The sequence below is a fragment of the Ruegeria sp. ANG-R genome (assembly GCF_000813985.1).
Classification (GTDB): Bacteria; Pseudomonadota; Alphaproteobacteria; order Rhodobacterales; family Rhodobacteraceae; genus Ruegeria.
Map to the genome: position 1 here is coordinate 286,159 of NZ_JWLJ01000002.1, position 56,732 is coordinate 342,890.

57 protein-coding genes and 1 tRNA gene (2 of these 58 only partly in view) are annotated in these 56,732 nt (G+C 55.5%); 20 read left to right on the forward strand and 38 right to left on the reverse strand.

The window, feature by feature from the left end; genetic code table 11:
• Positions 1-2,021 carry the 5' portion of a bifunctional proline dehydrogenase/L-glutamate gamma-semialdehyde dehydrogenase PutA gene (gene putA, locus RA27_RS10025; protein ID WP_039537925.1) on the reverse strand. Its footprint begins 1,381 nt before the window's first position, so only the first 2,021 of its 3,402 coding nucleotides appear in the window; its start codon is at positions 2,019-2,021; its stop codon lies beyond the left edge, outside the window.
• 103 nt (positions 2,022-2,124) lie between these two features.
• Between putA and RA27_RS10030 the strand changes: the two genes are divergently transcribed.
• A complete protein-coding gene (locus RA27_RS10030) occupies positions 2,125-2,610 on the forward strand; it encodes an Lrp/AsnC ligand binding domain-containing protein (RefSeq protein WP_039538210.1) in 486 nt (161 codons plus the stop codon).
• A 30-nt stretch (positions 2,611-2,640) separates the two neighbouring features.
• Positions 2,641-3,207, forward strand: coding sequence for a hypothetical protein (locus RA27_RS10035; protein WP_039537928.1), 567 nt, complete (start codon positions 2,641-2,643; stop codon positions 3,205-3,207).
• Between the two features lie 62 nt (positions 3,208-3,269).
• Here the strand turns inward: RA27_RS10035 and RA27_RS10040 are convergent, their stop codons facing one another.
• The 11 genes from RA27_RS10040 to RA27_RS24385 form a co-directional block, all read right to left on the reverse strand.
• A complete protein-coding gene (locus tag RA27_RS10040; protein ID WP_039537930.1) occupies positions 3,270-5,159 on the reverse strand; it encodes a PhoX family phosphatase in 1,890 nt (629 codons plus the stop codon).
• A gap of 369 nt (positions 5,160-5,528) precedes the next feature.
• Positions 5,529-6,290 (reverse strand): hypothetical protein, encoded by a 762-nt coding sequence (locus RA27_RS10045; protein WP_039537931.1) that lies wholly within the window; start codon positions 6,288-6,290, stop codon positions 5,529-5,531.
• A 156-nt stretch (positions 6,291-6,446) separates the two neighbouring features.
• Positions 6,447-7,040 carry a GNAT family N-acetyltransferase gene (locus RA27_RS10050; RefSeq protein ID WP_039537934.1) on the reverse strand — a complete coding sequence of 198 codons (594 nt, stop codon included), beginning with the start codon at positions 7,038-7,040 and terminating at the stop codon, positions 6,447-6,449.
• On the reverse strand, positions 7,033-7,431 hold the full coding sequence (locus RA27_RS10055) for a ketosteroid isomerase-related protein (protein ID WP_039537938.1): 399 nt from the start codon (positions 7,429-7,431) through the stop codon (positions 7,033-7,035). Before RA27_RS10055 ends, RA27_RS10050 begins: the two co-directional genes overlap by 8 nt.
• Positions 7,428-7,886: a low molecular weight phosphatase family protein gene (locus RA27_RS10060; RefSeq protein ID WP_039537941.1), complete on the reverse strand. Its 459-nt coding sequence runs from the start codon at positions 7,884-7,886 to the stop codon at positions 7,428-7,430. Before RA27_RS10060 ends, RA27_RS10055 begins: the two co-directional genes overlap by 4 nt.
• A 3-nt stretch (positions 7,887-7,889) precedes the next feature.
• A complete protein-coding gene (locus RA27_RS10065) occupies positions 7,890-8,369 on the reverse strand; it encodes a UPF0262 family protein (RefSeq protein ID WP_039537944.1) in 480 nt (159 codons plus the stop codon).
• A 98-nt stretch (positions 8,370-8,467) separates the two neighbouring features.
• Positions 8,468-9,769 (reverse strand): histidinol dehydrogenase, encoded by a 1,302-nt coding sequence (gene hisD, locus RA27_RS10070; RefSeq protein ID WP_039537947.1) that lies wholly within the window; start codon positions 9,767-9,769, stop codon positions 8,468-8,470.
• A 60-nt stretch (positions 9,770-9,829) separates the two neighbouring features.
• A complete protein-coding gene (locus tag RA27_RS10075) occupies positions 9,830-10,279 on the reverse strand; it encodes a GNAT family N-acetyltransferase (RefSeq protein ID WP_241484039.1) in 450 nt (149 codons plus the stop codon).
• Between the two features lie 68 nt (positions 10,280-10,347).
• Complete coding sequence (locus RA27_RS10080; RefSeq protein ID WP_039537953.1) at positions 10,348-10,824, reverse strand: DUF2948 family protein; 477 nt, start codon at positions 10,822-10,824, stop codon at positions 10,348-10,350.
• Positions 10,821-12,089, reverse strand: coding sequence for a UDP-N-acetylglucosamine 1-carboxyvinyltransferase (gene murA / locus RA27_RS10085; RefSeq protein ID WP_039537956.1), 1,269 nt, complete (start codon positions 12,087-12,089; stop codon positions 10,821-10,823). The genes RA27_RS10080 and murA overlap by 4 nt, the downstream gene beginning before the upstream one ends.
• A gap of 6 nt (positions 12,090-12,095) precedes the next feature.
• The gene (locus RA27_RS24385; protein ID WP_193746496.1) at positions 12,096-12,251 is read right to left on the reverse strand and encodes a hypothetical protein; all 156 of its coding nucleotides are present in this window, start codon (positions 12,249-12,251) and stop codon (positions 12,096-12,098) included.
• Between the two features lie 83 nt (positions 12,252-12,334).
• Between RA27_RS24385 and RA27_RS10090 the strand changes: the two genes are divergently transcribed.
• Positions 12,335-12,409, forward strand: a tRNA-Thr gene (locus tag RA27_RS10090).
• Between the two features lie 418 nt (positions 12,410-12,827).
• Here RA27_RS10090 and RA27_RS10095 read toward each other — a convergent pair.
• The 5 genes from RA27_RS10095 to RA27_RS10115 form a co-directional block, all read right to left on the reverse strand.
• Complete coding sequence (locus RA27_RS10095) at positions 12,828-13,952, reverse strand: recombinase family protein (protein ID WP_241484040.1); 1,125 nt, start codon at positions 13,950-13,952, stop codon at positions 12,828-12,830.
• A 27-nt stretch (positions 13,953-13,979) separates the two neighbouring features.
• Positions 13,980-14,297: a hypothetical protein gene (locus RA27_RS10100; RefSeq protein WP_039537962.1), complete on the reverse strand. Its 318-nt coding sequence runs from the start codon at positions 14,295-14,297 to the stop codon at positions 13,980-13,982.
• Between the two features lie 82 nt (positions 14,298-14,379).
• The gene (locus RA27_RS10105) at positions 14,380-14,673 is read right to left on the reverse strand and encodes a hypothetical protein (RefSeq protein WP_039537965.1); all 294 of its coding nucleotides are present in this window, start codon (positions 14,671-14,673) and stop codon (positions 14,380-14,382) included.
• The gene (locus RA27_RS10110) at positions 14,670-15,029 is read right to left on the reverse strand and encodes a hypothetical protein (protein WP_039537968.1); all 360 of its coding nucleotides are present in this window, start codon (positions 15,027-15,029) and stop codon (positions 14,670-14,672) included. The genes RA27_RS10105 and RA27_RS10110 overlap by 4 nt, the downstream gene beginning before the upstream one ends.
• A gap of 107 nt (positions 15,030-15,136) precedes the next feature.
• Positions 15,137-16,705 (reverse strand): type IV secretory system conjugative DNA transfer family protein, encoded by a 1,569-nt coding sequence (locus RA27_RS10115; protein ID WP_082025092.1) that lies wholly within the window; start codon positions 16,703-16,705, stop codon positions 15,137-15,139.
• A gap of 66 nt (positions 16,706-16,771) precedes the next feature.
• Here RA27_RS10115 and RA27_RS10120 point away from each other — a divergent pair, with 66 nt between their 5' ends.
• Positions 16,772-17,593: a hypothetical protein gene (locus RA27_RS10120; RefSeq protein WP_152610682.1), complete on the forward strand. Its 822-nt coding sequence runs from the start codon at positions 16,772-16,774 to the stop codon at positions 17,591-17,593.
• Positions 17,594-17,951: 358 nt separating this feature from the next.
• Here the strand turns inward: RA27_RS10120 and RA27_RS10125 are convergent, their stop codons facing one another.
• Both RA27_RS10125 and RA27_RS10130 read right to left on the reverse strand, forming a co-directional pair.
• Complete coding sequence (locus RA27_RS10125; protein WP_039537976.1) at positions 17,952-18,662, reverse strand: hypothetical protein; 711 nt, start codon at positions 18,660-18,662, stop codon at positions 17,952-17,954.
• Between the two features lie 54 nt (positions 18,663-18,716).
• Positions 18,717-19,358, reverse strand: a complete 642-nt coding sequence (locus RA27_RS10130; RefSeq protein WP_039537979.1) for a recombinase family protein — start codon at positions 19,356-19,358, stop codon at positions 18,717-18,719.
• A 164-nt stretch (positions 19,359-19,522) separates the two neighbouring features.
• Here RA27_RS10130 and RA27_RS10135 point away from each other — a divergent pair, with 164 nt between their 5' ends.
• The gene (locus RA27_RS10135) at positions 19,523-19,864 is read left to right on the forward strand and encodes a hypothetical protein (protein WP_039537981.1); all 342 of its coding nucleotides are present in this window, start codon (positions 19,523-19,525) and stop codon (positions 19,862-19,864) included.
• Between the two features lie 49 nt (positions 19,865-19,913).
• On the opposite strand, the gene RA27_RS10140 is transcribed toward RA27_RS10135, so the two are convergent.
• Together RA27_RS10140 and RA27_RS10145 are read right to left on the reverse strand one after the other, a co-directional pair.
• Positions 19,914-20,702 (reverse strand): metallophosphoesterase, encoded by a 789-nt coding sequence (locus RA27_RS10140; RefSeq protein WP_052265247.1) that lies wholly within the window; start codon positions 20,700-20,702, stop codon positions 19,914-19,916.
• A gap of 93 nt (positions 20,703-20,795) precedes the next feature.
• Positions 20,796-21,542 (reverse strand): hypothetical protein, encoded by a 747-nt coding sequence (locus tag RA27_RS10145; protein WP_152610683.1) that lies wholly within the window; start codon positions 21,540-21,542, stop codon positions 20,796-20,798.
• A gap of 162 nt (positions 21,543-21,704) precedes the next feature.
• On the opposite strand from RA27_RS10145, the gene RA27_RS10150 reads away from it, so the two are divergent.
• Positions 21,705-21,950 carry a hypothetical protein gene (locus RA27_RS10150; RefSeq protein WP_241484042.1) on the forward strand — a complete coding sequence of 82 codons (246 nt, stop codon included), beginning with the start codon at positions 21,705-21,707 and terminating at the stop codon, positions 21,948-21,950.
• Between the two features lie 76 nt (positions 21,951-22,026).
• Here RA27_RS10150 and RA27_RS10155 read toward each other — a convergent pair whose 3' ends face one another.
• From RA27_RS10155 to phnF, 4 genes are all read right to left on the reverse strand, one after another.
• Positions 22,027-22,947, reverse strand: coding sequence for a nucleotidyl transferase AbiEii/AbiGii toxin family protein (locus RA27_RS10155; protein ID WP_039537988.1), 921 nt, complete (start codon positions 22,945-22,947; stop codon positions 22,027-22,029).
• Complete coding sequence (locus RA27_RS10160; RefSeq protein WP_039537991.1) at positions 22,934-23,785, reverse strand: type IV toxin-antitoxin system AbiEi family antitoxin domain-containing protein; 852 nt, start codon at positions 23,783-23,785, stop codon at positions 22,934-22,936. Before RA27_RS10160 ends, RA27_RS10155 begins: the two co-directional genes overlap by 14 nt.
• 166 nt (positions 23,786-23,951) lie before the next feature.
• Entirely contained in the window at positions 23,952-24,488 is a 537-nt protein-coding gene (locus tag RA27_RS10165) for a hypothetical protein (RefSeq protein WP_152610684.1), read from the reverse strand.
• A 436-nt stretch (positions 24,489-24,924) separates the two neighbouring features.
• Positions 24,925-25,644, reverse strand: a complete 720-nt coding sequence (gene phnF / locus RA27_RS10175) for a phosphonate metabolism transcriptional regulator PhnF (RefSeq protein ID WP_039538001.1) — start codon at positions 25,642-25,644, stop codon at positions 24,925-24,927.
• An 81-nt stretch (positions 25,645-25,725) separates the two neighbouring features.
• Here phnF and phnG point away from each other — a divergent pair, with 81 nt between their 5' ends.
• From phnG to phnN, 7 genes are read left to right on the forward strand one after another with little or no spacing between them, the layout of a single operon-like run.
• Complete coding sequence (gene phnG / locus RA27_RS10180) at positions 25,726-26,181, forward strand: phosphonate C-P lyase system protein PhnG (RefSeq protein WP_039538005.1); 456 nt, start codon at positions 25,726-25,728, stop codon at positions 26,179-26,181.
• Positions 26,181-26,744, forward strand: a complete 564-nt coding sequence (phnH, locus tag RA27_RS10185) for a phosphonate C-P lyase system protein PhnH (RefSeq protein ID WP_039538008.1) — start codon at positions 26,181-26,183, stop codon at positions 26,742-26,744. Before phnG ends, phnH begins: the two co-directional genes overlap by 1 nt.
• On the forward strand, positions 26,744-27,832 hold the full coding sequence (locus tag RA27_RS10190; protein ID WP_039538010.1) for a carbon-phosphorus lyase complex subunit PhnI: 1,089 nt from the start codon (positions 26,744-26,746) through the stop codon (positions 27,830-27,832). Before phnH ends, RA27_RS10190 begins: the two co-directional genes overlap by 1 nt.
• Positions 27,829-28,680, forward strand: coding sequence for an alpha-D-ribose 1-methylphosphonate 5-phosphate C-P-lyase PhnJ (locus RA27_RS10195; protein WP_039538013.1), 852 nt, complete (start codon positions 27,829-27,831; stop codon positions 28,678-28,680). The genes RA27_RS10190 and RA27_RS10195 overlap by 4 nt, the downstream gene beginning before the upstream one ends.
• Positions 28,677-29,447 (forward strand): phosphonate C-P lyase system protein PhnK, encoded by a 771-nt coding sequence (gene phnK / locus RA27_RS10200; protein WP_039538016.1) that lies wholly within the window; start codon positions 28,677-28,679, stop codon positions 29,445-29,447. Before RA27_RS10195 ends, phnK begins: the two co-directional genes overlap by 4 nt.
• 3 nt (positions 29,448-29,450) lie before the next feature.
• Entirely contained in the window at positions 29,451-30,134 is a 684-nt protein-coding gene (gene phnL / locus RA27_RS10205) for a phosphonate C-P lyase system protein PhnL (RefSeq protein ID WP_039538019.1), read from the forward strand.
• Positions 30,131-30,682 carry a phosphonate metabolism protein/1,5-bisphosphokinase (PRPP-forming) PhnN gene (phnN, locus tag RA27_RS10210; protein WP_039538022.1) on the forward strand — a complete coding sequence of 184 codons (552 nt, stop codon included), beginning with the start codon at positions 30,131-30,133 and terminating at the stop codon, positions 30,680-30,682. Before phnL ends, phnN begins: the two co-directional genes overlap by 4 nt.
• Here the strand turns inward: phnN and RA27_RS10215 are convergent.
• Positions 30,658-31,329 (reverse strand): DUF1045 domain-containing protein, encoded by a 672-nt coding sequence (locus RA27_RS10215; RefSeq protein WP_039538025.1) that lies wholly within the window; start codon positions 31,327-31,329, stop codon positions 30,658-30,660. The two genes, phnN and RA27_RS10215, sit on opposite strands and share 25 nt — an antisense overlap.
• On the opposite strand from RA27_RS10215, the gene RA27_RS10220 reads away from it, so the two are divergent.
• The gene (locus RA27_RS10220) at positions 31,328-32,521 is read left to right on the forward strand and encodes an alpha-D-ribose 1-methylphosphonate 5-triphosphate diphosphatase (RefSeq protein ID WP_193746497.1); all 1,194 of its coding nucleotides are present in this window, start codon (positions 31,328-31,330) and stop codon (positions 32,519-32,521) included. The two genes, RA27_RS10215 and RA27_RS10220, sit on opposite strands and share 2 nt — an antisense overlap.
• Positions 32,522-33,626: 1,105 nt before the next feature.
• On the opposite strand, the gene RA27_RS10225 is transcribed toward RA27_RS10220, so the two are convergent.
• Entirely contained in the window at positions 33,627-34,751 is a 1,125-nt protein-coding gene (locus RA27_RS10225) for a zinc ABC transporter substrate-binding protein (protein ID WP_039538030.1), read from the reverse strand.
• Between the two features lie 56 nt (positions 34,752-34,807).
• On the opposite strand from RA27_RS10225, the gene RA27_RS10230 reads away from it, so the two are divergent.
• The 6 genes from RA27_RS10230 to RA27_RS10255 all read left to right on the forward strand — a co-directional run bounded on the left by RA27_RS10230 (position 34,808) and on the right by RA27_RS10255 (position 42,499).
• Complete coding sequence (locus RA27_RS10230; protein ID WP_039538219.1) at positions 34,808-35,320, forward strand: transcriptional repressor; 513 nt, start codon at positions 34,808-34,810, stop codon at positions 35,318-35,320.
• A gap of 2 nt (positions 35,321-35,322) precedes the next feature.
• Positions 35,323-36,063 carry a metal ABC transporter ATP-binding protein gene (locus tag RA27_RS10235; RefSeq protein ID WP_039538033.1) on the forward strand — a complete coding sequence of 247 codons (741 nt, stop codon included), beginning with the start codon at positions 35,323-35,325 and terminating at the stop codon, positions 36,061-36,063.
• Positions 36,063-36,860, forward strand: a complete 798-nt coding sequence (locus tag RA27_RS10240; RefSeq protein WP_039538036.1) for an iron chelate uptake ABC transporter family permease subunit — start codon at positions 36,063-36,065, stop codon at positions 36,858-36,860. Before RA27_RS10235 ends, RA27_RS10240 begins: the two co-directional genes overlap by 1 nt.
• A gap of 334 nt (positions 36,861-37,194) precedes the next feature.
• Positions 37,195-39,615 (forward strand): tetratricopeptide repeat protein, encoded by a 2,421-nt coding sequence (locus tag RA27_RS10245; RefSeq protein WP_052265249.1) that lies wholly within the window; start codon positions 37,195-37,197, stop codon positions 39,613-39,615.
• A 192-nt stretch (positions 39,616-39,807) separates the two neighbouring features.
• The gene (locus RA27_RS10250) at positions 39,808-41,376 is read left to right on the forward strand and encodes a hypothetical protein (protein WP_039538039.1); all 1,569 of its coding nucleotides are present in this window, start codon (positions 39,808-39,810) and stop codon (positions 41,374-41,376) included.
• Between the two features lie 157 nt (positions 41,377-41,533).
• A complete protein-coding gene (locus tag RA27_RS10255; protein WP_039538042.1) occupies positions 41,534-42,499 on the forward strand; it encodes a glycosyltransferase family A protein in 966 nt (321 codons plus the stop codon).
• Between the two features lie 294 nt (positions 42,500-42,793).
• Here the strand turns inward: RA27_RS10255 and RA27_RS10260 are convergent, their stop codons facing one another.
• The 11 genes from RA27_RS10260 to RA27_RS10310 form a co-directional block, all read right to left on the reverse strand.
• Complete coding sequence (locus tag RA27_RS10260; protein WP_152610686.1) at positions 42,794-44,755, reverse strand: hypothetical protein; 1,962 nt, start codon at positions 44,753-44,755, stop codon at positions 42,794-42,796.
• A 307-nt stretch (positions 44,756-45,062) separates the two neighbouring features.
• Complete coding sequence (xrtD, locus tag RA27_RS10265) at positions 45,063-46,664, reverse strand: VPLPA-CTERM-specific exosortase XrtD (RefSeq protein ID WP_039538048.1); 1,602 nt, start codon at positions 46,662-46,664, stop codon at positions 45,063-45,065.
• Between the two features lie 217 nt (positions 46,665-46,881).
• Positions 46,882-47,646 carry a phytanoyl-CoA dioxygenase family protein gene (locus RA27_RS10270; RefSeq protein WP_039538050.1) on the reverse strand — a complete coding sequence of 255 codons (765 nt, stop codon included), beginning with the start codon at positions 47,644-47,646 and terminating at the stop codon, positions 46,882-46,884.
• A 224-nt stretch (positions 47,647-47,870) separates the two neighbouring features.
• Positions 47,871-48,608, reverse strand: a complete 738-nt coding sequence (locus RA27_RS10275; RefSeq protein ID WP_039538053.1) for an SDR family oxidoreductase — start codon at positions 48,606-48,608, stop codon at positions 47,871-47,873.
• Complete coding sequence (locus tag RA27_RS10280) at positions 48,605-49,927, reverse strand: FAD-binding oxidoreductase (RefSeq protein WP_039538055.1); 1,323 nt, start codon at positions 49,925-49,927, stop codon at positions 48,605-48,607. The genes RA27_RS10275 and RA27_RS10280 overlap by 4 nt, the downstream gene beginning before the upstream one ends.
• Positions 49,924-50,346 carry a GtrA family protein gene (locus tag RA27_RS10285; protein WP_039538058.1) on the reverse strand — a complete coding sequence of 141 codons (423 nt, stop codon included), beginning with the start codon at positions 50,344-50,346 and terminating at the stop codon, positions 49,924-49,926. The genes RA27_RS10280 and RA27_RS10285 overlap by 4 nt, the downstream gene beginning before the upstream one ends.
• A complete protein-coding gene (locus RA27_RS10290) occupies positions 50,343-51,773 on the reverse strand; it encodes a UbiA family prenyltransferase (protein WP_039538061.1) in 1,431 nt (476 codons plus the stop codon). Before RA27_RS10290 ends, RA27_RS10285 begins: the two co-directional genes overlap by 4 nt.
• 339 nt (positions 51,774-52,112) lie before the next feature.
• On the reverse strand, positions 52,113-53,372 hold the full coding sequence (locus tag RA27_RS10295) for a glycosyltransferase family 39 protein (protein WP_152610687.1): 1,260 nt from the start codon (positions 53,370-53,372) through the stop codon (positions 52,113-52,115).
• Positions 53,373-53,656: 284 nt separating this feature from the next.
• Positions 53,657-54,502: a sulfotransferase domain-containing protein gene (locus RA27_RS10300; RefSeq protein ID WP_193746498.1), complete on the reverse strand. Its 846-nt coding sequence runs from the start codon at positions 54,500-54,502 to the stop codon at positions 53,657-53,659.
• An 87-nt stretch (positions 54,503-54,589) separates the two neighbouring features.
• The gene (locus RA27_RS10305) at positions 54,590-55,648 is read right to left on the reverse strand and encodes a glycosyltransferase (RefSeq protein WP_193746499.1); all 1,059 of its coding nucleotides are present in this window, start codon (positions 55,646-55,648) and stop codon (positions 54,590-54,592) included.
• Between the two features lie 182 nt (positions 55,649-55,830).
• Positions 55,831-56,732, reverse strand: partial view of a glycosyltransferase family 61 protein gene (locus RA27_RS10310; RefSeq protein ID WP_039538072.1) — the 3' portion only. It continues 151 nt past the right edge of the window; the window shows 902 of its 1,053 coding nt (coding positions 152-1,053); its start codon lies off the right edge, out of view; its stop codon occupies positions 55,831-55,833.

Consider the following 56,732-nt stretch of genomic DNA (forward strand, 5'->3'; position numbering starts at 1 on the left):
GTTGCCAGAGCTGCCGATATCTGGCCGGTAAAGATTGCCAGCGGAAAGTTCCACGGGCTGATACAGGTGAAGGTTCCGGCAGGTTCGGCCTGTGGAATATTGGCGGCGTAGTAGCGCAGGAAATCCACCGCTTCGCGCAGTTCGGCCACAGCATCGGGTAGCGACTTGCCAGCCTCTCGCGCCAGAAGCGCAAACAACTCGCCGAAATGAGCTTCGTAAAGATCGGCGGCTTTGTTGAGGATCTCGGCACGCACTTCGCCAGAGGCTTGCCATGGGCAGGCGGTCGCCAGCGCCAGTTCCACATCCTCCGGGCTGGCAGCAGCGACCGAGCCGGGGCGGTCCTGAGGATGCGCGGGGTTGATCACCGGCGAATCCTCTTCGGGTTTGGCATCACCAGACAATAGAGGTAAGGCATACCAGTGATGCGCGCGATACGCATCGCGGGCGATGTCGATCTTGTCCAGGGTCGGAGTGTGATGCAGGTCGAACCCCTTGGAGTTCGGGCGTTCGGGTGCGAACAGTTCTGGACCGGTTGGCAACGGTCTGGCAGGGCTCTGCATCGCCAAGAACGGGTCAGCTGCGACGATTTCCGGTGCCACATCCTCATCAACGATCTGGTTGACGAAAGAAGAGTTTGCGCCATTCTCCAGCAGGCGTCGCACAAGATAGGCCAACAAATCACGATGTGCCCCGACGGGGGCGTAGATACGGCAACGCGTGTTTTGCTGATCCCGGACGATCTGATGCAGTGTCTCTCCCATACCGTGCAGTCGCTGGAATTCGAACGGCTGACCCTCGGCCATATGCAGTATTGCGCTGACGGTGTGCGCGTTATGAGTAGCGAATTGCGGATAGATGCGATCGGTCATACCAAGCAGCTTGCGCGCGTTGGCGATATAGGAAACATCTGTTGCCGCTTTTTGGGTGAAGACCGGGAAACCGTCGACGCCTTCGACCTGGGCGCGCTTGATCTCTGTGTCCCAATAAGCGCCTTTTACCAACCGAACCATCAGCTTTCGATCATGGCGTTCGGCCATCTCGTAGAGGGTGTCCAGTACCAGACCGGCACGAGGTCCGTAGGCCTGAACGACGATGCCGAAACCATCCCATCCCGCAAGAGCAGGCTCGGCCATCACCTCTTCGATCACTTGTAGCGACAAGGACAGGCGGTCCGCCTCTTCCGCGTCGACGTTCAATCCCATGCCGGCGGCTTTCGCGAGCAACGCAAGCGCGCGAAGACGCGGAACAAGCTCACCCATCACGCGCTGTTCCTGCGCCAGTTCATAGCGGGGGTGCAGCGCCGATAGTTTGACCGAGATGCCGGGATTTTCGCGAATATCTTTGTGTGTGCAGGCCTCGGCAATGGCCGCGATGGCACGCGAATAGGAAAGGTGATAGCGCGCGGCGTCGGCTTCGGTTCGTGCAGCCTCACCCAGCATGTCGTAGGAATAGGTGTAGCCTTTGTCTTCCATCCCCTTGGCGCGCTGCATGGCAGATTGGATCGTTTCCCCCAGAACAAACTGGCGGCCCATCTCTTTCATCGCGCGGCCCACAGCAGTGCGGATCACCGGCTCACCCAGACGCTTGATGGCCCCGCGCAAGGCGCTGACCGGAGAGGTCTTGTCGTCGTCCAGAACCTTGCCGGTCAGCATCAATGCCCAAGTCGATGCATTGACGAGAGAGGATGAAGATTGTCCGAGATGCTTGCCCCAGTCCGAAGGCGCGATCTTGTCTTCGATCAGCGCATCAATCGTGTCGGCATCCGGCACACGCAGCAGCGCCTCGGCCAGACACATCAGCGCCACGCCTTCATCGGTGGACAGACCATACTCGGCCAGAAATACCTCCATCATTCCCGGAGATGTACTGGATCGGATATCCCGAACCAATTGCGTGGCCCTGCCGCAAATGGCTTGGCGATCAGCTTGGTTTAATCCCGCCTGCGCGATCAGGTTTTGCAGAATTGCAGACTGATCGGCATAGGTCTGGGTGTCGATTTTGGTGCGCAGGCTGTGTGACATGTGTACTCCGGGGCTTTTGTCCAATATAACGGGTCATTGGCAGGAGAATGGACTGAAATTTTCCGTTTCTTGGTTAAATGAATTGAAATATGGGGTTCTGGCGATGCAAAAAGACTTTCCGGGCCTTGATCGGTTCGATCAGGCTATCCTGACGGCGCTGGCCGAAGATGGCCGGATATCGGTGGCTGATCTGGCCCGAAGGATAGGCTTGTCCAAATCACCGACGCAAGCGCGTCTCAAACGGCTTGAGGCGGAAGGGATCATAACGGGTTATCGCGCGATGCTGGACCCGATCCGCCTTGGGCTGGATCACGTGGCGTTCGTCGAAGTGCGCCTGAACGATACCCGGGAAAAGGCACTGGCCGAGTTCAACGCGGGTGTGCGCAAAGTTGCAGAGATCGAGCAAGCCCATATGATCGCTTCGAACTTCGACTATTTGCTCAAAATCCGGACACGTTCGATGTCGGAATACCGTGCTGTTCTGGCCGAGAAAATCTCATCACTGCCGCATGTAGCCAACACGTCGACCTTCGTAGCGATGGAGGCGGTGAAAGAAACCGGCCTTCTGAACCCGGTTGAAAGCAGTTGACCTAACGTATCGCCGCGCCAGTTTAGGGGGATGAAACCCACGGTTGCCCAAGTCGCTTTGGCGTTAATCGCGCCGCAAGTCGCTTCAGAGAAGGAATGTCCGGCCTCTCCGGATCACATCGCAAATATCGATGCTCTGATTGCGCAAACTCAAAGCGCGACAAGCGAACGCGATGCAAGGGTCATCGCGGGCCAGATGTGGCAATACTGGACAGATGCACCGGACGCCCGGGCCCAGACATTGCTTGATCGCGGCATGGCTAGACGCGAGGCATGGGATTTGTTGGGGGCGCTGGAGGAGCTTGATGCGCTGGTGGGCTACTGCCCCGACTATGCCGAAGGCTATAACCAGCGGGCGTTTGTCAATTACCTCAGGCAGGATTACGGGGCTGCACTGATCGATTTAGATCGAGCAATCGCGCTATCGCCGAACCACGTCGCTGCTCTGAGCGGGCGGGCTTTGTCACTGCTCGGCCTCAATCGTTTGGACGAAGCGCGTGCCGCATTGACAGGTGCGTTAGAGCTGAATCCTTGGCTATCCGAACGCGCCTTGCTTGCGCCGGGTGGATTATTGGACCCACCGGGTGAGGATATCTGACAGCGGAAAGAAAACGCCCCCGGTGCAGGCAACCGGGGGCGTCAAATAGATTTCGTGGTGAATTAACCTACCAGACCGTTGTCCGACCGTTTGATCGCAATCACAGAAGAACGCGGGGTGCCTCCGTCGGGCCAGTTGCTACCCGGATGCTGGATGCCAACAAACATGGTGCGCAGATCGGTTGACCATGCGAGGCCGGTGACTTCACACCCATTCGGGCCGGTCATGAACCGCACGATTTCACCCGTGACCGGATCACCAACCAGCATCTGGTTGTTGCCATTACCAGCGAAGTCTTCCTCGTTGTCATCATTGCCGTCGGTTTGAATCCAGATCAACCCGGTTGAATCAATGGCCATACCATCGGGAGAGTTGAACAGGTTGCCTTCGTTCACATTGGGCGAACCCGCGCGGTCGTCCGAATGTACAGCCGGATTGCCGGCCATCACATAGAGGTCCCATTCGAAGTCACTGGCCGCGTGATCTTCGTCGGCAGGGCGCCAACGTACGATCTGACCGTATTTGTTGGCGTCACGCGGGTTGGGGCCGTTGGCCGAAGTGTCATCCCCACCAGCATTTGGTTTCACGCCCCGGTTCTTGTTGTTGGTCAGGCAGCAATAGGCCTCGATCGCGACAGGGCTTGAGGCCACCCATTCCGGACGATCCATGGTGGTGCCGCCCGCAGCCGATGCGGCCATGCGGGTGAAAATCAGGATTTCAGCCACGTCCATGCCGGTGGTTTCCGGCGTCAACGGCAACCATTCGCCAGTCATGTCGTCGTTGAACTTGGCAACATACAGCGTGCCGTCGTCCAACAGGCCTTCGGTCTCGGCGCCGGGCTGATAGCTTCCGTTCGAGACGAACTTGTACAGATACTCTCCGCGTTCGTCGTCGCCCATGTAAACAACCACGCGACCATCCTTGGCCAGCGCGACCTCGGCGTTTTCGTGCTTGAAACGACCCAAGCCGGTGTGCTTGACAGGTGTGCTGTCCGGCTTGGTTGGGTCGATCTCGACGATCCAGCCTGCGCGGTGCGGCTCGTTGGGGTTCTTTGAGGTGTCAAAACGCGGGTCGAACAGCTCGTAGCCATTCCAGCTTTCGGCTTTTACACCATAGCGTTTGAAACCGTCTGCGACTTTCTGATCGTAGCTGGCATTCTCATCGCTTGAGCCAAAATAGCCGTTAAAGTTCTCTTCGCAGGTCAGGTACGTGCCCCAGGGTGTCTTACCGGCACCGCAATTGTTCATGGTGCCCAGCGAAGACGTGCCTGTCGGGTCGGCCTCGGTTTTGAGTAGGTCATGACCAGCGGCGGGGCCTGCGATTTTCATCGGTGAATTGTGGTGGATACGGCGATTGAAGGGGCTATCCTTCACAACCGACCAGCCTTCGGGGCCTTCTTTGATCTCCATCACCGTCACGCCCTGAATGTTCTGGAGTTTCAGAACGTCATCAAAACTGGCTGGAACACCGTCCTGTGCAGCAGGCAGGTTGATCTTGCGGTTCGGATACTCATGGTTGATCGCGATCAATTCGTGACCCTGGAACGAGAACGTCTCCATCCCGTCGGTATTCTCACCGAAGATCATGTCGGAATTCTCGACGGGGCCGCCGTCGGTCAGGTCATAACCATCTGCCTCGGAAAACAGAGGATCACCCCAACGCATCAGCATCTTCCATTCATAACCTTCCGGCACGTGGACATTGCCATCGGTCTGGGCGGGTATCGGTGTGAAGGCAAAGCGCGAGGCTTCAACCGCTTGTGCGGAAGTCGAACCCAGCAAGCCTGCTCCCATCGCTGCAGCACCCGAGCCAAATGCCACAACGCCAGTAAGGAAGCCACGACGGGAGATGGCGCTCTCCACCACGCGATCAAAGTCGTTTTCTTCTGGGCGGGGGAAGTGCAGCTCGTCCCAGTCATCGGCGGACAAAGTAGTGGGATCGACGTTTTTCATGGATGGCTCCTGGCTGTCTGAACAAAGATTCGCCCAGCGGGTTTAGAACGCTCACATGACAGGAAAATAACAGTTACTGCAAAGCTTCTTCCACACAGAGGCACAGGCAGCCAAGTGCCGATCGATGTTGAGCAACTGGTTAAATCTGATCCGAAGAAAGGATGATAAACTATGGTATAGCCGGTTCCCCACTCACAAAGTCCAGCAGCATCCAGTACTATTGAACCGCCATATTTTTTTGCCTCTAAAGTGCAATGATTATGAACCGTCCTAAACCTAATGCTTCTTAGTTTTACATGTGTTGGGCCGGAGGTGGGCAAGTTCGTGCTTTGTGGATCGCAAGGATGGGCAAGCTTAGCGGGCGCCTCGCTATTTTTTAGCTTTATAGAACTCTTCCGGGTTCCGCCTAAGGCATCTTTCCAAGCCTTCTTCCAAAGCCTTGATATCAATACCATCTGACACAAACGTGACTGAATCTCCTCCAGTGTGACCCGTTAGGCCCAGGTTCTTAAGCAAAGTACTCCAGTCCGGCACATCGCGTTTCAACGCGGCGCGTAGCAGAACTTCGATCTTCCGAATGTACCACAGAGTTAGCGTTGTAACCCGAATGTTCGGTGGTACATTTTGAGGCACGTGGGCGGCGATTGCAGTGCTCGCGCACGCCATTGACTCAGAGGCTACATAAAAAGCCTGCGCCGCGCTGTTCGGATTTACGTATTTGATGCCTTCATTGATCAAAGCGCCGCCTGCGAGAACAAGTGCGAGGTCTTTTCCGGATATAGATGCAGCGTTTCCCAGCGCCGCTGCGCCGGCGACCGTGATCAGCCCTGCCGCCGTCAGATCTCGATTGCGTGCGGCTTCGTCGCCAAGCCTTTTGTAGGCATCTGATAGCTGCAGCGCATAATATGCGGTGCGAATGGGTGCTCGAGCGAGTAACAGGCTGGTGGATTGAATTGTATCTGGAGGTGCTTGGAAGGTGCCTCCGACTGCTACCGAATGATTGATGATGTCGCCAGAAGTATTGGCCAAGACTGCCTGTTCCGCATTGAGCGCTCTGTTTTCATAGGCACAACCAGATATCACGGTCAGCAATGCCAGAATTGATATCAAGCGGCGAAAAGCGGAGTTCATCAAATTTCTCCATGAAAATAAGCAATAGAATAAACAAAACTATACAATTATGAGGTGTCTCAGGCAAATTCGGCCCTATGCGCTGTCACCTAAGAGGCATCTAGCTGCAGTATTGGGATAAGCGCCAGACGCTCACATATTGCATGAGCGGGCGTTTCACAGATCCCGTATCCAGAACTGCAACGGTTTCTGGGTTTCACCCTCATTGCCCCGATCTCTCCACGAGAACTGCGCGATGACATTAGGCAGTGGTGCATACCCGCGCACGCGCCAGAAAGCGTCGAGCGGGCGGTAGTTTGTTGGCCGCATGGGGTGGTCGGCAGGGCGTTGCACGCTGCAAAAGGCGCATTTGGCAAAGCCGAGGCGGCGGGCATGTGCTTCGCGCTGGTCGAAAAATTTGTGACCCACCCCCTGTCCGCGATATTGCGGCAACAGTACGGATTCGGCGCAATAGAAGATGTCGGTAAGGTTCAGGCCCGAACCTTCGAACGCGGCCGCAAAATCGTCAGCGTGATCGGTTAGCGGCGCACCGGTCGAAGCGCCGACCAAGGTATCTCGGTCAAATGCGCCGACGACGATGGCTTCGTCGCTGTCGATATAGGATTGCAGGTATTTGCGCTCGTACTCCAGATCACCGTCATAGAGGTAGGGCCAGGCGTGAAACACGTCGATCCGCAGGCGCGCAACGTCGTCTAGCGCCTCATGCAGCGCCGATCCGGTCAGCGCGCGGACCTCGGATATCTCAGCCATTCGAGACCTGTTTGGTCCAGTCGGCTAGGTTGTAGAAAGTGGTCACGCGGGTGATCTTGTCATCCCTGAGGTCAAAGAACGAACCTGCAGGCAGGCGATAGGTCTGACCGTGCGCTTCTGGCAAACCCTCATCGGTTTCCAGATAAGTGCCGTTGACGATGAACTCGGCGGCGGCGCGAGTGCCGTCTTTTGCCTCAAAGATCACGATATCTGTGAGGTTTTCGCGATAGCAGCGGTTCATATGTGCACAGAAGGCAGCGAATTTTTCTTTGCCCACACGAATCTGGCCTTCGTTGACGTGGTGGGCTACGTCATCGGACAGGCAGTCCAGCATTCCATCAACATCACCGGCGTTGAAAGCGTCGAAATAGGTTTTGACGGTCGGGTTCATGTGCTCTCCGTTGGTTCGCCCCAGCGATCCTTGAGATGCTTGATGATCTGATCGCGGGTCTGACGGTAATGGTGTAGCTTCTCCGCGCGCGTTTCGCCTAATCCGGTAGGGTCCATTATTGGCCAATAATCGACATCGAGGTGGAAAAACCGCGTCAGTTCCAGCGCTTTCCGCTGGCTGGCGGGCGACAGTGCCACGATCAGGTCGAACGAGCTGAGGTCATCGCCCCACTCCTCCATCTCGTCGAAAGAACGCGAACGATGACGGGACAGTTCGACATCGATCTCCTGACAGGCGGCAATGCAAAAGCCGTCGATTTCGAGGTCGTTATGCACACCAGCGGATTGCACATAGGTCCCGGTGCCATAAAACTTCTTCATGATGCCTTCGGCCATCGGTGACCGAACCGAGTTGTGGTCGCAACAGAACAGGATCGACTGCGGCAGCGGCTTCACCCGTCAGCCTCCGAAATGCAGCACGCAGATCAGCGTGAAGAGGCGGCGGGCAGTGTCTGTGTCGATGTCAGCCTTGCCCTCCAGCCGTTCCTGCAACACACGGCTGCCTTCGTTGTGGATACCGCGCCGGGCCATGTCGATGGTTTCGATCTGGCTGGGCGGCAGATTTTTCACCGCGTTGAAATAGCTTTCGCAAATCTGGAAGTAATCTTTGACCACCTGACGGAACGGGCCAAGTGACAGGTGAAATTCGGCCGCTTTTTCGCTGGCTTCGGTTTCGATGTCGAAGACCAGACGCTTGTCACGGATCGATAGCTGCACGTGATACGGCCCGTCCGGGATCGCGCGGTCGTCGCGGGTGGGCAGGGTGAACGAGTTTTCCTCGAGCAGATCATAGATGGCGACCTTGCGCTCCTGCTCGATCTCGGGGGTCGGCGGGGGCAGGTTTCGGTCGTCCAGTTCGATATGCGAGATACGGGTCATCTTTACTGTCACAATCCTTACGTCTGCACAGACCTATAACAACGGATTTCGTTGAGCAACGCACAGAAGCGCCAGCGGTCCGGAGTCTTTGCGTCAATTCAGCCGTTCAGGCTCTTTAAGCGTGCCGTGACCGACAGACCGTGCGCTTCCAGGCTCTCGGAACTGGCAAGTCTCTCGGCGGCAGGTCCAATCGCGCGCAGCGCTTCGGGTGTCATCTGGCTGAGCGTGGTGCGTTTGAGGAAATCCATCACGCTGAGGCCCGAGGAGAAGCGCGCCGAACGCGCGGTGGGCAGCACGTGGTTGGGACCACCGACATAGTCGCCGATGGCCTCGGGCGTGTATTGGCCGAGGAATATGGCGCCTGCGTGGACGGTTTTCTGACTCAGCCCCACCGGGTCAGCCACGCAAAGCTCGAGGTGTTCAGGCGCGATGCGATTGGAAAGGGTGGCGGCCTCGTCCAGATTTCGGACGGTGATCACCGCGCCGAAGTCACGCCAGCTTGCACCTGCAATGGAACGGCGCTGCAGGGTCTCGAGACGTTTCTCGACCGCCTGCGCCACAGCCCGTCCAAAGGCTGCGTCATCGGTGATCAGGATAGACTGCGCGCTTTCATCATGTTCGGCCTGGCTGAGCAGGTCGAGCGCGATCCAGTCCGGATCGTTGTCCTTGTCGGCGATGACCAGAATCTCGGAGGGGCCTGCGATCATATCGATGCCCACCTTGCCGAACACCCGGCGCTTGGCGGCAGCTACAAAGGCGTTACCGGGACCTGTGATCTTGTCGACGGGCGCGATGGTTTCGGTACCATAAGCCAGCGCTGCAATCGCCTGTGCACCACCGATGCGATAGATCTCGTCCACGCCTGAAAGCTGCGCCGCCAGCAGGACCAGCGGATTCACCTGCCCATCCGGCGTGGGTACGGCGATGGCCAGCCGTGCGACGCCCGCGACCTTGGCTGGAATCGCGTTCATCAAAACCGAGGACGGGTAAGAGGCCAGCCCGCCGGGCACATAAAGCCCCGCCGCCGTGACCGCAGACCAACGCCAGCCGAGCATTGCGCCCGCCGCATCGGTCCATTCCTGATCCTCGGGCAGTTGGCGCGCGTGATAGGCGCGGATGCGTTCTGCGGCCAGTTCCAGCGCGGTGCGGTCATCATCCGGGACCAGCCTGACCGCCTCGGCGATCTCGTCGGCGCTGAACGCCATGGTTTCAGGCGTCAGTTGCAGCCGGTCGAATCTGGCCGTCAGCTCAAGAACCGCCGCGTCACCACGCGTGCGCACATCCTCGATGATCTGTGCGACCACCGCGTCCACATCCGGGCTGTCTTCGCGTTTGGCGGCAAGCAGCGCCTGAAACGCGGGTTCAAAATCGGCGATGGTGGTATCGAGGAATACGGGCATGACAGATACTCCGGGGGTGTTTCAACGGGTCATATCGCCGGGGTCGCCGGGCCTCAACCCTTACGCGGCAGGGTGCAACGATTTGCGCATCGGGAATTGCGGGATGCCGTTCCATTCTGTCTGCTCGCCGTCAGCACGCCATCCCTGTGCAAGATAGAATTCAAACGCAGTCTCGGTCGCGTGCAGACGCGCCAGGGAACAGCCCTGTGCGCGCAGCGAAGCTTCCATCCGGGTCAACAGGGCAGACCCGAGCCCTTGCCCGGATCGATCGGGATCAACATAGAGCAGGGATATCTCACCTGCCGCGCGTACCCCGCCGACGGCGGAAACCTCGTCGCCGGTGGCCCCGACCCAAAGCTCGGCCCCCGAGGCGATCCATTGCCGGATCGACGCCGGGTCTTTGTTTGCCGTCCACTCCGCTAGTTTTTTTGGATTATTTCCATGATCCGCTTCACAAAGAAGAGTGATTGAGCGGATCAGAACGCAGCTCATTCCAAATACGTCGAACACAGTTGCCCGCCGCAAGGTGAGACCCAAAGGCGGGTTGGCAAACGCCTGCGCTATGCCGCGTTTGTTGTTCACTCCGGGTGATGAGGGGCGTGGCCTGACGGGGCCTTGTAGGGGCGTGTGACGTCCTTGAGCGTGGCATCCAGCGCTTCGACTGACAGGCGGATCGCACCGTCGCCGGCCAGCGTCAGCAACACCTGACCGTCGCCGTCCTCACCCGGCTCGAAATCGACCGACAACAGGGACAGGATCATATCCTTGTCGCTGCGGTCTATGCCCTGGCTGGCCACCTTAAGGACCGAGTCGAAAACCAGCACCGCCTGTACCCGTTCAAAAGCGCGGTTGCGTCGGGTGGCGGCATCCTTGTCCTCCCACCGGAATCTGTTCAGCAACAGCGCGAACCGGCGCTCGGATGGGCGCCATGTCATCTCGGTTACCGGGAACACAGCATCCTGCGTCAGGGTTGCAATGACCTGAAGGTCATCAGAATCCTCGGCCCCCAGGTTCAGCGGTGCCTCTCGGCCGTCTTTGAAACTCGCGTCTGTCATTGGCCCTTAATCCGTTCAATCTTTGCGCCCACGCCTTCCAGCTTGCGCACCACATGCTCATATCCGCGGTCCAGATGATAGACCCGACTGACGGTCGTCTCACCTTCCGCCGCTAACCCCGCAAGGATCAGCGAGACCGAAGCCCGCAAATCGGTCGCCATCACCGGCGCGCCTTTCAGGCGCTCAACCCCGGTGACCGTTGCCGTTCCGCCATGCACTTCGATATTCGCGCCCATGCGGACCAGTTCGGGGGCGTGCATAAAGCGATTCTCGAAAATACGCTCTTCAAGAACGGACACCCCCTCGGCCGTGCACATCAGCGCCATCATCTGCGCCTGCAGATCGGTTGGAAATCCAGGGAAAGGTTCCGTGACCACGTCAACCGAGCTCACGCGCCCATTCTTACGGGTCACCTTCAGGCCGTTGCTTGTCTCCTCGACAGCTACGCCTGCCGCATCCAGCTTGGCTGCAAAGGATTCGACCAGAGACATACGCCCGCCAAGCAGCTCGACCTCGCCTCCGCACATAGCGGGGGCCAGCATATAGGTGCCCAGTTCAATCCGGTCGGTCACAACCTGGTGGGTCGCGCCATGCAAACGGTCGACGCCCTGAATTTCGATGGTCGAGGTGCCTTCGCCCGAAATCTGCGCCCCCATCTTGCGCAGGCACTCAACCAGATCGACGATCTCGGGCTCGCGCGCGGCGTTTTTCAGAACTGTCGTGCCCTTGGCCAGCGTAGCGGCCATGACAATGTTCTCGGTGGCGCCGACAGATGCAAAGCGCATCTCATGCACCGCTCCTTTCAAGCCGCCGGGCGCTCTGGCGTGCAGATAGCCGTCTTTCAACTCGATCTCGGCCCCAAGCGCTTCCAGCCCCTCGACATGCAGATCCATCGGACGCGCGCCAATTGCACAACCGCCGGGCAGAGACACCACCGCCTGACCCAGTCGCGCCAGCATCGGCCCCAGCACAAGGTTCGAGGCACGCATCTTGCGCACGATCTCGTAATCCGCCGTGTGGCTGTTCAGGTCGTGGCTCGACATCGCCAGCACCTGACCGTCCTGCAGTGACGACACCTCGGCCCCCAGCGATTGAAGCAGGGCAGTCATCGTTTTGATGTCGCTCAGCCGCGGCGCGTTGGTCAGCGTCAGCGGTTCTTCGCTGAGAAGCGTGGCGGGCATCAGCGTCAAACACGCGTTCTTGGCCCCTGCAATCGGGATCTGCCCATTCAGCGGACCATTGCCCGTCACCAGAATCGAATCCATCTGCTCTTATCCCTCGTCCTTGCCTGCCTTGTCATCCGAAGCCGCCCGCGCCTTGGCCTGCGCCTTGCGCCGTGCCATGTTCGCCTTAAGCGCCGCTTTCAAGCGGTGTTCGCGCGTTTCGCCGGATTTGCCGTGTTTTTTGGGTGAATTTTTGTCTGCCATTGCCTTTCTCTACAGGAGTAGAAAAAAACCGTCCAGACACCCTTGCGCCGCGTTTCGTTTGAGTCTAATCACCCGCCCACGATGCTGCTGTAGCTCAGAGGTAGAGCACTCCCTTGGTAAGGGAGAGGTCGAGAGTTCAATTCTCTCCAGCAGCACCATCTCACTTTCTGATCCTGAAATTGCCCCTAAATACTTGAAGGGGAAAGAAAATTTCGGAGTTCCATACGCACCATTTTGGCTATACCTTAACGGCTCCGAAAACGCCAATCTGAGGACGGTTTGGCGCATGGCAAAATCATCATTTTTGTAAATATCCCAAGGACTTGACAGGAATCGTAAGGCGAGTTCCATACAATCCTCCAGCCGTCCCTTATCAGGCACCGTGCTGTCGATCTTTTCTTGAAGGGTGATCTTGTCGCGTTCGAGCTTGCTGATACGCGCCTCGTATGCGCTTACAACCGAGGCGTTGTTCGCCTCGACAATGCGGTCGAGCAAGCCTTCAATTTTGTGGTTAGTGTTGTCCAACTTTTTCTGCATTGCAGCTTTCTCACCCAGCGCGACTGAGAAGCGCATATCCTAGGCATCCCGCAACATTACCTCGGCAAGTTGGAAAAGCTCCTTTGCTGGCTGTAGGCCCTTTAAAATTTCCCCGAAACCTTCCTCCATTTTCGCTTTGGGGACCGATTTGCTTTTGGCCTCACAACCGCGCGTTTCGCATCGGTAGTATGCATAGCGGCGATACTTTCCCTTTGACCAAGCGGCTGTCATCGCGTTGCCACAGCAATCGCACGCTACGAAGCCGCGCAACGGAAAGTCCTCGTTTTTATCTTTGCGGGCCGGAAAGTGCCGCTTACGCCCTTCGAGGGCATCCTGAATCTTTTGGAAGGTTTCAAAACTGATCAAGCCTTCATGCTGTCCTTTGCGCGTGCTCACACCCCAATTCGGAGCCTCGACATAGCCAGCATAAACAACCTTCTTCAGTAGCCTGTTCACGGTCATTGGACGAAGTGTGCCGTCAGGCTTATCCTTTGGGAAATGCGGGCTGCGCTCCAAAAAACGCTGGACTTCCGCCTGTGATCCCAAATGACCCGACGCAAAGCCTTCGAGGGCATCAGTTACTAAGGGGGCAAGAACAGGGTCCGGTTCGAGAATCTTTCCGCCACCGGAAGGTGCAGACACGTATCGATAACCGATAGGAGCGCGAAAAACCCAGAAGCCATTCTCGACGCGCGCCTTCATCTTCTGGATCACTTGGCGGCGGTTCTGTTCACGTTCAAGTTCGCCCTGAGCTGCAATTACAGTTTCGATAAACTTACCTTCTGGCGTATCTTCAATGCGGAAATTCAGACATTCGATACTGGCTCCGCGCGTGGCAAATTCGCGGCGAAGTTTCAAATGAAATTCCGTGTCGCGAGCAAACCGTTTTAGATCATCAAAGATAACAACGTACGATTTGCCTTTTTGAGCATCAAGAAAGCTGAGCAACGCTACCATGCCGGGGCGACGCATAAAGTCACCGCCGCCACTAACATCGTCGGGAAAAACGCCTTCCACGATGTAGCCCTTGTCGTCGGCATAGGCGCGGCAGCGCTGCTCTCGGCTTTCGAGACCGCTGCCCTCTATGCGTTGTTTGGCTGATGACACGCGGCAATAAATCAACGCCCGTGTCATCTCACCATTTCTGTTTTGCTCGTTACTCATTTCAAATCCAAACTGCCCATTTGGGGGCTATTCACTTGTCGTTTCGTCTTTGCCTCGTTTCTTTGAGCGTACCTCATCGAAAGCCTCTTTGGCGTTCACCCTGTCGCCAGCGCCGGGTTTTCCACAGGCTTGCTGCACAGGATGAACGCCAAAGCCCATCTCGACAAAACTTACGATGACTGCCCATAGCGCCTGAATGAATTCTTCCTTCTGAGCATCAGTCATGTCCGCCCCATCAAGAAACGCTTGGTACTTGTGGAAATCTACGCGCACGATGGGTTTTGAAGACGCATCGAAGCTTTCGCGCAGGTCTGTTTCACCCGCGCCGATTAGATCATCCTTCATGGCAAAATCCTCCTGAAGAACGGTGGTTACTCTATCTTTAAGTATACCACCTTTGGTTGTGTTCTCGCAAATTTGGCCGCGTTTAGAAGGAGATATGGTCATCGTCTATCCCTCCACTTATTGGGCGAGAGGGTTCGCGGTCTTCGTTGGCCGGGCCTCGACAATGCCGTTGCCGTTCGTTGTACTGTTCTCGAAGCGCCCTGATCTCCCGTTCATAAGAGGCCAACTTGAATTGCTCTTCCTGTTCTTCAATCGCCTGTGCGAGCAAAGTTGCCGCCAAGTCTAGCGTGTCCACATAGCCGAGATAAACCGCCATCCTCCCAAGTTTTTGGGCGATGTCTGGCCCCAGAAGTATTCTGTATTCGAAACGAGTCATGACAGCATTCCTTCTATGAGTTTGTTCAAATTCAGCGGCAGGAAGGTAACGAGTTTGCAGCGCGTACCGTATTCAGGTCTGACCTCACGGCGACCCTGAACACCGTAGTAGGCGCACCACGACACCGCGTTGCAGGTGCCGAAGCCGCGCATCTGGTGCCGACATTGGTATTCCCAGCCAACATGACGCGTACCGACAAAAAGCAGGAACCCAGCCATACCAGACAGTACGATCAGCCGGGGACGCATCAGGATCGCCTTGACCGCCTGACCGATCGGGCGGAACAACGGCTTGTTCTCTGTCCGACCGCGCTTCGGTGCATTGTTGTTGAGAACCTTGGTCTCGATCTTTTTCATGTCGTTTCTCCCGCTTCGGGGTGAATGGTGTATTGCAGCTTTGCGACTGGCTTGGCCTTCGGCGTTTTCCCTTCAACCGGGTTGGTTTCCGCCCAGCCATTCCACGGCTAAACAAACCAGTACGGTACGCGCGTCGCTTTGATGGGCGGCAGGCGGTTGACCAGCAAAAGCTGCTCATGAGAAGGCATCAGGCGGATTTCGCTCGAGGCCATAAGCGACCTGCCCGTCTCCGAAAGGCTTTCGCCAATCTCGTCTGTGTCGAAACGCCCGAGATTGAAATTCTTCGTCTTGACCGTCTGCTGGCCCAGAGCCCGCGAGAGCGTATCTGCCGTGAGCAGGTCCTGAACGGCAAAGAATTGGAGAACCTCAGACTGCGATTGCAGCGTCCGGGTCGTGTGAGGACCGTAGATACGGGTAAGTTCGGCCAATTCCTGAACGATCATCCAGACGCGCACGCCTAGACCCGGCAACGCCGTCAGGCTCTCTGCCAGCCCGGAAAGCTTGCCCATATTGGCGAACTCATCGATCATGAACAGAACTTCACCGCGCTTGGGCGAACGGGCAACGGCTGTAATCGCTTGGTTAACGATCAGGCCAAGTGCAGCGCCGTGTGAAGCAATCCGGTCCTGCGGGAAAGCAAGATAGATCGAAACATCGCCGTTCTTAAGGTCTGCAAGATCAACATCTGAGCCGCTTATGGCGTCTGCGAGATAGCCGCCGGGTTCGTAGATATCGAGAACCTGAACAGCGCCCGCTCGGAAGTCACCAAACTGGTCCGGGTTGTCCTTCATCTGATGCGCAAGGTCATCGCCCACATCGGCTAATATCCCGCCGAGCGCATCGATGTTGCGCATCGCGCCAACCGCGCGTGCCAGCCGCCTTGGATTGGCGATAGTGCGCCACAGTTCCGGCAGAGTGCAACGCTCAGGCGTCGCGAGCGCGAGGAATAGTAAGACGCCGCGCAGGATGGCACGCGAGCCGTCGCGGAAGTAACGGTTCCTCGGGTCTTCGGGTTCTGGGAAGAGTTGCAAAGCGATGGCCTTGACCTCATCCGTCAAACCACGCTGGCGCATCGGATTATTCGCCATTGCGATCAGCCCTTCAAGCGGGTTGATCCGATGCTGCGGCAGACCATGCAACCCCCACGGATTCAAAATGACAACTCGCTGCCCAAACCGCTCGTGCCGATGCTTAGCTGTAACGGCGGCGAGCTCGCCTTTGGGATCGGTCACAATAACCGATCCTGTGTAGTGCAGAAGGTTTGGCAGAACGGTACTAATGCCTTTGCCCTGCCGGGCTGGGGCGCAGGTTAGAAGGTGAGCCTTGCCGCTATAGAAGATCGGCGTTTCATCCAGCATACCGAGATAGAGGCCGCTGGCATTCAACATGCCCGCTTCGTCACACTGTGCCAGTGTAGCAAAGGCTGCTTGCCCGAATGTACCAGAGGGCTTTTCGGCAGCTTTGCGTTTCTCCCGCTGCCGAAACGCCTGATAGTACCCGGCAATGCCATCAAGGGCGGCGATACCACCAACCAGCTTGAACAAGCCCAGATAGAGCTCATCGGCAGGGTTAGCACCACCCATCAGGCTCGGCGCGTAATGCGCCATCGCGATGAACGATGTGCCAAGAAGCAATCCGGCGGTCGGTGAACGACGACTAGAATTTCTTTCTGCCATTTCGTGTCTCCATCACTTGACGCGGGTTCAATCGCTGGCTTCCAATATCGGCAGCGGATCAGCGATGTGAACGGACACGAAATGGACACGGGAGCGATGACAGGGTTGCCCAGACATTTTACGGCTGAAGAACGAACGCAAATACGGGCTGCGCTTTTGGCGCACAAAGAGTTTAACGGCCTGAGTGCACGAGAAATTGGCCTTGGCATTTCGAAGGCTACAGATACTACCCTTACCGAAGAAGCCGGACGAAAGCGCATAGAGCGGTTTCTAAACGATGCGAACGAGACAGAAGACAAATTTGTCGGCGCTATAGCCAACTACCTTAATCAGGTAACACCGCCTGACATGGAAGAAAGCGCAATAGCGTTTGCTCAGTTGCTTATTCTGTCCTACGAAGTCGGCACCAACCTTACTGCGCTTACCGGGCGTTATCAGACGTATATTCGCCCGTTACAGCTCGCGCAGCCGCAGTCGGTTTGGGCTGATGTCGCGACAGTTTCAACCGAAGCCTGGAGCCGACCAAGGCGTGAATTCGAAACCGCCTACGCCATTGTCACGATGACCCCGATGGAAAAATGCAATGCTCTCAAAGTCACCGATGCCGTGACGAACGTAGCGCTGAACGATGACATCGATTTCTTTGCAAAAAACCCGGCTGCCATTGCAAACAATGGCGTGCTGGCCCCATTCGGTCCATCGGGGTTCTTGATGATCACACGTTCGCTCATTGAGACGCGAATGTACCGATTGGTGAGAGTGGCCGAAAATCCGGTAAAGCTACGCGGCCACCTAACACTCAGCGGCCTACAAGCTTCATTCAATCGGCGGGCCGATCTACAGCCCTTTGATCCTGACTATGAAGTTGAATTGATCAAGGTTGGGTGACAAACAACTTTAAGACTTTGGGCACGATATCCAATTGATAGCTCAAGGACTGACTACTGCATTGATGAGCCTCCAACTCTTTTCTCACTCGGGACTAGGTGACCTCTGCCCGGATGAAAATGAGTAAATCGCTGGAAAACTGATCATCGCCCCAGCCGCTAAGGTAGTAGCGGACTCCGCTGGCACACCGCATAGTGCGGCTAATCCGAAACCGACCGTAACAGTCAGGGCTGTCTTTCCATAAGCAGCCCAGAAAAACTTACTTCTAAGATTTGACATATCCTTTATCTCCTTGATATTTATAAAAAATATCAAAATACAGGTGTGGCGACTAAATTGTCAACATCTTAAAGAAACGCTATGGAAGAATTCGGCCTAGGCGTTCAAAGATCGTTGGCGCGGCCTCTTCAATTCGGTTCCAGCCCCATCCGCCAGAAGCTATCCCCAAAACACCAGCAGCTAACCCTCCAGATTGCGTGGTGATCCAGCCATCAACAACGATTGCACCCAGCCCCAGAACGGCGTCTCCAAGAGCTTCGCCGAACTCGGTTTCTTCCGGTGTCGCAGGTTCTGACAATTCATCGGGTTGTACATTACGAAAAGTGCAAGCAGCATCTTCGATAGCTTGTACGACGGGAACAGGTTCAGTTTCAACTAAACTAGTTGTTTTTGGTAGGTCGAAATTGTCTGCAATCTTCCCGGACAAGAGTGCCAAAGTGATGTCGGTCGCTCCGGCCTCCCTAAAGGCTTCCACCTCAAATGAGACAAATTCTTCTAATTCAATCGCAAATAGTTCCTCCTCGCTGGGGTAACCGAATTCGTTCTGCAAGTTTTGAGTGTTCTCTAATACGAGGTTTTGAAGTGCTACTCGAAAAGTTCCGCAACTCACATTGCTCACGTAGCGGACATCTCCCTTGGTCCATTCTCCTTTCTCAGCAATTGCGGCAATTGCATTAAGATCATCAATTGAGGCGAATGGAGAAAAGTCTGTGTTCCCTACCTCGTGCGCATTTGAAGCCACGGGCAAACAAAAAACAAGAACGGCAACAATCAGTTTGAGTAAGCGCATGATCAATCTCCTTGAAAAAATCACTTTGATGGAATGTTCGCTCGAAAGCTGATTTCAATCAAGTAAATGGCGGCTTGAGAGGTTTTCTTTCTCAGCATTGCCAGTGGCCTTCAACGACTTCAGCCTTCTGGCAAGGGTGGAACGAGAAACTCCATATTTTCGCGCCGCCTCGGCTAAACTGACGTTCTGCTGTGTAATCAACCGCTGCGCGCCAAGAGCGCTCTCGGCGCAGAGTTTCTGGGGGCGTCCCAGCTTCTTTCCACTCTTACGCGCCGCATCTAGCCCAGCTTTGGTGTTTTCGATGATCACATCTCGCTGAAATTCGGCAAAAGCGCTAAACATATGGTAAATAAATTTCCCGCCGGTTGTCGTCGTATTGATCCCCTCGCAAATCGAACAGAAGTGAATACCCTCATCGCCAAACCGAACCAGCAGGTCGGCAAGGTGCACGACTGACCTGCCTAATCGATCAGGTTTGAAGACGATAACCGTATCACCTTGTCTGATCTCGCGCAGCATTTCGTCAAGTCCCGTGCGATTTTTGCGTGCACCGGACACACCATGATCTTCAAACACCAGATCGCATTCGATTGCCGCTAGTGCTTGCCTCTGCATCCGCAGTTTTTGATCTCCAGTGGACACGCGTGCGTATCCAATCCGACGGCCCGGAGACTGTATTTGTGGCCAAACGCTCATAGAAAAAAGCTCCCGGTTCGTTCAAAATCGAACCTTTTTGAGCGAAGCTGATATTGCGTTTGTTCAGAAAAGACAGCGCGGCATTCACGCACAAATGCAAAGTGTTCACTGTATACCAAAGTCATAGAATCTCGTAAATGTTCGGCGGTCAAAAACCTTCGATTATGATCACACGCAAAACACTGATTTCGAAACTTATTTTCGCAGCAACTGCGAGTTTCCCACAGCTTTCAGCCTCCCAGGATTTCACAAGTGCAACGGTTTTGGATTGGGACCCGGTTTCTCAGAACGCATTGTTCCAGCCATCCATTACGATGACCAACATTGTTGCCATGAGGACTGGCGAGCATGACCAGATCGTTACATGTATCAATGACTGGTATGGCACCGAAGATCAGCAAGCCGAGCGGCACGATGAAATTTTGCGGGTTTTGGCTGACTACCCCGAGCACCACCCGCAAGGCATCATTCTCGCGGTTATCGAAAAGGCCTGCGGAAAATTCTAATCATACTCGCGCACTAACCCAACAGTGCGACGGTTTCGAATGCTTAGAATTAGACTTCATGTATCAGGCTCGCGATCCGCGCACTCGGGTCGTTAACCTCATCTGGATATCCCAATGAGACATTGCATAGCTGCGTTTTGTCCAGCTTGGTATCCTGCGCATTATGGCAATGCCCAAAAAACCACTGATCCGGCTTGTAGGTTGTGATTAGTCCGCTCAGGTCACTCGCATAGGCCGCCTCCAGCCCTTCCATCTCGTCCGGCAAAACACACTGGTGAGGTGCGTGGTGTGTGGCAATAAAGGTCTGGCCGTCAAAGGACTTGCTCAGGTTATCTTCCAACCAACGCATATGATCTCTGTGCCTGGACAGCAAATCGGACGGCCATAGCTTTCGGTAGCCTTGGGCAGCGACACGGATTTTCTTATAGTCGTTCATGCGAGACGTGATCGTGCCCGCATTTAAGGCACTGCCCAAACCGAGCTCAAAATCTGTCCACAGCGTAGCACAGAGAATTCGCGTATCTCCGAGAATAATCTGTTTCTTCTGGGCATAGTTAACCCCAAAAGAGCTAGCAATCTCTTTCAACCGACCTTCCCCATCTATGCGGAAGTCATAAAAATCATGATTGCCCGGAAACACTGAGACCCGCTCGAGAGGCAGCAGTTTTGAAAGTCTTTCAAACGCATATTTCCAACGGATTGTCGGCTTGTTCGAAACGTCACCCGCGAGCAACAGGTAATCCAATTTGGCGATTGTGCCTTTCAATCCCTCGAAAGGGTTTCTTTTGCATTCCGCCCAAAAGTCATCATGCAAATCAGACAGGATAAGAACACGCATGAGAAGCACCAGATTAACTTAGGGGCGCACACCGTCGTGCGCCGAGACAAACCGGCGACAAGCTTACTGTTGAAGAGAAGAGTTTAGTAGGTCCTACAACGTAGGGATATCGAAGTTCGTGTTCGACGAAAACGCTGGCGTTTCGATATTCGCTCCCTCAAACTCAGCACGCACTTGCGGCGGCATTTGCTCCCGAATAGCGTCTTGGATATCCTGCAATTCTTCTTTGCTTGGCGGATCGTCTGCATCACTCATCCGGTCACGGGCAGCGCCCAGCACATTCACCTGATAATGCAGAATGGCGTCAACGTTCTTTTGCGCCGTGTCCACGGCTTCGCTTTGGCGCTTGAATTCCTCGTAGCTCGATGCGCCGTGAGGCCAATCTACGGCGTCCGCATCAATATCCGTCAGTTGCTCATGAGCACTCGTCCAGACCCGTCCTTGCGCATCACGAAAGACAACACGGCCATCGTCAAGCCTAGCTGCGCTGTCCAGTGTTTCATTGAATGCTTCGATCTCTTGTGACAGGCGTTGATTAGCCTTTTCCAAAGCAATCTCCGTCGCAGATTCAGCATCTGCCAAGAGCTCGAATGTCTCATTGTAGAGAGCCGCATACTCCGGATCATCCATCAGAAGCTGCTGCAAAAGGGTCAGCGCTTCATCGTGACCTGCATCGCGGGATTTGCCTAATCTACCTCCGGCCTTGTCGCTTTTGAAAAATCGCGCCGCACGCCCATTGTCGCGCCCGGCAATCTCATTTTGAAGATCATCGAAATCTTGGGCTTTTCGCTTAAAGGTAGCAGCCAGCCGAGCTTGTTCTTTCTCAACGTCACTTAACACAACCACTATTTTAGTTAACTGCCGTTAAAATTTCGTAAATCCCTCTGCTTCGCGGTGGGCGGTTTTTTCGACGCCACCGCTTCAAATCTTAGAGGTGTTTCAAATCTCCCCTGAATTACATCTGCGTCATCCCGAACCATCAGCGCCTTCACTGAGCCGAGCATGATGGGTGTGGGGCCGAAAGGCCCTGAATGGTTTGGGGTCTCCTTGAAGCAAAAGGAGAATGACATGAAACTTGTTTCTCGATTTGAAGCGGCAGCACTGAGCACCGCCGCACTATATGGCCTGCGCAAAGAGGCATTTATCGCCTTCACTGCGGCACCCCGCGATAGCCGGGAGCAAAGCGATGCGCTTCTTTCGATGAAAAACATCGACATTGAACTCGCGATACGCCCGCCGGGTCCATAAATCCAAAGCGGCTGGCAGCAATGCCAGCCGCCAACATCTTCACTGTGAATTGTGACAAATGAGCTTTTCCGGGCGGCTACTGCTCAACCACACCCAAAGAGCGTTCAAGCAAAGCGACTAACTCATCACGACGGTCCTGTGACAAGGAGTCGAGGTTGTGCTGCCGCCATTTGACCGCAGGTAAGTCTTGCACGTGCTCAAAACTAAGAAGCGACCAATCCGGCACGCCACGCTCAAACCCGATCAGGAAATCCCTGTGGGCGTCGGGCATGTTGCCGATCAGATCGTCAATCATTTGCTTCTGGGTATGGATAAGGTCTTCAATTGGTACATCCGTTTCGGTCATACCCTCAAACCCGTCCCTATACTCATCAGCCAGGTCTTTCACGCGGCCTGAAAGAACTTCGCCCATAGGACGGTTGTGACTGAGCAGGTAAACGACAAAGGCCTCGCGCAATGCATCTGTCAAACCTTCGTTAGCCAAAAGATCGCGTACATCAAACAAATCACGGGGGTGTTGACGATCCAAGGCAGCGACCAGTTTTCCGGCATAGAGGTCTTCAAAAGACACGACGGCGATTTCAGCAAAACCAAAGGCATCTTCCACAGCTTCGGTTACAGGTTGAACAACGGGTTCACTGACGACACCACGCAGCACGGGAGAGACTTCAATTTTCACCTGAGTTTGGTCCGCCGCAACGATCAGACGTAGCACTGTGCCGGACTTGATGCTTTGTGTTGTTTTTACACCCGGAATCTCGGACAGAATAGCGGTCTCGATCCGCTTCATTGCCGCATCAATCCCGGCTAACGCTTCTGGCCGGGCGTGCATCGGCAGATACATCAGGTCGATATCAACAGACAGGCGCGGCAGGTCGCGCACAAACAGGTTGATGGCTGTTCCGCCCTTCAACGCAAAGCAGTCTTCACGGGCCGCGATGGGAATAAGGCGCATCAGTAGACGCACTTGGCGTTCATAGTTTTCACGAAAAGCCATCGAGATCCTCCGGGACGGTTATGAGGTAGGTTGGATCAAGACGCCCGCCTTTTACCAGCATCCGCTTACCTTTGCCGAGATCAACGGCCTCTTTGTCTACACGCTTAAGCCAAGCGTGCTCATGTCGGTCGGCAAAGTAGAAAAACAGGCGTTTAACTTTTACGCTGGTGCAATCCGCTAGCAGCTTTTGCAGTCGTCGGGGGCTAAAATTTGCGGCACCCTGCATAAGCATGTCGGCCTGATGATAGCTTTCGCGGCTTGGTAGCTCATCTAACATTTCGAGATAGGCGCGCTCTGGCCTCGAGAGTGTCAACGGCCAATCCCACTGCCCCCACGACATTTGGTCAAGGCCGCCACCCCGAAGCTTTTCACGGTCGGTTCCTGTGTTTTTTTCAACGTCCCACACCAGACTGCCCAGCCCCGATGTGATGGGGTCATTTCTGAATAGGTTTTTGCTGTTCCGGTAGCGGAATTCTTGCGGGAGATTTAACTTGCCAAGCCAACTGGGTAGCTTTTCAGGACCATAGAGATATACCGCTTTGGTCTCCTGCACGAGGTAATGAGCGTATCCTTGAAGTTCCAGAGCCGTTCTGCCGCCGACGACAAGCGGAACATTCAATAGATTTTGGAGCGATATCACCACTTGCTGCCAACTCAGCGAGCCATACGGGCGCTGATAAACACCGCGTGCGGGCTGTTTGAGCCAGCCACTTTTGACGTAATAGGCACGCAGGTTGCTCGCTATGCCCTGTTTTTCCAACCATGCGGCATCGACCAGCAACCCTTCCGGCAGGTTCTTTTCGAGTTGGTTTAGATGTGATGCTCTTTGCTCAGTCATATTGAGTATTTTAGCACAATATCAAACCACCAACAAGTTTACATCTTGCCAAAAAAACTCAGCCTGATTGAGTAAATTTCCCCACCGATAAACCGAGCGGTTTTCATGCCAAAAGCTATGTTCGACGAAAAGCGATTTTTAAACAGAAGCCTAGAGCTAAGTCCCGCTAAATTCCGCAAGCCTGCTTAAAGTGTCCACGCGCCTTTCCAGTTCCCTGCATACCGAAAGCGGCGATTTCTACGCCTGTCGGTGATGTCAGGCTGAGTTTTGCACCTTGCCGGAACTCTTCCAGCACAAAATCGGACACGATAAAACGGCCAACGAATGCTTTGTCAGGTGCGAAATAGTGCCCGTCTATCGGGTGCCGCGCGGTGCGTCCGTCCGGCAATTCGATCCACATCATCATGGACTCATTGCCGTCATCTATATTCTGCATCCCATTGAATGGACCGCCAGTAAGCACAAAAAAGAAACTGGGATCACCCGGCCAGCAGGAAACCCGCAGGTTAAATTGCCCTTCTTGGATCATCGACCACGCGCCGTTTGACGCCTCGCCGCTCTGCCATTCAGCGGCTTGCGCTGGCCCCGCAAAAGCCAACAGAACCCACGTAAATCCAGAAATCACACGAAAAACCATCTGATTATCTCTCGTCTTAGAAAGGAAAGCGTAGCACAATCGGATATTTCCGCTTGATGGAAACATGCGAACTAGAACCGAGTGAGCCGGAAGTCTGGCAGCGTCTATTGTCTCTGAGCGAACAAGCCGAAGCTGCCGAGAACGGTTTCGAAAAATGGTATGGAGAAGCAGCCAACGACGTGCTTGCAGAAGAGGGCATTGCAATACGCGTACGCCATTCAGCTTTCGTGATGTAATATCGCTGATCTGCGCCCTTCATTCCCCAGGCTTTATTTAGGAACGTTTTGGCCATCTCGAACAATTCGGATGCAGGCTGCAAAGTCTTCAAAATCGCTGCGAAGCCATCCTCCAATTTTGCGCGCGGCACAGATTCACCATTGGTTTCGCGGCCGCGTGTCTCGCAGCGATAATAAGCGTAGCGCTGGCCTCATGACAGACTGCGGGCCGCGCTTGAGGGCTTCCGCTCGCTGACGGCCGGGGCGTTTCTGGAGAAATACGAAGCCTAGCTTTCAAGCGTCAGCGTGACCCGATCCCCGACAAACCAGGTGCGACCGAATTCAACAGGTCGCCCTTGTTCATCCACATTCACTCCGGAAGATCTGAGCAGCGGGTCGCCTTCAGAGACCTGCAGATGCAGTGCCTGAGTGGCCGTTGCGCGGGTGGCCGTAAGGCGGGTCGAAGCCCGGGTATAGTCGCTGACGCCCGATCTGCTCAGCGCCTCGGTAACACTGCTTGTATCTTGCAGCGCCGCGCTGATACCCGGCAGGCGTCCCAGGGGAAACATGCTCTCGAACACGGCAATGGGGTGCCCATCTGCCAGCGAGAGGCCATGATAGGCACAAATCTGATCGCCGGGTGAGAGCGCCAACGCGTTGGCCTCGCCCGCCGTCGCCGCGCGTTGCTCAACATCAAGAACTCTTTTCTCGGGCCTGCGACCGGCAGCGATTAGGTTCTCGTGGAAACGAACGCGTGTGCCGATCGGGTAATCGGTGGGTGTGGCGGCGACAAAAGCACCTGCGCCCCGGCGCGTTCGGATCAGGCCCTCGTCTACGAGGGCCGAGATACCATGGCGCACTGTGTGGCGGTTTACGCCAAATCGCTCGGCCAGCGCCGCCTCTGTCGGCAGCTTATCGCCGGGGCCATATCGCCTCTCGGCCAGATCACTGCGCAGGGCGTCGGCAATGGCCTTCCAGATCGGTGTTTTGGTGGGAGTGTCACGCAAGTTTCACAAAATTCCTCTGTCTCGAAGCAACAAATATGATAAGATATGTATAGTTGTATAGTATATGGAAAAGTTGTCGAGATGAAAGACACTTTCGATGAAAACACTGATCGGAGGGCTTGGATGAGCCTGCTGGCCAAAGCGCCAGAAGGCCGCGTAGCTGCCCTGTTGGATGCGGCCATGACACGCCCCGGCTTCACATGGCTCCGTGCGCCTGAAACTGGCAGTACCATGGTTCGCGCCCGCGCGGGCGGGACCGGCGCGCCATTCAATCTGGGGGAAATGACGGTGACCCGGTGCGCGCTGACGCTGGAAACAGGCGAAGTCGGACATGCCTACATTCAAGGCCGTCGGAAGGACGATGCCGAGGTCGCCGCTCTGGTGGATGCACTGATGCAGACAAATGCGGCTGATCTATTGCGCCCCAAACTGCTGGCCCCCTTGCAGGATGAACTGGCCACAGCAAAGTCCGATCGCGCGGCCAAAGCCGCCGCCACCAAAGTCGATTTCTTCACGATGGTCCGAGGAGAGGATTGATGCAGTCCGAAGCCCTTACCGGCGGTTTCACCGATCCCGCCGTACAGTCCGCCCATGCTTTTCGCAGGATGATGGAGGCGATGGCCCGCCCGGGTACCCTGCATGAGATTTCCGGCGCCGAACCGCCCGCCCCGTTGTCTCGGGCAGCGGCTGTGGTGCTGCTGACGCTTTGCGACACCGACACGCCCGTCTATCTGGCTGGCGCGATGGACTGCACTGCCGTGCGCAACTGGTTGGCTTTTCACACCGGCGCGCCACTTACCGGCCCGTCGCGTTGCATGTTTGCCGTTGGCACGTGGCCGGATCTCGGGCCATTATCCGCGTACCCGATTGGAACGTCCGAATATCCTGACCGCTCCGCCACGCTTATCGTGGAATGCCCGGAACTTGATGCATCAGGAGCAACCCTGACTGGTCCGGGCATCAAGGATGCCGCCGCGCTTTCATTGCCCGAAATTGAAGCGTTTCAAAGCAATCGAACGCTGTTTCCACTGGGTCTGGATTTCATCTTCACGAACGGCAGGCGTCTCGCAGCCTTGCCGAGAACGACCGAGGTGTCCTGATGTATGTCGCAGTAAAAGGCGGTGAGCGTGCGATTGAAAACGCACACGCCTGGCTTGCCGAAGAACGCCGCGGTGACACCGACATTGCAGAACTCAGCATCGCGCAAATCCGCGAACAGCTTAGCCTTGCGGTCAACCGGGTCATGGCCGAAGGTTCGCTATTTGACCCCGATTTGGCAGCACTTGCAATCAAGCAGGCGCGCGGCGATCTGATCGAGGCGATTTTCCTGATCCGTGCCTACCGCACCACTTTGCCCCGCTTTGGAACCTCCACGCCGGTCGATACCGGGGCTATGGCCTGTGACCGCCGCATCTCGGCAACCTTCAAGGATTTGCCGGGCGGGCAGGTTCTGGGGCCGACCTTCGACTACACGCACCGGTTGCTGGATTTCAAGCTGGCCGCGGATGGCGAAGTGCCCGAAGCACCCGCGCGAGACGCAGTGCCAGGTGATGTGCCGCATGTCACGGATTTCCTCAACCGCGAAGGCCTGATCGAGGAAGCACCGCATGACGATACGCCGCCACCCGATCTGACTCGCGAGCCGCTTGAGATGCCCGCTGATCGCGCTCTGCGCCTTCAGGCACTGACACGCGCGGATGAAGGCTTCACCCTCGGCCTCGCCTATTCCACGCAGCGCGGATACGCGCGCAACCACGCCTTTGTCGGGGAACTTCGGATCGGGTCCGTGCCGGTTGAAATGGAAATCCCGGAACTGGGCTTTGCCATCGAAGTCGGCGAGGTGGTTCTGACCGAATGCGAAACGGTCAACCAGTTCAAGGGTTCGAAAACCGAGCCGCCGCAATTCACCCGAGGTTATGGGCTTGTGTTTGGTCAGACGGAACGCAAGGCGATCTCGATGGCCTTGGTGGACCGCGCCTTGCGGTGGGAAGAACTGGGTGAGGATAATGTCGGCGCACCGGCTCAGGATGCCGAGTTTGTCCTCTATCACGCTGACAACATTCAGGCGACCGGCTTTCTGGAGCATATCAAGCTGCCCCATTACGTGGATTTCCAGTCTGAACTGGAGCTGGTGCGCAAACTTCGGCGTGAGGCTGGCGCGGATCAGGTGCAGGAGGCTGCGGAATGAGTGCCTATAACTTTGCCTATCTGGACGAACAGACCAAGCGGATGATCCGCCGTGCAATCCTGAAAGGTCTGGCGATACCAGGCTACCAGGTTCCATTCGCCTCGCGTGAGATGCCTATGCCTTATGGTTGGGGCACAGGCGGCGTGCAGGTATCGGCAGCTGTGCTGACCCCGGAAGACACGTTCAAAGTGATTGATCAGGGTTCGGACGACACCACAAACGCGGTCTCGATCCGAACGTTCTTTGAACGCACTGCAGGGGTCGAAACGACCACGACGACCAGCGATGCCTCGGTCATCCAAACACGCCACCGCATTCCTGAGGAGCCGCTGCAAGAGGGTCAGATCCTTGTCTATCAGGTCCCCATCCCTGAACCCTTGCGCTTTCTCGAACCGCGAGAGAGCGAAACCCGCAAGATGCACAGCCTTGAGGAATACGGGTTGATGCATGTGAAATTGTACGAAGATATCAGCTGCCACGGGCATATCGCGACTGCGTACGCCTATCCTGTGAAGGTCGAGGGCCGCTATGTGATGGACCCGTCGCCGATCCCGAAATTCGATAACCCGAAACTTGGTGACATGGCTGCGATTCAACTGTTCGGCGCGGGGCGTGAACAACGGATTTACGCTTTGCCTCCCTATACTGAAGTTGTCTCACTGGATTTCGAGGATCACCCGTTCGAGGCGTCCAAGGCCGAACACGCCTGCAGCTTGTGCGGGGCCGAAGACAGCTATCTTGACGAGGTGATCATCGACGATGCGGGCGGGCGGATGTTCGTCTGCTCGGACAGCGATTACTGCGAGTCCCGCCAGGCGGCGGGTCACAAAGGAAAGGACGCCGCATGACACCTCTGCTGTCTGTTCGGGGGATCACAAAACGCTATGGCGCGCATATCGGCTGTGCCGACGTTTCATTCGATCTGTATCCCGGTGAGGTCATGGGGATCGTTGGTGAAAGCGGGTCGGGTAAGTCGACGCTGCTGAATTGTATGGTCGGGCATCTGACCCCGGATGCCGGAGAGGTTGTGTTCGACACCCGCGCAAATGGCCCGCAGGATACGGTAACGATGTCCGAGCCCGAACGCCGGATGCTGAGCCGTACGGATTGGGCCTTTGTCCACCAACATGCCCGTGACGGGTTGCGCATGGGCGTAAGCGCTGGTGGCAATGTGGGTGAACGGTTGATGGCTGTCGGAGAGCGTCACTATGGCGACATCCGCGACAAAGCCTCGGATTGGTTGCAGCGGGTCGAGATCGACGCGGCCCGGGTAGACGATCGCCCGACGACATTCTCGGGCGGGATGCAGCAACGCCTGCAGATCGCGCGGAATCTGGTAACCGGGCCGCGGCTGGTATTCATGGATGAACCCACCGGAGGGCTGGACGTCTCTGTTCAGGCAAGGCTGCTCGATCTGCTGCGCGGATTGGTGCGCGATATGGGCCTGTCGGCTATCATTGTCACGCATGATCTGGCCGTAGTGCGCCTGCTGGCGGATCGGCTGATGGTGATGAAATTGGGCCGCGTGGTTGAAGCGGGCCTGACCGATCAGGTGCTGGATGACCCGCAGCACGCCTACAGTCAACTTCTTGTCAGTTCCGTTTTGCAGGTGTGAGCAATGATTGAGCTTAACAACGTCTCCAAGACCTTCACCCTCCATAATCAGGGCGCGGCCGTGATCGAGGTGCTGAATGATGTATCCTTCTCGGTGGCTCCGGGCGAATGCGTGGCGCTGACGGGCGCGTCAGGGGCAGGCAAGTCTACCCTCATGCGCATGATCTATGGCAATTATCTGGCCCGAAGCGGCGAAATCCGCATCGGTGATGTCGATATCGTGCAGGCCGAGCCGCGCACCGTAATCGCCCTGCGTCGTGAGGTCCTGGGCTATGTCAGCCAGTTCCTTCGCGTGGTGCCGCGCGTGCCAACTGTCGATGTGGTTGCCGAGCCTCTGCGGGCAGTGGGCGTTTCTGCTGCTGACGCGAAGGCGCGGGCAGAGGAGGTGCTGCAGCAACTGAACATTCCCGAGCATCTCTGGACCCTCTCACCAACCACGTTTTCTGGTGGTGAGCAGCAACGCGTCAACATTGCGCGCGGTTTTGCCCATTCTTATCCCGCAATGCTGTTGGATGAGCCGACGGCCAGTCTGGATGCGGCCAATCGTGAGGTTGTTCTGCAACTCATCGAAGAGGCAAAGGCGCGCGGAACAGCGATCATCGGTATTTTCCACGACGAAGCGGCCCGGGCGCGCGTTTGCGATCGGGAAATCGATGCCCGTCAGTTCTCGCCCGAGGTCGCGGCATGACCTCGGGGTGCCTCATCGCGGTGGTCGGTCCGTCGGGGGTTGGCAAAGACAGCGTGATGCTCGGATTGTGCGACATGTTACCCGATCTGCATCTGGTGCGCCGGGTGGTCACGAGGGCACCGGAACTGGGCGGAGAGGAGTACGACGCGGTGTCGGTTGGCGCGTTCGAAGACATGGCGGCAAACGGGGTCTTTGCTGTGCATTGGGGTGCCCATGGGCTGCACTACGGGATACCGGCTACCGTCGGGGATCGGTTGAGCAATGGAACCGATTGTCTGGTCAACTTCTCACGTCAAGCCCTGCGCGACGCCGCCGAAAAATTTCCCCGCCTTATTGTATTGAATATCACCGCGAAGCCCGAAACCCTTGCGCGCCGGCTGGCGGCACGCGGGCGCGAGAGCGACAATGAGATCGCAAAGCGTTTGGCGCAGGCAGACAAGCCGTTGCCCGAGGGGCTGGATGTTATCACCATCTCCAACGACGGCCCTTTGGCCGAAACGGTTGTGCGGGCGGCTGACGCGCTTCAACCGATGAGCGCGTATCGATGAAGCAGCTCGAACCGCCCATCCGCACGCTCGCCGCACAAGGCAATCTGATCCATAACGAAGGGCTCCGGCAAGCTTGGCAAATGGTATTGCACCGCTTCGGTCCACGCGGGGATATCTCCCTTTGGCAGCCGACCCGTCAGTGTCATGTGAAACCGGAATTCGTCCATCACGTAGGGGTAACCCCACTCAGTCAGCAGAGCGTCCTGACGCGGGCTCAGCCTAGCGCTTCGGCGACGCACAAGCTCTGCTTCGTTGGGCGGGGCGCGAAACGCGTCAAGGTCACGGACACAGGCCGCTGCAACCCCCCGCAACCCTTCGACATCGCCGGTTGGCGTCAAAGCCAGAAACCGGCCCAGTGTCGTCAGGGTCAGCCCGTTACAACTGGCCGGGGCAAGGCGCGAGGCCAACTCGAATACCGCCACCGTAAGGTCTTCAATCGTCAAGTCTTCGGTCATGCGGAAGGGTGGTTTCAGCGTTCCGTGAAAGCCGTATTTGCGCGGTGTCATCGTAACGTCATCCAAATCCGGCAGATCGGGTTGAGGCGCCTCGCGGCCCCGCACGACATCCCAGCCCAGCCAGTGTGCGCCGAACTGTTCCAATGGTCCTTCGGGCGGCACATAGTAAATTGCAAATCGAGAGTATGACATGAATTCCCCTTTTCCCTCGCGCTCTTTGGCAAAGGCTTGTGACAGTGATATGTCAGGCGATTTGTGCCTTGCGAATGCTCAGCTTGTACTGCCCGATCGGGTAGTAACCGGTTCGATCGCAATCGAACAAGGCGTTATTGCCGAGATTTCCGAAGGAGACCGCGTTCCCGCCGGAGCCACAGATTGCGCCGGTGATTTCGTCCTTCCCGGGTTGGTCGAACTGCACACGGACAATATCGAACGTCACATTGAACCTCGCCCGGAAGTCGACTGGCCACATCTCCCGGCGTTGATCGCGCATGACGGCGAACTGGCTTCGACGGGCATTACAACCGTATTTGACGCCATGCGAGTGGGGTCAATCCACAGTGGAAAAGGGCGTTATATCGACTACGCCCGCAAACTGGCGGACGAGCTTTTGTCGGCGCGGGCCGAAGGGTATTTCAAGATCAGTCATTTTCTTCATCTGCGGGCCGAGATCTGCTCAGAGACCCTGTTGGAAGAACTGGCCAACTTCGGACCGGAAGACCGGGTGGGCATCCTCAGCCTGATGGATCACACTCCGGGTCAGCGCCAGTTCCGCGATCTTGGCGCCTTGAAGACCTATGTGGCCAAGAAGCGCGGCATGAATGATGCCGAGTTCGATGCGCATGTCGAAAACCTTCGCGGGCTGCAGGAACGTTTCGGACAAAAGCACGAGGCAGGGGCAGTGATCGAAGCGGATCGTCTTGGCGCCACCCTGGCCAGCCACGACGATACAACGGCCCAGCATGTCGAAAGATCTGCTGAAAACGGTGTGGCTTTCGCTGAATTCCCGACGACTTTCGAAGCGGCTGAGGCCTGCCGTTCCAACCGTATCGCAGTTATGATGGGCGCGCCCAATCTGATCCGTGGTGGTTCGCATTCCGGTAATGTTGCAGCTGAAGACCTTGCGAAAGCCGATCTTCTGGACATCGTATCGTCCGACTATGTGCCCTCGGCGCTGCTGTTGTCAGCCTTTCATCTTACCAGAGTCTGGGAGGATCTGCCCCGCGCCGTAGCCACAGTGACACGTAACCCGGCCAAAGCGGTCGGCCTCAACGACCGCGGTGCCCTGAAGGTCGGCTGGCGCGGGGATGTTCTACGCGTACGTCGCACCGGCCAAACCCCACTTCTGCGTGGCGTCTGGATTCGGGGCAACAAAGTTGGTTGAGGGTGGAGGGGCCGTCCGGAGCAAAATGGTTAGTTCGCTGACCGAACACCTATCTAACGATGATCGATCAAAAGGCCGAAACGGTGCTTTGGTAAGCCGTTCGAGATCTCGACCAGCGCCTTTTTCGTGCGACTGAGCTAGGTTTCGACACGTACCAATGGATGCTGGCATTCACTTCGGATGTACTTTTGATGATGGCGGTAACGTAGCTGTGGCGACCTGCAATCATCGCGTTCTTGGCCCGAGTTCTTTGCTTCTATCGAAGGGGTCAAATCTTGGGTTACTTACCAATGAACCAACACTGCGACCGGCTTGTAACCTTCTGGTTCGGATCACGTTAGGCGTGAACAAGATCACCTATTGTTCTCAGAACTTTGATGCAGTCAGGAAACTCACGGTATAAAATCTGGACTGAACGTAGAATATGGGGCACGAATTCTCATGGGCCATCGAAGCTGGCCCGGCGACGTCATGGTGTCTGTGAAACCTCATTTCTGAACCACCCAAGGGTGGCACGGCGTCCATTTTTGAGTTGCAAAGCCTCCAACCTCACTGTTCGATATGGCGTTCATGAAGTGGAAATTCATCTTCGGTCAAAACTTGCTTCGATGCGGTTGCGATCTGGCTGGATAAGAGCATCAAGTCTTGCCCGATGCGCGGCTCTATGCCTTTGTCCCGTTTATTTGTTTCTTGCGCTTAAAGTGGCTTTGGTTCGGTGACTGCAAGCCGAACCAATTATGACTTCAGATTGCTACACGTAGAGGTCTTCGCGATTTTTCAGGATGCGGGTCACTGCGGTGGTTTTGACGCTGCCCGAAGCAGGAGGGGGTGGTATCCGTCGCTCTTTGCGAATGCCAGTTGAGAGGTCTCTGTCTGCTGCATGATTTGTTATGTGAAGCCATGACGCAAAAGAAAAAGGAACAACAAGCACCCCGATCATGATGCAGTATTTTGCGAAGGGTGGTGGGGCTTAGGTGCTTGAGGAGCAATTTTGTGGGCGGGTCAGGGCATCGCTCCTTCAGCATATTCGCGAACCGGCTAACTGCTTTACTCTGACCACCATAAGCCCGGTCGGAATGCGGTTCCGACCGGGCAGGTCGTCGAGTTAGAGACATTCGGCCAGTGTTTTGGCCATATTGCGGATGACTTGCGGGTAAAGCGCCACTCCGGGTTCCAGATCGGACCCGAGCGGGTCGATCACACCGGTCTTGGCGTCGGTCCCATCCAGAACGGTGGCCACGATGCCGGGATTGAATTGCGGTTCGGTCATGACACAATTGACACCCTCATCCTTTATGCGCGCCTGAATTTCAGCAATGCGAGCCGGGCTCGGGTCGGAGGCATCGCCAATTGAAATCGCGCCCGAGGCCGGAAAGTCGAAGGCATCTTCGAAGTACTGATAAGCGTCGTGGAACACGATGAAGCTGCCGCCTCGAACCGGTTCGAGGGTTTCGGTTACCTCTGCTGACAGAGCGGCCATTTCCTCGCGCGCGGCTGCAGCGTTTGCAAAGTAAGTGCCCGCGTTGTCGGGGTCGGCCGCGGACAACTGAGCTGCGATCAGGTTCAGCCAGGTTTCTGCGTTCGCTGGAGAGAGCCAGGCATGAGGATCATGCGCGCCGTGCGCGTGTCCGGCGTGGTCATCATGGCCGTCATGTTTCGCGTGATCATCGTGATCATGGTCGTCATGATCATCATGGTCATGCTCGTCCGCATGATCGTGATCATCATCCTTTGCGTGTTCATCGTGGCCATGATCGTCGTCGTGATCATGCCCACCGTCTTCGGCATGTTCGTCATCATGGCCGTGATCGTCGTGATCATCGTGGTCTTCATGTCCATGGTCGCCGTGATCCCCATGTTCATGCGCCTCGAACAAGGCATTTTCACGGAAATCCAGAACAACGGTACCGTCCGCTTCAAGCAAGGCCGTGACGGTTGCGCCGTCGCTGAGTGTCTCGACAGCCCCGTCCAACCAGGGCGTCAGGTCGTCGCCTACCCAGAACACCAAATCAGCATTTTGCAGCGCCGCAGCTTCCGAAGGCCGCAGGTTGTATTCGTGTGGTGACGCACCCGGCGGAATGATCAGATCAGGTGTTCCGACACCCTCCATAACACGAGCGACCAGCGAATGAACCGGTGCGATATCGACCGCGACGTTGGGAACATCTGCCATGGCGGTTCCGCCCATTAACGCAGCGGTGATCGATACTGGGAGAAGCTTTCTGGACATCAGACCCTCTGTGTGATTTTATAACGTTACCGGCGGAATACATGATATGGAATAACATGACAAGCGAGACGCATCCCAGTCCGGCCAGCGACAAGGCGCCGGTAGGATTTCAGGAACATGACCACAAGAATTGTGTTGAGACAGCGCTGGCCAACGCAGAAGCCCGGTGCAAGGAGGACGGGTTGCGTCTGACCCCTGTCCGGCGGAAAGTTCTTGAGATGCTGCTTCAGGAGCATCGGGCACTTGGGGCCTACAGCGTTCTTGATCGCCTGCGCGAAGCGGGCTTTGGATCTCAGCCGCCCGTCGCCTATCGGGCCCTTGATTTCCTTGTCCAGAATGGGTTCGTCCACAAAATCGAGCGCTTGAACGCGTTTGTTGCCTGTTCTCACCCGGGGGCGACACATTCGCCGGCGTTTATGATCTGCAGAAAGTGCGACGCCGTGGCCGAAGCGCAGTCGGCGCCGGTGCCGGGCGTTCTTGGCGCAGCTGCGCGTGCAGCGGGTTTCGAAATCGAACAAACGGTAGTAGAAGCCGAGGGACTCTGCCCGGACTGCACCGAAAAGGCGTAGACATGACCCTGATCACCGTTGAGAACCTCAGCGTGCGTTATGGCGCGAATACCGTTCTGCGTCATGTCGATATGACAGTCGAGGCCGGAGAGATCGTCACGATTGTTGGTCCGAATGGTTCAGGCAAGACCAGCCTCTTGCGTGCCATCATCGGTGCGGCCAAACCATCCGCGGGACTGGTTTCGCTGAAACCGGGCCTGAAAATCGGTTATGTACCGCAGAAACTGCACATTGACCCGACTCTGCCGATCTCGGTCGAAAGATTCATGCGTCTGACCGACCGCGTTTCCGGAAAGCAATGCGAAGAAGCGCTTGAGGTCGCGGGGGTGTCGGATCTTTTGAAGCGCCAGATGTCACAGTTGTCCGGCGGGCAGTTTCAGCGGGTATTGCTGGCCCGGGCTTTGATCAATCGGCCTGATGTTTTGCTGTTGGACGAAGCAACGCAAGGGCTCGACCAACCGGGATCGGCGGCGTTTTATCGGCAAATCGAAGAGGTGAGGCGTGAAACCGGCAGCGCCATTCTGATGATCAGTCATGAACTGCATGTGGTTATGAGCGCCTCGGACAGGGTCATCTGCCTCAATGGGCATGTGTGTTGCGAAGGCTCCCCCGCCGTTGTGGCCTCGGCTCCCGAATACCGGGCGCTGTTCGGGACGGGCACGGGTGGCGCTTTGGCCCTTTACCGTCATGATCACGACCACGATCACGACCACTGTGAGACCTCTCGGGAAGCGGCAGAATAATGCTTGATGATTTCATGACGCGCGCAACACTTGCGGGTATTGGCGTCGCTTTTGCCGCAGCACCGCTGGGGTGTTTCGTCGTCTGGCGCCGGATGGCATATTTTGGGGACGCCACCGCACATGCGGCGATCCTTGGCGTCGCGCTTTCACTGACATTTCAATTGTCGGTGTTTGCAGGGGCGCTGGCGGTTGCGCTTGCCATGGCGCTTACCGTAACGCTGCTGTCCGGACGTGGATATGCGATGGATACGCTGCTGGGGGTCCTGGCGCATTCTGCGCTCGCATTCGGTCTTGTAGCCGTTTCGTTTCTGTCCGGGGTTCGTATCGACCTCATGGCGTACCTGTTTGGCGACATCCTGGCCGTGTCGCGCTCGGACCTGATTGTGATCTGGGGCGGTGCCGCTCTCGTAGTGGTCCTGATCGCGTGGCGCTGGTCTCAACTCCTTACGGCGACGTTGAATGAGGAACTGGCTTATGCCAGCGGCTTCGACCCCAAGCGAGAGCAGCTGATACTGACCTTGTGTCTTGCAGTCACCGTAGCCGTTGCCATCAAGGTGGTGGGCGTTCTTTTGATCGCTGCGATGCTGATCATTCCCGCCGCCGCTTCACGCAGTCTGGCGCGGTCGCCAGAGTCGATGGCCCTGATTGCGGCTGTAATCGGCGCATTTTCGACCGCCGCCGGGCTGAGGGCTGCTTACATGTTCGATACGCCCGCAGGCCCATCTATCGTCTGCGTTGCAGCCATATTGTTTGCATGTTTCAGCTTACTTGGGTGGCAAACCCGACGCGGCGCTTAAGTTGATATGCACGAATTAGTGTTGCGTAGCGTGGACAATATGACACCTGCAGAACCATTTGTATCAGCATTCGTGCGTCAGGGCATCACGTCGGTAGCGCGCTGTCCTCTATGTATCAGACCCGACATTTCTGGCTGCGCATATGGGTTTATGCACCCATTGAAGCGCCTCAACTTCCTTTGAAGCAACCCGTTTTTGGTGTTGTCGCGTCCATATCTGGTATATAGCTCGACTAAACTTGAACGAGTATTCTGCGCCTCTGTGCAGTTAAACATTTTTCGGAGTTTGTGACGTGTTAATTCGACCTTTTCGCAAAAGTGCTTTGATCCTAGGTGTGTGCATAGCACTTACCGCCTGCAAAACCGCAGAGGAACGCGCTGAAGCGCATTTTGTTTCGGCGCAAGAATTGATCGAAATCGGTGACCTGGATCGGGCGATTGTTGAATTACGCAACGTCTTCCAACTTGTTCCCAACCATGCGGAGGCCCGGCGCGCCATGGCTCAGGTCATGGAAGAAAACGGCGATGTCGCGGGCGCCTATAGTCAATATATCCGACTGATCGAACAGGTGCCTGACGATATAGACGGGCGGACGGCGCTTGCAGAGTTGGCATTTGGTGCGGGTGATTGGGATGAGTTCACCCGTCACGGGAAACAGGTGGTGGAATTAGCGCCGGATGCAGCCCGCAGCCAACCTGTCGATATCGCTTTGCAATATCGTGACGCAATCCTTGAGCAAGATAGGCCTGCTATCGAGGCTCTGGCGATGCGGGCCAAGAGCCTCGCTGCTGAGATGCCGGAGAGTAACCTGCTGGAACATGTTGTTTTTGACAGCTACCTCCGCGCCAACAATCCGGAAAAAGCGCTGGCGCAGCTTGATATTATGATCGCGCGTGCACCTCAAAACCGCAGTTACTATGATCAGCGGTTGCTATTGTTGCAACGTGTTGGCGATCGCGATGTAATGGAGGGGCATCTGCGCGAAGTGATTGCACGTTTCCCAGAGGACGCCGATGCCAAGGGGGCACTGGTGCAGTTTCTGCTAGCAACCGGGGATCGTGAGGGGGCTGAGACTTATTTACGCTCCATCGGCGATCCCGCCAACCCCGATCCCACTTTCTTCATTAGCCTTGTGCGGTTCCTCAAAGAAGTACACGGCAACGACGCCGCCCGTGCCGAGATAGATGCGGCGCTTGATGTTTATCCAGAGCCGGACCAGCTTCGCATACTGCGGGCGACACTTGATTTCGAAGACGGATATCGCGACAAGGCAATCTCGGATCTACAGTCAATCCTCCATCAAAACGGCGAGGATACGGAGGCTTTGGATTTGGCCAACGAAGCTCGTCTATCTCTCGCCCGGATGTTGGTTATAAACGGTGACAGTGCCGGGGCGCAGCAGTTGGTAGAAGAGGTGCTGGCAGCTGACGGAGATGACGTAGAAGCGCTCAAGATGCGGGCTACACGTCTCATTGGTGCGGACGACACAAATGGTGCCATCTCTGATTTGCGCCGCGCACTCAATGTCGACCCCGAAGATGTGCAGGCGCTGGGTCTGATGGCCGACGCACATATTCGTGCCGGAAGTCACGATTTGGCGCGCGATTTCTTGGCTCAAGCTGTGGATGTGTCTGACAGCGCTCCGGATACGTCTTTGCGCTATGCACAGATGCTTGCGGCGTCTGACAACTACGCATCCGCCGAAGAGGTTCTGTTGTCCGGTTTGCGCCGTACTCCACGGGACGTGGAAATTCTATCGTTTTTGGGGGACATCTATCTCGCCACCAATGACTTCGGGCGGGCGTCAATGGCGGTTCGTCAGTTACGCCAGATTGGTTCCGAGACATCTGAGGCGGCTGCAAACCGGCTTCAGGTTCAATTGCTGGCGAGCCAACAGGGGACAGAGGCGGCGCTGACTTATCTCGAGGAACTGGTCGAAAGTGCTGATGCAGGCATTCAAGAAAAGGCTGTATTGCTGCGGGCGCAGCTCTCAGCAGGGCAACATGAAGCGGCGCTGCAGACAGCACAAGAACTGGTCGCGGATGCCCCGGAAGATCCCGAGCGGCGTTTCCTGCTGGCCAATACTCTTGCGGGAACCGGTGACTTGGAAGCTGCCCGGACACTCATGCGCACTTTGGTGTCTGAGGACCCGACCAGGGCAAAGGTCTGGCAGCAGCTTTATCGGATCGCACAGATTGATGGTGACGCCGCAGCTGCCAGCGCGCTGCTTGACGAAGCGTTGAAAGCCGCACCAGAGGCTCCGGTTCTTTTGTGGGCCAAGGCGGGCGAGTTGGAACGCGCCGGCGACATTGATGCGACCATCGCCATCTATGAAAAACTTTATGCCAAGAACTCCGAGTCCGTTATCTTCGCTAACAACCTTGCCAGTCTTCTGGTGACTTATAACGAAGACCCCGAGAGTGTTGAGCGGGCTTGGGCGATTGCACGGCGATTGCGTGATACTGATGTGCCCGCCTTCCAGGACACCTATGGCTGGTTGGCATTCCGACGCGGTGACCTTGAAACAGCCTTATCGTATCTTGAAAGTGCTGCCGCCGGTGTGCCGCAGGACCCCATTGTACAATACCATCTGGCAGAGGTTTATGCCGCCCTTGACCGGCCTAGTGAGGCGCTGGCGACTTACCAACGCGTGCTCGAACTCGCAGAGGCGAATGACACCCGCCCTCAGATCATCCGGGCGCAGGAGGCGCGGGCCCGGTTGCAGGAAGCCGATTTGGACACCGAAAACCAATAGGGGAATCTAACGCCCAAGGATAAACTGTTGCTAAGTTGTCTTTGCGAGTTTGGGTTTTGCAATGTGCCATAGGCTGCAAAACAGATCAGAACCGATAGGCGCACCGCTTTCGCTGGAGCGTTCTCTGGCGCTGCGCTCATACGGGGGGAGTATGCCTTGATACCCCCGGTCTTAGTAATCCTGAGCTGGCCTTTGATCGCGTTTTTCTTGTGCAGGGGCCGCACTGTTGAGATCACGCTGATTGTGACAGTCCTTGGCGGTTACCTGTTTTTGCCAACGGGCCGCGCGGTCGACCTGCCGCTTTTTTACGAGCTAAACAAACATACGGTAGCAGCCTACATGGCGCTGTTGCTTTGTTGTTTGGCAGTTCTTCGCAACCAGAACCAAAGAGGGCGGGGGCAGCAACAGGTAACAACATGGCTACCGGGATGGCTCCCTGTGGCAGCGGTGCCGCGGATACTCGTCACGCTTTTGCTTTTTGGCGTTGTTATGACGGTTTTAACTAACCGCGATCCGATTGTTGAGACCGATGTCTACAATTGGAGAAGGCAACTTTTTGGGGGCACGGTTGTCATCCCGGGTGTGCCTATAACTGATATCGCTGCCCAAACCTTACAGGCATTGGTATTGATTATTCCGCTGATTTTAGGCCGGAAATTTCTAGCTCATCCAGACGCCCAGCGGCTTTTGTTGCTTTGCTTTTGTATTGGAGCCCTTCTTTATGTTCCGTTGGTTCTGTTCGAGGTTCGCATGTCGCCTCAGATCAACAGATCACTTTATGGATATTTTCCGCACAGCTGGGTCCAGCATGTGCGTAGCTCCGGGTTTCGCCCGATTGTTTTTCTCGGCCATGGGTTGCAGGTTAGTATTTTTTTATCGGCAGCGCTGCTTCTTACGCTCGGCCTCGCGAGGATCAATACAGGTAAAATTCGGGTGAGATTTCTGATGGCAGGCGCGGCTATTTTTATCGCGCTGGTGGCCAGCAAATCGCTTGGAGCGCTGATGATTGCGCTGTTTTTTTTTCCGATCATTCTTTTCGCACCACGTCGTATCCTGATATATGCCGCCGCTGGGCTGGCCATTGTGGTAACTATTTATCCACTACTTCGGGGCTTGGGACTGGTTCCTCTTGACGAAATACTGACACTTGTTGAAAAAATTAGTGCGCAACGCGCGGCTTCTCTGGAGTTTCGCCTCAATACCGAGGAACTTTTGCTGGCCCGCGCCGAGGAGCGCCCCTTCTTTGGTTGGGGGACTTGGGGTCGGAATCTATATATAGGGGGCGGTAACTACGCGGTGGTGGATGGTCAGTGGGTTATCGCTCTGAGCGTCTACGGCTGGGCAGGTTTTCTTGCGCGTTTCGGGTTGCTGATCTTTCCGGTGATCTTGCTCTTGTGGCGCTGGCGCCGTGATGAGATCGGTATGGAGAGCATCGTCATCGGATGCGTACTCACAGCTTCGGTGATTGACCTGATCCCTAATTCAGGACTGACGCCAGATAAATTGCTGATGGCGGGTGCGCTCTGGGGTCGCTTAGAGCTTGGACGTATCACTGAGACGGATGAGAAGTTTGCGGTTGATCCTGCCCCGGTGCGCCTGGGTTATCGGCGCTCCGGTCCGATGACAGCCGCTTCTGGCGCATCGATGCCTGAAGCGGCATCGACAACCAAGGTTGCAGAGCCGCTCAGCAAATACACACGACAGACGCGCCGAATGGAGCGGCGTTCTGCCAGCCGGCATATTCATGGTTTTGACGGATGATGCCGAACCCGATCCCGCGGTGCAGCGCAAATACTACAGATATGTCCGTTGCAATCGGCAACTACGGTGCGATAGCGGTCTTGGCGTGGAGTGTTCTCGGCGCATTAACTGAAGCAGGGGCTCCGACCCGTGCAATCAACATTGAGGAAGTGCTGAGTTGACGCTTGCTGTCGTTATCATCGGTCGCAACGAAGGCGAGCGGTTGATCCGGGGCCTGTCTTCTGTGCAAGCGGCCCATCGCGTGATTTATGTGGATAGCGGCTCAACGGATGGTTCGCAAAAGGCGGCCGTGGAGATGGGTGCTGAACTTGTAGAGCTTGACATGTCGCAGCCTTTCACTGCCGCACGGGCGAGAAATGCCGGGATTGATCGACTGCGAACACAAGGTGACAGTCCCGATCTGGTGCAATTCCTGGATGGTGATTGTGAATTGCAGCCGGATTGGCTGCAAACAGCACAGTCCTTTTTGGCTGATCACCCTGGCGTTGGTGTCGTCTTTGGACGCCGGCGGGAACGTTTCCCGGAAGCGACGCTTTATAATCGGATGTGTGACTGGGAGTGGGATGTTCCCGTGGGTGAGCGACGTGCATGTGGCGGGGATGCGCTCATACGGATGGGCGCATTGGATGCGATTGGTGGCTACAATCCGACCCTGATCGCCGGTGAAGAACCCGAGATGTGTGTTCGACTACGTGCAACTGGCTGGAAAATCTGGCGCATCGACGAAGAAATGACTTTGCACGATGCTGCGATGACGCGGTTTGCCCAGTTCTGGTCGCGAGCCAGACGCTCGGGCCACGCCTGGGCTGAGGGAGCTACGTTGCACGGAGCGGCTCCCGAGCGTCATTGTGTGGACCAAGTTCGTCGTGCATTGTGCTGGGGGGCAGGCGTGCCGATTGCAATTATACTTTTAACAGCATTGCTTACGCCATGGGCACTATTTTTGTTGGCAATTTATCCAGTGCGTGCACTACGGATTGCTGTCCGAGAGGGTGCGTCTCGTGCGGCGTGGGAAAGGGCCTGGCTGCTAAGTATTGGAAAGTTTGCTGAAGCTGCCGGGATCATCGAATATCACTTGCGCCGCTTGGCTGGCCGTCCCCGTGGTCTCATAGAATACAAATGATCCGCGCTCTACTGGGTGCTCTTCAATTCGTAAACGTATAGATTTGGTATACGAGTGTTGATGAATAGCTATCGGTTTCCGACTCGATCATTAAGGAACCGTCTCTTGGGTATAATTGAAGGGATCTTCAGAAAATCATCATCTACTTAGGTTTACCACCTACAAGCCTTGTGTCGCGGCTTTCAGAACTTGTCATGATCGCCTTGCGCAAAAGTCGTAATGCCAAGGAAAAGGTGGTTCAAACTGCATACTTTACTGTCAGGCGTTCTTTAACCTCTTCATGGCGCGTTGAGCTCAATCGCTTTCCAATGCGCCAATTGATGGATACTCAGGCCGAAGATCACCGGTCAAATCCAGGTTTGTATTTGGTTCAAAAATTGCGTCACCCAAAGCCCGTGAACCAATCATAGGGCGCCAAAGTTGCGCGCTGTCCTGAGGTGTCGCGTTGGTGCTGGTGAATGGTGTATTTTTGTCCCGGTAGCCCGGATAGCGGCAGGTGAATGCCAGTGTCGTGGCCAATGGCGCGAAGGGCGTATTGGGTGGGTTCACGTTTGGTTCGTGCATCAGGTTGTTCCGCACCACCACATTTGTGAAGCCAATCGCATCGATTAGCAGCGGAGCCGCGTTAACCGTGAGGTTAACGAAGGTGTTGTTATAGAAACGCTGTGGCAGCGCCAAAACGTTTCCTATGTTTTCAGTCCCGCCCACGAACTTCACAAAGCACTCTTTTCTAATGGGTGGACCTCCCTCGAAAGAGCCATTTGTGTTGGCCAAAACGAAAATGTTGTTGCGTAGGGTGACTCCGCCATGGGCAATGCCCAATGAAAAAAGCGCCTGCCAGCCGGACACGCCAATGTTGCCTTCCACTAGAGCGTTGCAGGGTACTCGTTCATTGGCTATCGCGCTCGGTTTGGGGTTGGAATTTGCGGTCTCGATCGAGATCACGTTGGATGGTGACTCCAAAGCACAAGCCTGAAGATTCAGTTTCGCGCCGACAATACAATCGGTGTTCCATCGCAAACAGGGCTGTGCGATAATGAACTGTCGCGTCCCCGACCAGCCCGTTGCGCTGTAAAAATCACAGGCCCAGATATTCGATTTGAGAGCTCCGCCAATTCGCAGGGGACCGTGCGTGTTGTGTTTGTTGTCTTTGGGCCCGCCAGCCAAAGCGTCGACATCTTGGATGAAGCCGCAGCCGGTGATCGCGCAATATCCAAGCGACCCATCCAGAATGGCGTAGTCGCCCATGCTCCCGAAGCGCAAATCATTGGTGAAGGATCGTTTCCCAAAAGTGTTTGTACCGTCTGTTGCGTGAAGGGTAAGGCCCCAACCCCTAAACGTGCACTTGTCGATAACGGTTGTGGCTGATCTATCCTGTGGAAAGCGGATCAACTCCATTCTTACACCCGTTTCGGTGGCTACATCCCAAAGCCCGCGAAATTCGATATCGCGCAGCACGGTTTCGCTGTCTGCGCCAACCGCATCGCGAAGAGCTAAATCCTGAAATACAGAGAAGCCAGAGAACCCGGGTGAAATCGTAATAACCGGTTTCGAGCCGCTACCGCTGCGCGCCTCGATCCGGAAACTCACGCCAGAGGCCGAGGATGGCGGTCGAAACGTGAATTGCTTGCTGAGTGTATGCGTTTGCCCGCGCTCAAGGACGATCCGATGCGGCGTCTGAGCCCTGCCCAGCTTCGTCAATGCCGCTTCGAGGCTTCTCGTCGCCTGCGCTCCGGCGGGAGCATTTGAGAAGTCCCCGGTCGTATTGACATAGAGCGTTGCCGAGCCGGAAAAGAAGGTATCCGGGTTACCAACAGCGACTGATACCGTGCCGTGGCCCCACTTGTCGCTGTTCGGTTCAAACACGGCGACACGCACTGTATACCTTCCTTGTGCACGGTAGACGTGGCTACCCAATGGTCCACGGCTGAACCTGCTGTCAGCCCGGTTGCCACCGTCAGCCTCGTCCATCATCAGAACGTTCACCGGGGCTGTGAACGCGTAGCTGTCACCATAGTCCCAGAAGACATATTTGTCGTGAAAACTAGGATCATATTGACCCGATGGTAGGGTGTTCGTGTCAAAACCAGACAGCGTGAGGTCAAAGAAGACACCTTCTGGTGCAACGCGATGGTCGCTTCGGGTCACATTGATCTTTACGGAGGTTTCAGGGTCGGCAGGTTGATCCCAGACTGTTTCGCCAGCGTCACCCACCATGGATGCCGGGTGGATCATACCATCAGTCGAGAGGTTCAATCTGGGGCCGGCATTCGCGGGAATTTCCAAATTTCCAGGGCTTGCAGTATCTAGATTTCTTGTCGGGCGCTGAGACGATGGCTGACTCGAAGAAAACGTGCCGGGCATTATATGCTCCCTTTCAGTCGAATTAAATGACACATCTTCCAAAGGACGGATCTCAATTATGTCATGTCAGCCTGACGTGTGCTTCCAGAAGAACACGAGTTAGTGGTTGCCGCAAAGAGATTTGTAACCGATTTACTTAGATGTTCTCATGCCGTTATTTACGGCATGGCATCGTTTGTGGCTCATGAATGATCAACGGTCACAATGGGATGAAACGCGGTAGGATCGGTGACAGGTTGTCTACAACATCCTGAAGGCGTGCTTCTGCGGCAGCATCACTTTCTCCGGGTTCAATAACTGTTGTCAGACGTACAAGCGCGCCGTCGGTTCGACCGGTGCGAATTCCGTCCATCATTAGCCAGTATTTCGCGGCAAAATCCCAGGCGATGCGGCGGCCTTTCTGTTCAAACCAGTAATAAACCATCATGCGCAGCTCGCCCTTCTGGATGATTGCACGATTTATGTTGAAGGGTGTTTCACTGTTAACGAGCTTCCCGATATCTGTTCTTTCAAACCAGGCGATTTCCCAACCGGCGCCCGGTAGGCAGATTTCGGGAGAGTGGACACCATTTTGGCTCTGATCGTCATACCATGCCATGAACAGACTGACTTCTGGCGCCAATCCCTCCTTTGCCAAGTCTATTTGCAGATAGTCGTCTGCGGCCAGGGCTTCTTCGATTCTAGAATCCAAGAATTGTTGCGATCCCTGCTGGCGCCAGTCGCCCAGATGACGGGGGAAGATTGCGAAGGTGTCACGCGTTGCAACTTGATCCCCGCGCTGCGGGAGGGTTTGCCAGACAATCGCAGCGGCAATAAAAATCAGAGCGGCGGATATTAGTGCGGCAGAAGGTTGAACAAGCCGCAAACGCATAAACTGCCTGCCCAGCCCGTTGGTATCAAGATCCAGAGCATCGACCAGCGTCATCTTTTCTCGGTTGAAGAGCAGCATGATCCTTGCCAACCCAAACAGAACAAGGATGCAAAGCAGAAAAATCACCCAACCTTCAAAGAAGTGTGTGAACCCCTCCAGCCAGTCTACACCCCAATAGTTGACGATGTATCCAGCGACCGCGATCCGGACAGAGTTCATGACAACTGTGATCGGGGCGGCCGAGATCAGCAGGACAGCTTTGTGCCAGACCGGGCCTCGGTAGAGTACGGCAAAGACGTAAGAAAAGCTCAGAATAGGAAAGAGATAACGCAGTCCTGAACACGCCTCGGCCACGTGTAGTTTGGTGACGCCCAGGTCAATTATATTGCCGTCCAGGAATACAGGCACCGACAGAAGCTTGAGAAACCATACCCCCAGTTCCGAGGAGATAAACTGCAACCAATTCGACATCTTGAAATAGATCACACCGGGAAGCGGCAGCATGTAGACAAGATGCAATACGGGTGGCCAGAAATGCTTGCCTGTGCTCCATCCGAAGCTGATCAATAACAGCCCGCCTACCCATAGTATGAGCGCATAAGCGACGATATCATCAATCGTGGCAAACTTTCCGAGAAGCCCAAGCAATAGAGCGACTACGAGAACGGCAAAACCCACCCAGCGCCAGTCGGCCGCGCCATAATTCTCTGGTACGGTTTTGAGTTGACGCAAAAACAACAGCGCGGACAAAACAGGTATTAAGGGGCCGTGACTGTATTCAGGAAGTTGCCACGCATTCAGAAGCGCCTGAATGCCTTCGACGAAAAATACAAATCCAGCAATGGTCGCAACAAGGAGCCAAAAGGGCCCCCATCCGATGAAGCTCCCCGACTTCTCCTGGAATGCAGAGTGTTCTTGAACGAATGACATAGTCAGAACTCGTAACGGGACAGGTAGTAACAAGATAACAGTTGCCTATACGATTTACAGGTACGGGCCCTTTAAAGCAACCTTGACGAGTGGTGGCGCGGACTGTTGCGCGCGCTATAATATGGCTCGGCGCCATGAGAGGGGCAAACTTATGAGTGGTGGTCTGCCTTGTCTCTAAGCGGTATCACTCGCCATTCGAAGGGTGCCGTTTCAGTGTTCAATACACTTTTCCGTCGATCCAACTGGCTGCTTTTGGTAACTCATCAATCCGCGCAATTCGCACCAAGCCCGTGATCCGTGAGCGACCGGAGAGGTTCGTGTTTGAACGATGGATCAAATCATTGTGAAAAACCGCTATATCTCCCGGATCAGCAACAAAAGGGACTTCTTCGTAGTCCTGGCACCACTGCTCCATGTTCCTTGGTACAAGACTGGTTGCGGCATCGTCGGCCAGCTTGATCTTGTCGTAGGGCAGGGTGCCCAGTTTGTGTGACCCGAGCAAAACGCTCATAGAGCCGTTCTCGACGCGGGCGGGCTCGAAGATTGGAAAGCTGAAATGAAGTGCTTCGGGCATATCCGGATCATATGTCGTTTCCTGATGCCAGCCCCATGTCAGGCGCGTATTCTCCGGCGGTGCGAAGATCACCGCTGAACCGATATCGATGTGAACTTTGCCACCCAACAGTTTTTCTACGACGGGCAAGCATTCAAGTCGCACAGGATAGAGCGACAAGAAGGATTTTGCGATGAACTTGTAGATCCGGTAGAAAAGTTCCTTTTCCTTGGTTGCAAGACGCTCAACAGTGTCGAAAATCTGCTCATCTTCTTCTGCGTAAACCTCGAAGATTGATTTCAGGCTTTGACGCATTGCATCAAGTGCCGGTTCGCTAAGGAAGTTGCGCAGCACGACATAACCGTCGCGCTCGAAGGCGGCGACGAATTCGTCATCCAGCGCTGCGTCGATCTTGGCGGAAATGTTCATGGCATACTCCTATTCAAAATGTGTAAAGGGCACCAAATACGCAAAAACGCGCATCCATAAATTTGTAATGATTTTGATCCGAAACCTGCACCGCCGTAAGTGGTGGGCATCGGTTCCGGCTATTTTAAGCTTCGCGTTACCTGTATTGCATTAAAGGGCGGATCTACAAAGAAGTTAGCGTGCTGACTGGTGGTTACGCTGAGTCCTTTGCGCGTAATTTCTAGTCAGATCCTGAGTTTTTTAAATATTGTTTCCGGTATGAGGACGATAATTGTCATAATCAAGCGCCAGATCGATCGTACATAAATCACATTGCGACCCTTGTTTAACCCGCGCGCAATAGCCTGCGCCACTTCTTCCGGCGCGGCGGTGAGACGCGCTGGCAGATCCATGCCTTCGGTCATGCGCGTTGCGACAAAGCCGGGCAGAACCGTTAATACATGAACATTCCGCGATGCCATGCGATTGCGCAAACCAGAGAGAAACGCGGTGAAGCCGGCCTTCGCGGAGCCATAAACATAATTGGTCGCACGCCCACGTAATCCTGCGACAGAACTAATGCCGACGATCTGCCCCGAGCCGCGTTGATCGAAGCGATTAGCCAACAGGGCTAGTATGCTCGCTGGCCCTTCATAGTTGGACCGCATTACCGTCACGGCGGCAGTCACGTCCTGCTCGTTTTCGATCTGATCCCCCATAAGCCCTACGGCACAGACGGCGATCTGAGGTAACTTGGGCAGCTCGTCGATGAATGCTGCATGAGTGTCGACCGCCAGAGCATCGAAGGCATGAAGAGTAACAGGCACGTTGTATCGCAGGTTTAGATCCTTCTGCGCCGTTTCCAATTGTGCAGGATCGCGCAGCGCGAGTTGCACCGGATGGCCGTCTTTGGCGAATTTATGGGCAATCGCGAGACCGATGTCAGAACGTGCACCCAAAATCAGCACTGCACCGTTGGTCATAGGCAGAGCCTTTCTGATTGTTTGGAACGAAAACTACCGCTCAGACCTGATGCTTCTCGATGCGTCGCAAACGCTGTGGCACGTGGGTCGGAGCGGTGCAGGGTATCTGCAGGCATCCGGCTATCCTTAGCGAGGTAAAATCGCCCGCCATGCTCGATTGTGATGCGGTCGAGTTGGGTCATCAGCGAAAGTGTCCGCTGGTTGACCGGGAAGTCCAAGGCAAGTGTGTAGCCGAGCATCGGGAAAGAAAAAGCGCTGTCCTGCAGACCGAACCGTTTGAGCACTGCCAAGAATGATCCTGCTTTCGCAGCGGAAGTGGCTTGCAACAATGCGGTTAAGCCTGCTTTGGACTGCTCCAACGGCAGCACGCACTGAAACTGTATGAATCCTTTTCGCCCATAGATACGGTTCCAACCCAAAATGGCATCCAGCGGATAGAAATAGCTGTCCCAATCCACTAGTGTTTCGCCACGTTGCCGAGATCCGTTCCAGTAATAAAGCCCGTTGAATGTCCGTACCGACAGGCTGTTGAGCATCCGCGCAGGGCAGTCAAAGGGCACCGATAACTTCCGCTTCCTAGGGGTCTCGAAAGGATAGCGCGCCCGATCCCCAGTCAATTCGGCCCCAGTGGCGTGTTCTCCCAGCATCAAAAGCGATCGACCGAGGCTCTCTCCCTGACTCAGGCAATCAATCCATGCCACCGAATACGTCGCATCCTGGGTAGTTTCGAAGGCGTCGAGCGCGGCATCAAGATTATGCAACGGGTGCAAAGTCTGGCGAATCCATGCGCTTTGCACGGGGCGCAAACGGAGGGCGGCGCGCAGGATAATGCCGGTCAGGCCCATGCCGCCGATGGTCCAGTTAAAAAGCTCGGCGTTTTCCTGCCGCGAACAGCGCTCAATCGTTCCACCCGGGGTGATGACGTCGATCCAGTCCACACAGGCGCCAAAGCTGCCCTCTTTGTGATGGTTCTTGCCATGCACATCTGCAGCAATCATGCCCCCAAGCGTGACGAATTTTGTTCCGGGTGTCACCGCAGGGAACCAGCCGCGGGGTAGGAAGGTCGAAATCACATCCGCCAGAAGCACACCTGCCTCAGCGACCAGCACCCCCAAGTTGGCGTCAAAGGCCAGCATATGGTTGAAGTGGCGCATCGAAATGGTCTTGTCCGATCCGATCGCGCTATCCCCGTAGGCGCGGCCATTGCCACGCGCAATGACGACCTGATCCGCCACGATCGTACACAACTCCGCCTCGTTTCGCGGGGCCTCGGTTGTGCCCGGGAAGACGGGAAATCTGCCCCATCCTGCGAGTGTCATGCTGGGTTCGCTCTCTTGGTATCCGTGAATACAAAGCGCCGGTCCAGATGGTACTTGATTACGTATCCGAAGGTCAGGCCGATCACGGCTCCGATCTCTCTCATCAAGTTGGTTTTCCAGATCGCCCAGAACGCGGTTTCTGTTGTCCAGAAAATCAAAGTCGTGACAACTCCCATAGCCGTGTAGAGCGTGAACTTTCGGCCATGAGCCCGAATGCTGCGTGAAACATCAGCAAAAATCCAGCGCTTGTCCAGAAAGTACTTGATCACGAGACCCACAAGTGTACCGCAAAAGACAGCCGCCCCGAAACCCCATGCCGAAGCGTTTACAGACAAGACTAATCGTTGCGTTCCCAGATTGGCTATGGTTGCCAGTATAGCGAACGCCGTGTACCGGAATATCAGGACCTCAACGCTCATACTAGTGCCCCACCGATGACAAAGCAGATCATCAGGAAAGTACAAATCTGGCTTGTGCGATCACGCACCGCGAAGACGACGGGATCGTCATGCATATGTCCCCGGTGCGTCAGCATTGCAATCCGCGATATCCAATAGAACAAGATGCCACAGACACCGCCTAAGAACAGAGGTTCGGAGTAGAGAATGGCTACGCTTGGTGAGTTGATGTAAAGCGCCATCACCAGTATCGACACGTAGCCAGACGCCACTGACATCATCGAGACAACGGGCAGGTCTTCGACACGGTATCCTCTGCCTGTCGCTTGCAACTTACCGCGAGCTGCGTTGTCGACCAACTCGGCCTGCCGTTTGACCGCAGCCAGTGAGAAAAAGAAGAAGATTGAAAAAACCAAAAGCCATATCGACAACGGAATGCCGGTTGCCAAACCCCCGGCAATGATCCGCATGGTGTAAAGAGTGGCCAGCGCACAGATGTCGATGATTACACGTCGTTTCAGTGAAAGCGAATAGGCTGTTGTGATAATAAAATACGCGGCCATTGCCAACATGAAGGGCCAACCCAGAAGAGCTGCCACACCCGTGCCTGCGCCAATCAAGAGCAGCAACATCAATCCGCCATGCGCAATCGGTACCGCGCCTGATGCGAAAGGCCTTTCTCGTTTTCGCGGATGTGCCCGATCCGCGTGTAAATCCAGAAGGTCGTTCGTGACATATACGCTGGATGCAATGAGCGAGAACGCGATGAACGCACCAAGGCTTTGCAGAAACGCCGCAGCCGAAATATCGTGCGCTGCAAGAGCGGGCAAAAATACCAGAACATTCTTCAACCACTGATGCGGCCGGATCGCTTTAAGATACGAGGAGAAGCCAGTCTGTGTGGTATGAAGATGTTCAACATTGGTCTTCAGCGCGTCTGCACGTCTGCGCAGAGAAGGTGAGATATTTACCGTGACCGCCTGACTGGCGTCTTTCCAGACGGGTAAATCCGCCGTGGCATCTCCCATATAAGCGTATTGCCCCGAGCCGAACCGCTCCGCTAGAAAGGCTGCTTTGTTTGCCCCTTTGAGATTACGAATGCCGTCTGACCCGTGCACTTCGTCGAAGATACCCAGATGTGCCGCAATACAGTCGGCAATGCCCTGATCGCTTGCGGTAACCAGCGCTGTGCGCCCTCCTGCGGCGCGCCACCGCTTTACATAGTCAATGACCATCTGATCATAGGGTAGGGTGGTAACGTCGATATCAGCCCGCTCTGCCAGTTCGCGTTTGAGCGCCGACCTTCCAGCTTTCAGCGCTTTGGCTGCTCGAAGCGGGGTGCGCCAATCCGCCGAAAATGCCGCCCAGAAGCTTTCGTGCAACATGTCAGATCGCAGCAACGTGCCGTCGAGATCAACTGCCAAAACATCTGGATGCCAGTTTAGCATTTTGAAGTCGTACTCCCAAATGGTTCCGTCACCATCTCCGGACCCAATACTAAGAAAATGTCATTCAAATACACAGTTCAATTCCATAAGTCTTATAACCTTACATTGATAGACCGGCTGTCGCACCATGGCTACTCTTTGGCTGTTTCGGTATGGTGGTTGCTCATTTCGCCCGGGTTAAGTCACTTCGTATAGTTGTTGTCTGAGAGGCATACAGTCGAATTTGTAGGTTGGCATTTGTAACCAGCGCCGTTCTACACGCCGTGGCTGCGGATTCCCGGATCAACAAGCCACCTGAATGAGTGTGCACCCGCATCAAGCTAAATCTCAGAAGCCTGACTACCGGCCGGTAAGGCGCCGAAGTCTCTGCTCTAGCAATGCCGCTAGGAACATCGCATTGGACGCATAGATCAACCAGTCAAAAGGCAGGCGGAAGCGGACCCGTGTAAAGAAAATGGCGTAAGCCAGCCCTCCACCGATCCAGAATGCCAGAAAAAGCCACTCGATCCTTCGAAAAGGGGCCTGACGCTGCAAGAGCAGGTGAGCCAGAAGCGGCAGAACCAAAATCGCATAACTGATCAGAAGGATTGTCTCTCGCGCATCAACTTTTATTGGTGTAGCGCCGCCCTCAATGACTTTGTCGGACAGCAGCTTGTTGCTGTAGTCGAACCAATGCAAGAATTTACCCAGGTAAAGCCAGGCCACGCGCCCCGGGTCCGCTGCGATTTCACGGAAGGCTGCCTCTGTCAGAAACTGGTTTGCTTCGACCTCGTTCGCACCCGTCAATCCGGTATAGATGTATTCCGGCAATCTGATGTTCAGGCTTGTATCATACTTGGCATTTGGCGCATTGCCGAATGCCAGATTGTAGCCGGAACTGGTCGAGATTGGGATGAACGCGTCGAACGCTACATAATTTCTGGCGGTCCAGGATGACATAATCAACGCAGTTATGAGGCCGCATACCAGTACCGTTTGCCATGGTCGCGCAACGTTCCAAATCACCCATACGATCAGTATGGGAGACAGCAACAAGAATATTGGCACAGTCATGATCAGCAGGCCAAAACACAGGCCCGTCGCGATCGCCCTGTGCCAACTATGTGCTGAAGTTAGCCGGTCGAGAAATAGTATTGTCAGGAGGAGCAGAAAGGTGGCGAGTGTCTGCGGATAAAGCGTTGTAGCAGCATAGATGATCGCGGGCGATGTCGGAACGAGAACAACAGCCAGCAACCCAGCAAGAGGGCCAGCATGGCGCTGTACGATATGAAACAGAACGACGAGGCTGAGCCCCAAGAGGACCGCATTTGCGAGACGGGCTTCCAACAGGCCGCCTCCGAGACCCGCTACTGGTGCAAGAAAAAACACCAGACCCGGTGCGCGATAGGCTGTCGGAAGATCACCGGTTTCCGAAAAACGTCCCGTCCATGCCAAGTTTTGTGCAATAGCGAGAAAATCCGACTCGTCGAGGGATTTCTCTCGCCCGCCTTCTATAAAGACTAAAGTCCAGCAGAGCAGAACGGCAAGGAACGCCACGGCATAAGCCAGCCTTTGTTCTTGCCCCTTTGTTCGGATCATCAGGCGCTCTAGAGCAGCCACATCTACCTCTTATTCAAAACTAATTAACCGTGCCGAATTCATTAAGCACGAGGCATTACTTCAAGAAACTCTTTCAATTTTCTTCCATGATGACGGCAAACCGTCAAGGTAATCTGTAGTACACGTCGGGATGGGCCAGCACATTAGCGCGGATCTGAGCAGCGAACAGGCCACGCCAAGACCTCCTTAAGCCTTTTGAGTTGGCGGCATCAGATCCCTCAAGTCGGACCAGCAAGCACGTGTCACTTTGGCACACAGCGTCAACCTTTTGGCGATGCGATGGATCAAGAGAACACTATTCCCGTCAGGCGCCTTAGCTTCTCAAGGTCGTCAGAAAAAAGTTTCATGACCTCGGACCTGTCTCCAATTTCGATCTGCTGCGCCGGCGCTTGGATCGAACTGCGCATTTGACGCATCATGGGTGCTGGCAGGCCCTTTTTGAGGGCGGATGCAAAGCCAGGGGGTAACCTCCTAAACATGCGCCCAATCGCGTTATAGCTCGACGCCGCGTGTTGGCTTTCTGGATTGCGCTCTGTGTCAACTTGGAAGGGCGTGCATTCCAGAAACTTCAGGCACGTGTTGACAACTGAGGCTGGGTTCTCCCGCAGATCGTTAAATTTCAGGAGCAATATCTGTTCCCTGTCGAAGACCTCTAGGTAACGTTCTATCTGGTCTCCATATCGTCCGATCAATACGAACATCGGATCGTCGCGTAGTGCGTCAATGAGTTGAACAGGTGTATCGGTGGCCGGTACACTGCGCAACTTGTGCTTGAGCGCAGACATCGCCCGCTCGATAGGATGCCGGAGAATATAGATAATACGCGCATCCGGGCGCAGTTCAGCGATGCGTTCCGGCACCGGTTCAACCACGCCGGGTGCTTCTGGAAGTGCTATCTGGTCCAGGGGACGCAGAAAGGAATAGGTGGTCGACGCATCGACTAATACTTGTGCGTCAGGGTTTGGAAAGCAGGATCTGTAGTAGTCGAGGCCCTTATCAAAGTGCCTGGAGAAAAAATGGGGCTCTTTAGGGTCAGAAACGCAAATCTGAGGGGACTGATCGAGAAGTCCCGCCAAGTATGTTGTTCCGGACTTTTGTGCGCCAATTATAAATGCTTTGGGTGGAAACACTTTATATCCTACGTCTGCACGAAAAAAGCTGCGCGTTTCAGCGTCATAATGCAATTGTAAACTCGCCGGACCAAGAGCGGGTAGTACTTATATTCCCGTGCGACCTTCTAGCGACTGAGATTTTAGCGCCTGTGGCAGTCGGCTGGCTCGGATCAGGTGGGTTGCTCGTTTATGAAAGGTAGGCTCAAAGCAGTGCGAGGCCCCAAAGTTGCGCCCTCGATAGGCCATTTCACGCAGGGCTGCGCGGTCGTTATGCAGCTTCTCGATTTGCGCAGCAAGGCCTGCCGCATCGCCCAGCGGTACGCACCAGCCCGCGCCCGATTCACTGACGACCCCGGCAAATGCCTCATTGGCATACCCCACTATGGGTACGCCACAGCTCATTACTTCTGTATAGGTGCTTGAAGGGTCGCCCTGTGGGTGGCAACACACAAAAAGGTCGGCATTCTGTTTTAAGAACGGAATCCATTCCGAGCTGAAATCGACGGGTGGATGCACCACCACGCGGTCAGATAGCGCGCGTTCCGCAATGCAGTGCCTCAAAACCTCTTCCTGGTCGCCACTGCCGTAGATGTCCATCTGATAAGGCACCTTGAGCCGGTCGAGGGCTTGAGCAACCTGTGGCAGCTCCAGCACGCCTTTCATGGCGCTTAGGCGTCCTCCGAACACCAAACGAAGAGGTGCACCCTTGTTCATTTGAGTGCATTTTGCCTCAAGCATTTGATCGTCAATAACGTCCTTGGCGCGCACGCGATTGTCGAAATACAGGAATGCATCCGGTGCTATTGGCGCATAAATTTCGTAAGTCGGGGTGCCATTGCATTGCAGCCCCGCCGCATAGTCGCGCGCAAGCCGGCGACGCTTACGTTCAGCGCCCATCACATAGAGTCTGCGCCGCAATCTGCGCAGAGGATTGGGTGTTGTTACGTTGATGATCTGTAGTTCTGTCCGGGGGGAATACTCGGAGACGAATACAACCGGCAGACCGATCTGTCGGCACAACGCAACCGTATCGGTTTCATCAGGAGACAACAACGCCAGCACGACTGCCGCATTGGACAAGCGCGCCGCCAAAGCGGCCTTGTTCTCGGGGCGCAATTCCAACCCGGTTTCAAGAATGTCCGGGGCTACTTCAACCTGGTCCATATCAATCCCAGGCCTTGTGTCCAACGCAACGAGCGAGGTGACCGGGCCCGGCCAGGTCCGGGCATATTGCGCGGCCCCTTCGAGGAACTTCCGTGTCACTACAAGGCGGCCTTGCGCGCCGCGCCTTGCTTTCAGGCTGGGCAACAGAATTAATTCTCTGCAGGCACTCTCATCGGCAGTCATCACAAAAGATCTAATGTGCGTTCCAAATCGTCAATGTCGACGCTAAAACCATTAGCCGCCGGATGACCTACAGTAAAGGCAAACTGCATCCCGGCACGATCTGTGAACTCCTTGAAAGCCATGGCAAAACGGTTAGGGGGCTGCAAGACCAGAAACGTCCCACCTGCGGCAATCGAATAGATTCCATGCGCCAAATGACTGCCCTCGACGCTGACGATCACCGGCACGTCAAGCAACCGCTGCGAAATCTCATAGGGTGACAGCTTGGCGGGTTCGACAATGTCGAAGCCTTTGGCGCTAAGCACCTCTTCGAGAGCTTTCTCATTTACTACTATCCGCCGCTCGCCGGTGTTTCCACGTTTGAGATAAGCGCCGGGCCGGTTGTTGCTGACGGGACCAAGCGATGCGCGCATACGGCGGCGCAGTTCGGAGAAGCGTGCTGATTTTGAGGCGTTGTGAGCGTAGTCAGTATATAGGATCAGTCGTTTGACATGAGCAGACGTCACGCATTTCGGTAGTGGCAATTGGAGCAATTGCCGATACCCTGCCTCGTGATCATAAGGTTTTGTCATCATCGAAATTGCCGTTTCACTCGGCTGAGGCAGCATTTCCTGTGGCAATGACGCACGCATGAAAACACCAAAATAATGACTGCCGGACCAACAGGACGTCAGGCAGGCCTCCTTAATGCGTTCATGTGGATTATCGTTTGTTTGCAATATACTAAACGACCCGAACCCCTCTTGCGCGCGCGCGGTCCCACGAAAGAGAAACGACCCTGAAATTGTTACATCCTTGACAAGATAGGCGCGTGTCGCAGCGTGCTCGGTCGGTCGGCCCTCAATCGCGTGGTGTTCCGTTTCCCAGTTCCGCCAGGGTGACAGTGCGGTGATACGCTCAA

Excerpts from the sequence above, each read along its gene's own strand:
- RA27_RS10030 (WP_039538210.1), top strand. The coding sequence starts at position 2,125 with ATGCAAAAAGACTTTCCGGGCCTTGATCGGTTCGATCAGGCTATCCTG.
- RA27_RS10035 (WP_039537928.1), top strand. The coding sequence starts at position 2,641 with ATGAAACCCACGGTTGCCCAAGTCGCTTTGGCGTTAATCGCGCCGCAA.
- RA27_RS10040 (WP_039537930.1), bottom strand. The coding sequence starts at position 5,159 with ATGAAAAACGTCGATCCCACTACTTTGTCCGCCGATGACTGGGACGAG.
- RA27_RS10045 (WP_039537931.1), bottom strand. The coding sequence starts at position 6,290 with ATGAACTCCGCTTTTCGCCGCTTGATATCAATTCTGGCATTGCTGACC.
- RA27_RS10050 (WP_039537934.1), bottom strand. The coding sequence starts at position 7,040 with ATGGCTGAGATATCCGAGGTCCGCGCGCTGACCGGATCGGCGCTGCAT.
- RA27_RS10055 (WP_039537938.1), bottom strand. The coding sequence starts at position 7,431 with ATGAACCCGACCGTCAAAACCTATTTCGACGCTTTCAACGCCGGTGAT.
- RA27_RS10065 (WP_039537944.1), bottom strand. The coding sequence starts at position 8,369 with ATGACCCGTATCTCGCATATCGAACTGGACGACCGAAACCTGCCCCCG.
- hisD (WP_039537947.1), bottom strand. The coding sequence starts at position 9,769 with ATGCCCGTATTCCTCGATACCACCATCGCCGATTTTGAACCCGCGTTT.
- RA27_RS10080 (WP_039537953.1), bottom strand. The coding sequence starts at position 10,824 with ATGACAGACGCGAGTTTCAAAGACGGCCGAGAGGCACCGCTGAACCTG.
- murA (WP_039537956.1), bottom strand. The coding sequence starts at position 12,089 with ATGGATTCGATTCTGGTGACGGGCAATGGTCCGCTGAATGGGCAGATC.
- RA27_RS24385 (WP_193746496.1), bottom strand. The coding sequence starts at position 12,251 with ATGGCAGACAAAAATTCACCCAAAAAACACGGCAAATCCGGCGAAACG.
- RA27_RS10095 (WP_241484040.1), bottom strand. The coding sequence starts at position 13,952 with ATGAGTAACGAGCAAAACAGAAATGGTGAGATGACACGGGCGTTGATT.
- RA27_RS10100 (WP_039537962.1), bottom strand. The coding sequence starts at position 14,297 with ATGAAGGATGATCTAATCGGCGCGGGTGAAACAGACCTGCGCGAAAGC.
- RA27_RS10105 (WP_039537965.1), bottom strand. The coding sequence starts at position 14,673 with ATGACTCGTTTCGAATACAGAATACTTCTGGGGCCAGACATCGCCCAA.
- RA27_RS10110 (WP_039537968.1), bottom strand. The coding sequence starts at position 15,029 with ATGAAAAAGATCGAGACCAAGGTTCTCAACAACAATGCACCGAAGCGC.
- RA27_RS10115 (WP_082025092.1), bottom strand. The coding sequence starts at position 16,705 with ATGGCAGAAAGAAATTCTAGTCGTCGTTCACCGACCGCCGGATTGCTT.
- RA27_RS10125 (WP_039537976.1), bottom strand. The coding sequence starts at position 18,662 with ATGCGCTTACTCAAACTGATTGTTGCCGTTCTTGTTTTTTGTTTGCCC.
- RA27_RS10130 (WP_039537979.1), bottom strand. The coding sequence starts at position 19,358 with ATGAGCGTTTGGCCACAAATACAGTCTCCGGGCCGTCGGATTGGATAC.
- RA27_RS10135 (WP_039537981.1), top strand. The coding sequence starts at position 19,523 with ATGATCACACGCAAAACACTGATTTCGAAACTTATTTTCGCAGCAACT.
- RA27_RS10140 (WP_052265247.1), bottom strand. The coding sequence starts at position 20,702 with ATGCGTGTTCTTATCCTGTCTGATTTGCATGATGACTTTTGGGCGGAA.
- RA27_RS10150 (WP_241484042.1), top strand. The coding sequence starts at position 21,705 with ATGATGGGTGTGGGGCCGAAAGGCCCTGAATGGTTTGGGGTCTCCTTG.
- RA27_RS10155 (WP_039537988.1), bottom strand. The coding sequence starts at position 22,947 with ATGGCTTTTCGTGAAAACTATGAACGCCAAGTGCGTCTACTGATGCGC.
- RA27_RS10160 (WP_039537991.1), bottom strand. The coding sequence starts at position 23,785 with ATGACTGAGCAAAGAGCATCACATCTAAACCAACTCGAAAAGAACCTG.
- RA27_RS10165 (WP_152610684.1), bottom strand. The coding sequence starts at position 24,488 with ATGTTTCCATCAAGCGGAAATATCCGATTGTGCTACGCTTTCCTTTCT.
- phnG (WP_039538005.1), top strand. The coding sequence starts at position 25,726 with ATGAAAGACACTTTCGATGAAAACACTGATCGGAGGGCTTGGATGAGC.
- phnH (WP_039538008.1), top strand. The coding sequence starts at position 26,181 with ATGCAGTCCGAAGCCCTTACCGGCGGTTTCACCGATCCCGCCGTACAG.
- RA27_RS10190 (WP_039538010.1), top strand. The coding sequence starts at position 26,744 with ATGTATGTCGCAGTAAAAGGCGGTGAGCGTGCGATTGAAAACGCACAC.
- RA27_RS10195 (WP_039538013.1), top strand. The coding sequence starts at position 27,829 with ATGAGTGCCTATAACTTTGCCTATCTGGACGAACAGACCAAGCGGATG.
- phnK (WP_039538016.1), top strand. The coding sequence starts at position 28,677 with ATGACACCTCTGCTGTCTGTTCGGGGGATCACAAAACGCTATGGCGCG.
- phnL (WP_039538019.1), top strand. The coding sequence starts at position 29,451 with ATGATTGAGCTTAACAACGTCTCCAAGACCTTCACCCTCCATAATCAG.
- phnN (WP_039538022.1), top strand. The coding sequence starts at position 30,131 with ATGACCTCGGGGTGCCTCATCGCGGTGGTCGGTCCGTCGGGGGTTGGC.
- RA27_RS10220 (WP_193746497.1), top strand. The coding sequence starts at position 31,328 with ATGAATTCCCCTTTTCCCTCGCGCTCTTTGGCAAAGGCTTGTGACAGT.
- RA27_RS10215 (WP_039538025.1), bottom strand. The coding sequence starts at position 31,329 with ATGTCATACTCTCGATTTGCAATTTACTATGTGCCGCCCGAAGGACCA.
- RA27_RS10225 (WP_039538030.1), bottom strand. The coding sequence starts at position 34,751 with ATGTCCAGAAAGCTTCTCCCAGTATCGATCACCGCTGCGTTAATGGGC.
- RA27_RS10230 (WP_039538219.1), top strand. The coding sequence starts at position 34,808 with ATGACAAGCGAGACGCATCCCAGTCCGGCCAGCGACAAGGCGCCGGTA.
- RA27_RS10235 (WP_039538033.1), top strand. The coding sequence starts at position 35,323 with ATGACCCTGATCACCGTTGAGAACCTCAGCGTGCGTTATGGCGCGAAT.
- RA27_RS10240 (WP_039538036.1), top strand. The coding sequence starts at position 36,063 with ATGCTTGATGATTTCATGACGCGCGCAACACTTGCGGGTATTGGCGTC.
- xrtD (WP_039538048.1), bottom strand. The coding sequence starts at position 46,664 with ATGTCATTCGTTCAAGAACACTCTGCATTCCAGGAGAAGTCGGGGAGC.
- RA27_RS10270 (WP_039538050.1), bottom strand. The coding sequence starts at position 47,646 with ATGAACATTTCCGCCAAGATCGACGCAGCGCTGGATGACGAATTCGTC.
- RA27_RS10275 (WP_039538053.1), bottom strand. The coding sequence starts at position 48,608 with ATGACCAACGGTGCAGTGCTGATTTTGGGTGCACGTTCTGACATCGGT.
- RA27_RS10280 (WP_039538055.1), bottom strand. The coding sequence starts at position 49,927 with ATGACACTCGCAGGATGGGGCAGATTTCCCGTCTTCCCGGGCACAACC.
- RA27_RS10285 (WP_039538058.1), bottom strand. The coding sequence starts at position 50,346 with ATGAGCGTTGAGGTCCTGATATTCCGGTACACGGCGTTCGCTATACTG.
- RA27_RS10290 (WP_039538061.1), bottom strand. The coding sequence starts at position 51,773 with ATGCTAAACTGGCATCCAGATGTTTTGGCAGTTGATCTCGACGGCACG.
- RA27_RS10305 (WP_193746499.1), bottom strand. The coding sequence starts at position 55,648 with ATGGACCAGGTTGAAGTAGCCCCGGACATTCTTGAAACCGGGTTGGAA.